This window comes from Paenibacillus sp. 2TAB19, assembly GCF_052115185.1.
GTDB lineage: Bacteria > Bacillota > Bacilli > Paenibacillales > Paenibacillaceae > Pristimantibacillus.
This window is the reverse complement of the sequence record NZ_JBFRGE010000001.1, coordinates 173,014-230,684: the sequence shown is the minus strand read 5'-3', so window position 1 is coordinate 230,684 and position 57,671 is coordinate 173,014. Positions and strand designations below refer to the sequence as shown.

At 51.0% G+C, this 57,671-nt stretch carries 52 protein-coding genes (1 of these 52 running past the window's edge); 37 read left to right on the top strand and 15 right to left on the bottom strand.

Going from position 1 to position 57,671, the window contains the following annotated elements; genetic code table 11:
* Positions 1-2,016: the 3' portion of a hypothetical protein gene (locus AB4Z33_RS01035; protein ID WP_442048093.1), read on the top strand. The gene continues 243 nt to the left of window position 1, outside the view; the window shows 2,016 of its 2,259 coding nt (coding positions 244-2,259); its start codon lies beyond the left edge, outside the window; its stop codon occupies positions 2,014-2,016.
* A gap of 8 nt (positions 2,017-2,024) precedes the next feature.
* On the opposite strand, the gene AB4Z33_RS01030 is transcribed toward AB4Z33_RS01035, so the two are convergent.
* The 3 genes from AB4Z33_RS01030 to AB4Z33_RS01020 all read right to left on the bottom strand — a co-directional run bounded on the left by AB4Z33_RS01030 (position 2,025) and on the right by AB4Z33_RS01020 (position 4,976).
* On the bottom strand, positions 2,025-3,089 hold the full coding sequence (locus AB4Z33_RS01030; RefSeq protein WP_442048111.1) for a GtrA family protein: 1,065 nt from the start codon (positions 3,087-3,089) through the stop codon (positions 2,025-2,027).
* A 3-nt stretch (positions 3,090-3,092) separates the two neighbouring features.
* The gene (locus tag AB4Z33_RS01025) at positions 3,093-4,043 is read right to left on the bottom strand and encodes a phosphodiester glycosidase family protein (RefSeq protein ID WP_442048092.1); all 951 of its coding nucleotides are present in this window, start codon (positions 4,041-4,043) and stop codon (positions 3,093-3,095) included.
* A gap of 102 nt (positions 4,044-4,145) precedes the next feature.
* Positions 4,146-4,976 (bottom strand): helix-turn-helix domain-containing protein, encoded by an 831-nt coding sequence (locus AB4Z33_RS01020; protein ID WP_442048091.1) that lies wholly within the window; start codon positions 4,974-4,976, stop codon positions 4,146-4,148.
* A gap of 58 nt (positions 4,977-5,034) precedes the next feature.
* Here AB4Z33_RS01020 and AB4Z33_RS01015 point away from each other — a divergent pair, with 58 nt between their 5' ends.
* From AB4Z33_RS01015 to AB4Z33_RS00980, 8 genes are all read left to right on the top strand, one after another.
* Positions 5,035-5,889 carry a sugar phosphate isomerase/epimerase family protein gene (locus AB4Z33_RS01015; protein WP_442048090.1) on the top strand — a complete coding sequence of 285 codons (855 nt, stop codon included), beginning with the start codon at positions 5,035-5,037 and terminating at the stop codon, positions 5,887-5,889.
* Between the two features lie 14 nt (positions 5,890-5,903).
* On the top strand, positions 5,904-7,064 hold the full coding sequence (locus AB4Z33_RS01010; RefSeq protein WP_442048110.1) for a Gfo/Idh/MocA family protein: 1,161 nt from the start codon (positions 5,904-5,906) through the stop codon (positions 7,062-7,064).
* A 322-nt stretch (positions 7,065-7,386) separates the two neighbouring features.
* A complete protein-coding gene (locus AB4Z33_RS01005) occupies positions 7,387-7,824 on the top strand; it encodes a GNAT family N-acetyltransferase (RefSeq protein WP_442048109.1) in 438 nt (145 codons plus the stop codon).
* Between the two features lie 210 nt (positions 7,825-8,034).
* Positions 8,035-9,849 (top strand): sensor histidine kinase, encoded by a 1,815-nt coding sequence (locus AB4Z33_RS01000; RefSeq protein ID WP_442048089.1) that lies wholly within the window; start codon positions 8,035-8,037, stop codon positions 9,847-9,849.
* A gap of 18 nt (positions 9,850-9,867) precedes the next feature.
* A complete protein-coding gene (locus AB4Z33_RS00995) occupies positions 9,868-11,208 on the top strand; it encodes a response regulator transcription factor (RefSeq protein WP_442048088.1) in 1,341 nt (446 codons plus the stop codon).
* 129 nt (positions 11,209-11,337) lie between these two features.
* Positions 11,338-12,255: a carbohydrate ABC transporter permease gene (locus tag AB4Z33_RS00990; protein WP_442048087.1), complete on the top strand. Its 918-nt coding sequence runs from the start codon at positions 11,338-11,340 to the stop codon at positions 12,253-12,255.
* Between the two features lie 2 nt (positions 12,256-12,257).
* A complete protein-coding gene (locus tag AB4Z33_RS00985; RefSeq protein WP_442048086.1) occupies positions 12,258-13,136 on the top strand; it encodes a carbohydrate ABC transporter permease in 879 nt (292 codons plus the stop codon).
* Positions 13,137-13,254: 118 nt separating this feature from the next.
* Positions 13,255-14,709 carry an extracellular solute-binding protein gene (locus tag AB4Z33_RS00980; protein ID WP_442048085.1) on the top strand — a complete coding sequence of 485 codons (1,455 nt, stop codon included), beginning with the start codon at positions 13,255-13,257 and terminating at the stop codon, positions 14,707-14,709.
* Positions 14,710-14,760: 51 nt separating this feature from the next.
* On the opposite strand, the gene AB4Z33_RS00975 is transcribed toward AB4Z33_RS00980, so the two are convergent.
* Positions 14,761-15,762, bottom strand: coding sequence for a hypothetical protein (locus AB4Z33_RS00975; protein ID WP_442048084.1), 1,002 nt, complete (start codon positions 15,760-15,762; stop codon positions 14,761-14,763).
* Positions 15,763-15,967: 205 nt separating this feature from the next.
* On the opposite strand from AB4Z33_RS00975, the gene AB4Z33_RS00970 reads away from it, so the two are divergent.
* From AB4Z33_RS00970 to AB4Z33_RS00950, 5 genes are all read left to right on the top strand, one after another.
* On the top strand, positions 15,968-16,675 hold the full coding sequence (locus AB4Z33_RS00970) for a response regulator transcription factor (RefSeq protein WP_442048083.1): 708 nt from the start codon (positions 15,968-15,970) through the stop codon (positions 16,673-16,675).
* Positions 16,672-17,670, top strand: coding sequence for a sensor histidine kinase (locus AB4Z33_RS00965; protein WP_442048082.1), 999 nt, complete (start codon positions 16,672-16,674; stop codon positions 17,668-17,670). Before AB4Z33_RS00970 ends, AB4Z33_RS00965 begins: the two co-directional genes overlap by 4 nt.
* 385 nt (positions 17,671-18,055) lie before the next feature.
* On the top strand, positions 18,056-18,826 hold the full coding sequence (locus AB4Z33_RS00960; RefSeq protein ID WP_442048081.1) for an ABC transporter ATP-binding protein: 771 nt from the start codon (positions 18,056-18,058) through the stop codon (positions 18,824-18,826).
* Positions 18,801-20,720, top strand: coding sequence for an FtsX-like permease family protein (locus AB4Z33_RS00955; protein ID WP_442048080.1), 1,920 nt, complete (start codon positions 18,801-18,803; stop codon positions 20,718-20,720). Before AB4Z33_RS00960 ends, AB4Z33_RS00955 begins: the two co-directional genes overlap by 26 nt.
* Before the next feature lie 220 nt (positions 20,721-20,940).
* The gene (locus AB4Z33_RS00950; RefSeq protein ID WP_442048079.1) at positions 20,941-27,591 is read left to right on the top strand and encodes an S-layer homology domain-containing protein; all 6,651 of its coding nucleotides are present in this window, start codon (positions 20,941-20,943) and stop codon (positions 27,589-27,591) included.
* A gap of 49 nt (positions 27,592-27,640) precedes the next feature.
* On the opposite strand, the gene AB4Z33_RS00945 is transcribed toward AB4Z33_RS00950, so the two are convergent.
* The gene (locus tag AB4Z33_RS00945) at positions 27,641-27,856 is read right to left on the bottom strand and encodes a hypothetical protein (RefSeq protein ID WP_337102784.1); all 216 of its coding nucleotides are present in this window, start codon (positions 27,854-27,856) and stop codon (positions 27,641-27,643) included.
* A gap of 215 nt (positions 27,857-28,071) precedes the next feature.
* On the opposite strand from AB4Z33_RS00945, the gene AB4Z33_RS00940 reads away from it, so the two are divergent.
* The 4 genes from AB4Z33_RS00940 to AB4Z33_RS00925 all read left to right on the top strand — a co-directional run bounded on the left by AB4Z33_RS00940 (position 28,072) and on the right by AB4Z33_RS00925 (position 30,783).
* A complete protein-coding gene (locus AB4Z33_RS00940) occupies positions 28,072-28,938 on the top strand; it encodes a sugar phosphate isomerase/epimerase family protein (protein ID WP_442048078.1) in 867 nt (288 codons plus the stop codon).
* A 147-nt stretch (positions 28,939-29,085) separates the two neighbouring features.
* A complete protein-coding gene (locus AB4Z33_RS00935) occupies positions 29,086-29,505 on the top strand; it encodes a MerR family transcriptional regulator (RefSeq protein WP_442048077.1) in 420 nt (139 codons plus the stop codon).
* Positions 29,502-30,032, top strand: coding sequence for a hypothetical protein (locus AB4Z33_RS00930; RefSeq protein ID WP_442048076.1), 531 nt, complete (start codon positions 29,502-29,504; stop codon positions 30,030-30,032). Before AB4Z33_RS00935 ends, AB4Z33_RS00930 begins: the two co-directional genes overlap by 4 nt.
* A gap of 16 nt (positions 30,033-30,048) precedes the next feature.
* Positions 30,049-30,783, top strand: a complete 735-nt coding sequence (locus tag AB4Z33_RS00925) for an alpha/beta fold hydrolase (protein ID WP_442048075.1) — start codon at positions 30,049-30,051, stop codon at positions 30,781-30,783.
* Between the two features lie 36 nt (positions 30,784-30,819).
* On the opposite strand, the gene AB4Z33_RS00920 is transcribed toward AB4Z33_RS00925, so the two are convergent.
* The 3 genes from AB4Z33_RS00920 to AB4Z33_RS00910 form a co-directional block, all read right to left on the bottom strand.
* The gene (locus AB4Z33_RS00920; protein WP_442048074.1) at positions 30,820-31,293 is read right to left on the bottom strand and encodes a GNAT family N-acetyltransferase; all 474 of its coding nucleotides are present in this window, start codon (positions 31,291-31,293) and stop codon (positions 30,820-30,822) included.
* 39 nt (positions 31,294-31,332) lie between these two features.
* Positions 31,333-32,319 carry a phosphotransferase enzyme family protein gene (locus AB4Z33_RS00915; RefSeq protein ID WP_442048073.1) on the bottom strand — a complete coding sequence of 329 codons (987 nt, stop codon included), beginning with the start codon at positions 32,317-32,319 and terminating at the stop codon, positions 31,333-31,335.
* 113 nt (positions 32,320-32,432) lie between these two features.
* Entirely contained in the window at positions 32,433-33,173 is a 741-nt protein-coding gene (locus tag AB4Z33_RS00910; RefSeq protein ID WP_442048072.1) for an HAD family hydrolase, read from the bottom strand.
* A 235-nt stretch (positions 33,174-33,408) separates the two neighbouring features.
* Between AB4Z33_RS00910 and yunB the strand changes: the two genes are divergently transcribed.
* The gene (yunB, locus tag AB4Z33_RS00905) at positions 33,409-34,446 is read left to right on the top strand and encodes a sporulation protein YunB (RefSeq protein ID WP_442048071.1); all 1,038 of its coding nucleotides are present in this window, start codon (positions 33,409-33,411) and stop codon (positions 34,444-34,446) included.
* Positions 34,447-34,514: 68 nt separating this feature from the next.
* Here the strand turns inward: yunB and AB4Z33_RS00900 are convergent, their stop codons facing one another.
* Positions 34,515-35,597: a M23 family metallopeptidase gene (locus AB4Z33_RS00900; RefSeq protein WP_442048070.1), complete on the bottom strand. Its 1,083-nt coding sequence runs from the start codon at positions 35,595-35,597 to the stop codon at positions 34,515-34,517.
* A 109-nt stretch (positions 35,598-35,706) separates the two neighbouring features.
* Between AB4Z33_RS00900 and lipA the strand changes: the two genes are divergently transcribed.
* The gene (lipA, locus tag AB4Z33_RS00895; RefSeq protein WP_442048069.1) at positions 35,707-36,615 is read left to right on the top strand and encodes a lipoyl synthase; all 909 of its coding nucleotides are present in this window, start codon (positions 35,707-35,709) and stop codon (positions 36,613-36,615) included.
* Between the two features lie 60 nt (positions 36,616-36,675).
* Positions 36,676-37,401, top strand: coding sequence for a YutD family protein (locus AB4Z33_RS00890; RefSeq protein WP_442048068.1), 726 nt, complete (start codon positions 36,676-36,678; stop codon positions 37,399-37,401).
* A gap of 45 nt (positions 37,402-37,446) precedes the next feature.
* On the opposite strand, the gene AB4Z33_RS00885 is transcribed toward AB4Z33_RS00890, so the two are convergent.
* A complete protein-coding gene (locus tag AB4Z33_RS00885; RefSeq protein WP_442048067.1) occupies positions 37,447-38,244 on the bottom strand; it encodes an NAD kinase in 798 nt (265 codons plus the stop codon).
* 95 nt (positions 38,245-38,339) lie between these two features.
* Complete coding sequence (gene ylbJ / locus AB4Z33_RS00880) at positions 38,340-39,416, bottom strand: sporulation integral membrane protein YlbJ (protein ID WP_442048066.1); 1,077 nt, start codon at positions 39,414-39,416, stop codon at positions 38,340-38,342.
* 449 nt (positions 39,417-39,865) lie between these two features.
* On the opposite strand from ylbJ, the gene AB4Z33_RS00875 reads away from it, so the two are divergent.
* Positions 39,866-40,255 carry a globin domain-containing protein gene (locus tag AB4Z33_RS00875; RefSeq protein ID WP_442048065.1) on the top strand — a complete coding sequence of 130 codons (390 nt, stop codon included), beginning with the start codon at positions 39,866-39,868 and terminating at the stop codon, positions 40,253-40,255.
* Positions 40,256-40,260: 5 nt separating this feature from the next.
* Positions 40,261-40,989 carry a DUF2225 domain-containing protein gene (locus tag AB4Z33_RS00870; RefSeq protein ID WP_442048064.1) on the top strand — a complete coding sequence of 243 codons (729 nt, stop codon included), beginning with the start codon at positions 40,261-40,263 and terminating at the stop codon, positions 40,987-40,989.
* 66 nt (positions 40,990-41,055) lie between these two features.
* Here AB4Z33_RS00870 and AB4Z33_RS00865 read toward each other — a convergent pair whose 3' ends face one another.
* Positions 41,056-41,295: a hypothetical protein gene (locus AB4Z33_RS00865; protein ID WP_442048063.1), complete on the bottom strand. Its 240-nt coding sequence runs from the start codon at positions 41,293-41,295 to the stop codon at positions 41,056-41,058.
* Positions 41,295-41,462: a YycC family protein gene (locus tag AB4Z33_RS00860; RefSeq protein WP_442048062.1), complete on the bottom strand. Its 168-nt coding sequence runs from the start codon at positions 41,460-41,462 to the stop codon at positions 41,295-41,297. The genes AB4Z33_RS00865 and AB4Z33_RS00860 overlap by 1 nt, the downstream gene beginning before the upstream one ends.
* 152 nt (positions 41,463-41,614) lie before the next feature.
* Here AB4Z33_RS00860 and AB4Z33_RS00855 point away from each other — a divergent pair, with 152 nt between their 5' ends.
* The 14 genes from AB4Z33_RS00855 to AB4Z33_RS00790 all read left to right on the top strand — a co-directional run bounded on the left by AB4Z33_RS00855 (position 41,615) and on the right by AB4Z33_RS00790 (position 56,144).
* Entirely contained in the window at positions 41,615-43,414 is a 1,800-nt protein-coding gene (locus AB4Z33_RS00855) for a M3 family oligoendopeptidase (RefSeq protein ID WP_442048061.1), read from the top strand.
* 143 nt (positions 43,415-43,557) lie between these two features.
* The gene (locus AB4Z33_RS00850; protein ID WP_442048060.1) at positions 43,558-44,241 is read left to right on the top strand and encodes a helix-turn-helix transcriptional regulator; all 684 of its coding nucleotides are present in this window, start codon (positions 43,558-43,560) and stop codon (positions 44,239-44,241) included.
* Positions 44,238-45,047, top strand: a complete 810-nt coding sequence (locus AB4Z33_RS00845; protein WP_442048059.1) for a pyruvate, water dikinase regulatory protein — start codon at positions 44,238-44,240, stop codon at positions 45,045-45,047. Before AB4Z33_RS00850 ends, AB4Z33_RS00845 begins: the two co-directional genes overlap by 4 nt.
* Positions 45,048-45,079: 32 nt before the next feature.
* On the top strand, positions 45,080-45,478 hold the full coding sequence (gene ndk, locus AB4Z33_RS00840) for a nucleoside-diphosphate kinase (RefSeq protein WP_442048058.1): 399 nt from the start codon (positions 45,080-45,082) through the stop codon (positions 45,476-45,478).
* Positions 45,479-45,692: 214 nt separating this feature from the next.
* The gene (locus AB4Z33_RS00835) at positions 45,693-46,868 is read left to right on the top strand and encodes a hypothetical protein (RefSeq protein WP_442048057.1); all 1,176 of its coding nucleotides are present in this window, start codon (positions 45,693-45,695) and stop codon (positions 46,866-46,868) included.
* Positions 46,852-48,093 (top strand): CpaF family protein, encoded by a 1,242-nt coding sequence (locus AB4Z33_RS00830; protein WP_442048056.1) that lies wholly within the window; start codon positions 46,852-46,854, stop codon positions 48,091-48,093. The genes AB4Z33_RS00835 and AB4Z33_RS00830 overlap by 17 nt, the downstream gene beginning before the upstream one ends.
* A 2-nt stretch (positions 48,094-48,095) precedes the next feature.
* Positions 48,096-48,935 carry a type II secretion system F family protein gene (locus AB4Z33_RS00825; protein ID WP_442048055.1) on the top strand — a complete coding sequence of 280 codons (840 nt, stop codon included), beginning with the start codon at positions 48,096-48,098 and terminating at the stop codon, positions 48,933-48,935.
* A gap of 66 nt (positions 48,936-49,001) precedes the next feature.
* Positions 49,002-49,838 carry a type II secretion system F family protein gene (locus tag AB4Z33_RS00820; RefSeq protein ID WP_442048054.1) on the top strand — a complete coding sequence of 279 codons (837 nt, stop codon included), beginning with the start codon at positions 49,002-49,004 and terminating at the stop codon, positions 49,836-49,838.
* A gap of 31 nt (positions 49,839-49,869) precedes the next feature.
* The gene (locus AB4Z33_RS00815) at positions 49,870-50,055 is read left to right on the top strand and encodes a Flp1 family type IVb pilin (protein WP_442048053.1); all 186 of its coding nucleotides are present in this window, start codon (positions 49,870-49,872) and stop codon (positions 50,053-50,055) included.
* Positions 50,027-50,800, top strand: coding sequence for a TadE/TadG family type IV pilus assembly protein (locus AB4Z33_RS00810; protein ID WP_442048052.1), 774 nt, complete (start codon positions 50,027-50,029; stop codon positions 50,798-50,800). Before AB4Z33_RS00815 ends, AB4Z33_RS00810 begins: the two co-directional genes overlap by 29 nt.
* A 35-nt stretch (positions 50,801-50,835) precedes the next feature.
* The gene (locus AB4Z33_RS00805; protein WP_442048051.1) at positions 50,836-53,067 is read left to right on the top strand and encodes a TadE/TadG family type IV pilus assembly protein; all 2,232 of its coding nucleotides are present in this window, start codon (positions 50,836-50,838) and stop codon (positions 53,065-53,067) included.
* Positions 53,033-54,007, top strand: a complete 975-nt coding sequence (locus tag AB4Z33_RS00800; protein WP_442048050.1) for a hypothetical protein — start codon at positions 53,033-53,035, stop codon at positions 54,005-54,007. Before AB4Z33_RS00805 ends, AB4Z33_RS00800 begins: the two co-directional genes overlap by 35 nt.
* 17 nt (positions 54,008-54,024) lie before the next feature.
* Complete coding sequence (locus AB4Z33_RS00795) at positions 54,025-54,537, top strand: A24 family peptidase (protein WP_442048049.1); 513 nt, start codon at positions 54,025-54,027, stop codon at positions 54,535-54,537.
* Between the two features lie 38 nt (positions 54,538-54,575).
* On the top strand, positions 54,576-56,144 hold the full coding sequence (locus AB4Z33_RS00790; RefSeq protein ID WP_442048048.1) for a DUF6382 domain-containing protein: 1,569 nt from the start codon (positions 54,576-54,578) through the stop codon (positions 56,142-56,144).
* 14 nt (positions 56,145-56,158) lie between these two features.
* Here the strand turns inward: AB4Z33_RS00790 and AB4Z33_RS00785 are convergent, their stop codons facing one another.
* Together AB4Z33_RS00785 and AB4Z33_RS00780 are read right to left on the bottom strand one after the other, a co-directional pair.
* Positions 56,159-57,070 carry a TIGR01777 family oxidoreductase gene (locus AB4Z33_RS00785; protein ID WP_442048047.1) on the bottom strand — a complete coding sequence of 304 codons (912 nt, stop codon included), beginning with the start codon at positions 57,068-57,070 and terminating at the stop codon, positions 56,159-56,161.
* A gap of 13 nt (positions 57,071-57,083) precedes the next feature.
* Positions 57,084-57,584, bottom strand: coding sequence for a hypothetical protein (locus AB4Z33_RS00780; RefSeq protein WP_442048046.1), 501 nt, complete (start codon positions 57,582-57,584; stop codon positions 57,084-57,086).
* Between the last annotated feature and the right edge of the window lie 87 nt (positions 57,585-57,671).

Sequence of the window (57,671 nt, the reverse complement as noted above, 5' to 3'; positions counted from 1 at the left end):
GCTGCAGTATCCTTTTCGTTATCGAATTGGTCGAGTTCCAACTATGTACTTGTACCGGGAGCGGTATACGCGGGCAATCGATTCGAGGTCAGGGAGCTGCCTTATGCTCCATGCTGGACGAAGCTCGATGAACATGGGCCGGATGTGCCGACGATTATTACCGATGTGCCAAGGCTATCAAAGCAGCGACACATGCCTTCCGCCTTTCACCTTCTGACAGGCGATGCGGCAACGCCGATCATCGGCATCTTCGACGAAAAAATGTCTGTCGGCTGGTTGTTCGAAACAGAGCAAGCGACTGTGCTTGGCGATACGTCGATACATATGGAAGAAAGCTTGGACAGAAGCTCGGCGCGAATTTCTTTTCAAGCGCCGGGCGTCAGGCCGGTGACGAAATACGAGATGGCGACGACCAAAGCGCCAAGCGACGATCGCGGGCATGATTTCGAACTGGGTGAAATCGTGCAAGTTCGCTGCCGTGTATATCGTTTCCCATGTGAAGATGTGAAAGGACTATTCCAGAAGTTCGCTTCTATTCGAACCTCGGGCAAGCCATCAGCGAAACTTGCATCGAGTCTGCCTTTCTCCGCCGCATGGGAGATTCAGGAGAAGAAGTACAACGAGCTGAATTGGAATGAGCAGCTCGGCTACTATGCGGTAGGCACAATCGATATGAAGCATCAGGACTGGCAGATCGGCTGGGTCGGAGGCGGAATGTCCAGCTACGCCTTACTGCTGGAAGGCAATGACGAGTCAGTTGAGCGGACGCTTGAGACGCTTGAATTTATGTTCAGAAGCCAGACGGAGTCGGGATTTTTCCATGGTGTCTGTTATCAGGGAGAGTGGTATGGGGATGAGTTCAATGACGCTCCGGACCGACTGTACCCGGAGCGCTGGCATATATTGCGCAAGAGCGCGGATGCACTCTATTTCATTATGAAACATTTCATCGCGCTTGAGCGGTTGAAGCCTGAATTCCAATTGCCGCCTAGCTGGACGGACGGGACGCGAAGGCTGGCCGATGCGTTCGTGAGACTATGGCAAACGTACGGTCAATTCGGCCAATGGGTGCACACGGGGACTGGAGATATTATAATCGGCGGTTCGGCTGGAGCGGGTATTGCCCCGGCAGGGCTAGCTCTTTGCAGCCGTTATTTCGGCGATAGCATGTATATGGAGGTTGCGAAGGAATCGGCCGAATCCTTCTATCAACAATTCACTGCCCAGGGAGTTACGACAGGCGGTCCGGGTGAAATATTGCAATGCCCGGATAGTGAATCGGCGTTTGGACTGCTCGAATCGTATATTGTCCTATATGAGACGAGCGGCGAGAAGGCTTGGATAGACCGGGCGGAGGAAGCGGCGCAACAAGCGATGACGTGGTGCGTGTCGTACGATTTCCGCTTTCCCGAGGAGTCGACATTCGGGAGGCTTGGCATTCGTACGACCGGCTCGGTAATTGCCAACGTTCAGAATAAGCATAGCGCACCGGGTATTTGTACGTTGTCCGGTGACTCGTTGCTGAAGCTGTATCGTGCGACCGGCAAAGCGATGTATATGGAGCTGCTGCGGGAGATCGCGGGCAATCTGCCGCAATATTTGTCACGGTCGGATCGTCCGGTGAGAGGTTGGGATGGTCATAATATGCCGCCGGGTTATATGAGCGAGCGCGTTAATATGAGCGATTGGGAAGGTAAAGGTTATGTGGGAGAAGTGATTCCTTATTCGTGCTGGTGCGAGGTTTCGCTTATGCTTACGTATGCGGAGCTTCCCGGCATTTATGTTGACTTGGCCAACGATAAGGTTTTTGCGATCGATCAAGTGGAGTGCGGGCTTATCGTTAACGAGCAAGGTGAGCGTATCCTCTCGGTATGCAATAAGTCGGTCTATCCCGCGGCGGTTAAGGTTCTGGTCGAAAATAGAGCGGAAGCAGCAAAGCCCCTYGGGCAATGCGCTTCCGCCGGATGGCAGCGGGTTGAAGTGAGGCCGGGAGAAACGACGACAATTCCCCTTTGAAACGGGTTCTAGTAGACGAATTTACGCTGCGACCAGTAGCTGAACAGGAACAGAACCGCTTCCGTCGCGAGCTTAGCCGCCAGTAATGGGACGCCTAAATTAATATTGAGAAAATGCAGGACGGCGTAATTCAATAGTAGAACGACGATTACTAACGCGTAATATTTCGGCAGCGACTTTGTGACGGAGGACGATGACGATGCCGATGCCGTGGTCGATGCTGCTGCCGAAGTTTTCCGGCTGCCCTTGCGAAATACGAATTTTCGATTGAGGGAGTAATTGACGATCGAGCTGCCAATTCTCGCGCCTATGACGGCAAATAAGAGATGGCCGCTTAACAGCTGCAAGACGAGAAGCAGGACAAAATCAACGGCGAATGAAGAGAGCGACGACGCGATGAAGGTGATGATCGGCTTATAAACACGAACGGAATCTTTGATCGGATGAAAATGACTCGATTTATTTTCGTCCAAATAAACGGTGTCGATCGGAATTTCATGGAACGCGTAGCCTGCTCCGGGCGCCTCAAGCAGCATGTTCATCTCATACTCGAACCTTTCCCCGTTAAGGTTGCACAGCCAGTCCAGCATGGCGGATGGATAGCCGCGAAGGCCGGTCTGCGTATCATACAGCTTCACTCCCGTAGAGAAAGCGTACATCTTGCGCGTCATTGTATTGCCGAAGCGGCTGCGCAGAGGGACATTGCCCGTAAACCGGCGGCCGCCCATGACAATCCGGCCTGGATGTTCGAGGACAGCTTCGGCGATCCGCTTAATATCGGAAGGCAAATGCTGACCGTCGCTGTCTGCGCAGACGACGCCATCGGTATCCATATGGCTTCTTATATAATTGAAGCCTGTCTTGAGCGMGCGGCCTTTGCCCAGATTGGTTTTATGCGTCAGCAGCATGCAGCCCATTTGAACAACTTGCTTGAACCATTCGCTGTAAGACTCGCCGCTGCCGTCATCGACGACAACGATTGGCATGCCAGGAATGGAAATCTGCAGATCCTCGATCAGCTTGATCAGTCTAACATCCGGCTCGTAGGAAGGAATAAGGATAACCATCTCCATCACCTACCTTTCCGCGATATATAAAATATCGCTCACTCCGCGTTCTTTGTTTTTGCCTTGCGGATTGTTGACGACTCTGCCCATGAAATACATCGTAGACGAGCCGCCGCCGTCCAAATTATAAGCTTCGGTTGCGCCAAGATCGGCGAACACCTCAGCGAATTCATCCAACGTCATGCCTCTGCTGTAATTCGACTTACGACCGTCGACGACGACGAACACATAATGATTAGCTGAGATCATTCCAATGCCGGTTCGCGGGTTAGCGCCTTGGATGGAGCGATTGCCGAAGTTCGTATCGATCTTTACGCTGCCTAGGTCATCCGCGATCTCCCCGTTTTGGATTAAGGCGGGGCCGAATGACAGCGTGTCGACGACGCCGTCCGCGAGCAGGCTGGATGAGGAAACTTCCGTCTCGTCAAAGCTGCTGATCGTACCGTCCGCGAATAAGCCAAGTCCGATACGAACCGGCTCGTCCCGATACACCGTCCCGCCCCGGATAATAACGCCGTCGCCGCGGAAGCCGTAATAATCGCCGTTAATCGCGAAGAGGGCGTTATTGTCTTCAGCGATGCTGGAGGTGTAATCGATCACGTTGCGGCCGAAGCTGTTTTTGGCAAAAGCCGAGCTTAGGGTTGCGTCACCCGACAGCTGTACATCGGCTACGAAATACGTAATCATGTCCTCGCCGGAGCCCGTCTKAACCTGATCGATGCTAATGCTGATTTCATCGCTCTCGTAATTCCAATCGTCGTATTCGGCTTGCTCTGCGGCAGGCTCTTGAGTGGCGCTGCTATCGTCGGTATCGACGCTTTGCGGCGTTTCCACGACGACCTCGACCTTTTCGATTAAGTAACGGTCAGCGAGCGCGTACAGGATGCCGCCGATAACGACTACTGCTGTGGTAATGATAATGGCGTATAGCTTTTTTCTTGATTTTCCGGATGGGTTCATGACTGTTATCACTTCCTGTTTGTTAGGGTTTCCTAACGATAAATCAGGCAGCTTAAACGAACCTTAAGGGTTAAAGGAATCGCCAAGGGGAAAGAAGCTGACTTAATGGAGAAGCATAGGGGCTTGCTTGATCGAAGGCGCATGCCGGAATATTTTCTTATAGGCGCGGTAGAAGGAGGAGTAATCGCCGAAGCCGGCCGAGGCCGCGGCGCTATTAGCGGATTGGCCTTGCAGCATGAGATTTTGGGCCATCACGACCCGTTTGTGGATGACGTAATTAAGCACAGTGGTGCCGGTTGCCTGGCGAAAAACTTTGTTCAGGTGATGTTTGCTTATGAAAAAATGGGCAGAGAGGTCGTCGAGCGTAATCGGTTCGGCGATGTGATCGTTCAAATATTGAATGACGCGGGAAACGGTAGTAGAAGAGGCGGAAGCTTCCGTATGGCTCTTAAGCGAATGGCTCATTTGCAATATTTGCGATAGCAGCGCTTCTAGCCGAATGCGGAGCGACAGCTCGCGAATATCAGCTTCGAAATCGCGGCAATCCATGAGCTGCTTGAAGAAGGAGAACAGCTCGTCCTTCACGCCTTGCGCGAAGTAAATGTTACTTGAGCCGCCTTTGGTATGAAAGGGAGACAAGAGGACGGATTGGTACTCGCGCGGCAGAAATCCGGCAACAAAATGAAGCGATATGCGCTCGTATGGCGCATCGCTTTCGATCTTGACGCCATGAAACACATGGGGGGCAATGAGCAGGATGCTGTGCGGCTCGGGGTCGTAGCGTTTGCCATCCACGAGATAGCTCACGTCGCCGGCGACGAAGTAGAACACTTCATAGAAGTTATGGCAATGCAGGGCGTACTGTTCCGTATTGCCATGTCCAACCGTATGGTGGAGAATGATCGAATCCGTATGAATATTCACGTGCTGCATACTCTTACCCCCTGATCGATATTCCCCTCAAGTGTAGGAGATAATCGCTATATTTGCAATGTTATTATTGATATTCACAATGGCGATTCCAGACCTGTTATCTATAATTAAGGGTGTAGGGACAATTGGAAATAAGGTCAAGGAGGAGACGGGACTTATGATTTTGGGCGCGCAGCTGTATACGGTTAGATCGTTCATCCAGACGGAGGAAGATATAAGACGATCGCTTAAGAAGATTGCAGATATGGGGTACAAATCGATTCAAGTATCCGCTATGGGGAAGATTGAACCGCAGACGCTTAGGGCGATATGCGATGAACTGTCGCTGAAGATTGCGCTCACGCATACGGGCTTCGACCGGATCGTGAACGAAACCGACAAAGTCATCGAAGAGCATGACATTCTTGGCTGCGATTACATCGGCATCGGTGGCATGCCGGATAAATACCGTACGATGGACTGGTACGATTATTTCGCCAAAGACGTGCGCAAAGCCGCCGGCACAATCGCACAAGCAGGCAAACTGTTCATGTATCATAATCATAATTTCGAATTCGAGAAGATCGACGGCCGACGCATGATCGAAAGGCTGATCGAAGACCTGTCCCCGGAGGAAATGGGCATTACGCTCGACACGTATTGGGTGCAGGCAGCAGGCGCTGACGTATGCGAGTGGATCGAACGGTTGCAGGATCGCCTTCACTGCGTGCATCTGAAGGATATGGCAGTAAGAGGCATGGAACAATTAATGGCGCCGGTTATGGAAGGCAATATGAACTTCCCGGCAATTATGAAAGCGCTTGAGAAGACGAATGCGAAATATTTGCTCGTGGAGCAGGACACCTGCCAAGGAAGTCCGTTCGAATGCTTGCAGACGAGCTACAATAATCTAGCCGCGCTAGGCTATCGATAGGAGGAGAATAGGTGATGAGCAGCATGCGATTAGGTATTATCGGTATGGGCAATATGGGGACGGATCATGCGAAGAAACTGACGGGAGGCGCAGTGCCGGAAATCGTATTGACCGCCGTGGCGGACAAGGACGAGAAGCGTCTTGAAGCAGCCAGAGCGTATTTGCCGGATACGGTAGCGATGTTTGACGGGCCGGAGGCTCTGATGAACAGCGGCTTGTGCGATGCCGTTATCGTCGCTACGCCGCATTACGATCACCCAACGCTCGCTATCCAGGCTTTCGAGCGTGGACTCCATGTTATGGTTGAAAAACCGGCTGGCGTATATACGAAGCAGGTCCGTGAAATGAACGAGAAGGCGCAGGAGAGCGATGTCGTATTCGGCATGATGTTCAATCAACGAACGAACCCGGTATACCGCAAAATGCATGAGCTTGTGCATAGCGGCGAGCTAGGCGCGATCAAGCGGGTCAACTGGATCATAACGGACTGGTACCGGTCGCAGGCATATTATGATTCCGGCAGCTGGCGCGCGACCTGGGCGGGCGAGGGCGGAGGCGTACTTATCAACCAATGTCCGCATAATATCGACCTGCTCCAATGGATCTGCGGCATGCCAAGCAAGGTACGGGCGTTCTGCCATAACGGCAAGTGGCATAACATCGAGGTCGAGGACGATGTGACGGCATACTTGGAATTCCCGAACGGAGCGACAGGCGTATTCATTACGACGACCGCCGATCTGCCGGGAACGAATCGGTTCGAGATTACGCTCGAGCGGGGCAAACTGATCTGCGAGAACGATAAATTGACGCTTCATAAGCTCAGCCAGAGCGAGCGGGAATTCTGCTTCGAGACGAAAGAAGGCTTCGCGCGTCCGAGCGTCGAAGTGTCCGTCGTCGAGACGCATGGGGACAACAGCCAGCATATGGGCGTTCTGTCCGCTTTCGCGAAGGCGGTATTGCACGGCTCGCCGCTTGTTGCGGGCGGCGAGGAAGGCATTCACAGCCTGACTCTGTCGAACGCGATGCACCTGTCCAGCTGGCTGGAGCAGACGGTCGAGCTCCCGATCGACGAGGAGGCTTACTTGGCGGAACTTAACAAGCGGGCAGCGGCTTCCAAGTTCAAGACGGTGGAGGCGCAGCTGTTCGATACGAGCGGCAGCTTCGGAAGCTAGCTAGTCCGGGTGCGTGATAGTGTCGTTTTAGGAAACTAAATCGCTCTTTTGGTGGGGAAACGCCTCATTAGTTTGATTTCGGGAAACTAATGGGGCGTTTTTGGCGCAAGGTGAGCAAACCGACAATTTAGTTCGATAAATTGTCACTATATGCGGTATGTCGGCATGGCAAACAAAATTAGTTCGACGAATTGCCGTTAATGCGTGGAGTGTGCTCGACTTGGGAGGCTTACTTGAGACAGTGGCTGATATCATGGTTTAATAAATAATGAACCATAAATCAGGCAGCCTCAGAGCGAGCGGAAGGATGGAACAAACAATGATGCAAGCGGTCGAGATAACGAATCAAGAGCAGCTGAAGCTTGCTTTTGACATACGCATGGATGTGTTTGTGAAAGAGCAGGGCGTAGCCGCGGAAGTGGAGATCGACGAATACGATGTATTGGACGGAAAGACAAGCCATGCGCTCGTTTATTACGACGAGAAGCCGGTAGGCACTGGGCGTGTCCGGGTCGATGAGGAGACGAAGACAGCGAAGCTTCAACGCATATGCGTTCGGGCCGCCTATCGGAAGTACGGCGTTGGCAAGGTCATAATGGACAAGCTGGAGCAGTTGGCGAAGCGGGATGGCGCATCCAAGGCGAAGCTGCACGGGCAGACGGAGGCGGAAGGCTTCTACTTGAAGCTTGGTTACCGCACAGCATCCGATGTATTCATGGAGGAAGGCATTCCCCATGTGCTAATGGTGAAGGAACTGTAATTGCGAGGAAGAGACTTGGGTGCAAGGCTGACCGCCTTGGCACTCGGTCTCTTTTTTTGCACAGATGTGGCCATCTACAGGTTTTTGGCTGGGGAAAGACGAATAATAAAGCAGGCCATATCGTAATAACGCTCATGAAGAGCATAGAAATAGCCACACTTATGGAAAGCTTTTTTTGCTATAGTACAATTATTAGTCGGAGGTGCCAGCATGAGAACGGGCCTTATCAATCCTATGACAAAGCTTAACGTCAAGCAGCAGCTTATCCTATTGTTCCTCGTAATGGTAAGCCCGATCTATCTGCTCCATTGGTACGGCAACATGAAGACGGAGCATCTGCTCAAAAATCATGTGACGAATGCGTACGTCGAGCTCATTAAGCAGAATTACACGCTTATTAACCGCGACATCGATACCGTAAGCAAAATAACGACGACGATGATCCAAAACCCCGTTGTGCAAAAGCTTATTCCGAGCGAGCACGATGCCGTCATCGAACGGGTAAGAAAGTTCGACAGCGTCGACAAGCTGCTTTCCAACAACTCGATTCCATTAAACGGAGGGGAAGCGGTTTATTATTCGTTGTACGTGTACGATCCGAACGATTATTATTTCTTCGCTCCGAAGCAGCAGTTTAATCAGACCGGCGTATATTTCTTCAATGATAAGACCAAGCCCGAATGGTTCGACGATGCGGTGAAACGGAACAGCGGCGGCTATATGACGATGATCGACACGAATATCGGCTTGTCTAGGGTGAAGACGTATGCGTATATTCGAGCCGTCAACAGCGTGAATATTGCAAACGATACCATAGGCATTCTTGTCGCGACGCAAATGGATAAAAAGATCGGGGAATCGCTGCGATCCGTATCGCTGCCGGATGGCCATATTTATTTTACCGATTGGAACGATCGCGTCATGAGCGCAACCGAACCTCATCTGATTGATACGATTCTGTCCCTTCCAGCTGATGCTTCGATTCCCGATGGCGTCAATTCGCAAGGCAATCTTGACCTCATTACGGAAGATTCGATCTACGTGATCAACTATGACCGAGGCACCCAGACGAAGCTTATTTATCAGATTCCGGTGGAGTCGCTGCTTAAACAGCAGAACGAGCTGAAACGCGTTATCCAATTGATATCGGTTGTTTACTTGCTTCTTGGCTGTATCGTTATGATTTATTTTTGGCGTTCGTTAATGACGCCGTTGCAGCGGCTGGCACAGTTCGTGCGCACCTATGAGCCGGGCAAGCTTGTGCCGGAGACGCCGTTCAAAGGAAGAAACGACGAGGTCGGCGTACTCGTTGGCGCGCTTTACGATATGGCCAGAAGGCTTAACGTGCTTATCCATTATAAGTACCATATGGATCTGAAGCAGAAGGAGTCGCAATTGCAACTGCTGTACCAGCAGATTAATCCGCATTTGCTCTACAATACGCTGGAAAGCATTTATTGGAAAAGCTCGCTCGAGGGCAAGACGGAATCCGCGGATATGATCAAGGAGCTATCCAAGCTGATGAAGATCAGCCTCAGCCGCGGCCGGGAGCTGATCACGCTGGAGGAAGAGCTGGAGCATGCATCGGCGTATGTGAGCTTGCAGCAGAAGCGATACAAATATGAATTCGAAGTGAACTGGATTATTCCGGACGMCGCGCGCCAGGTGTTAATTCCTAAGATTACGCTGCAGCCGCTGATCGAGAATGCGATGATCCATGCCGTCAAGAACATGGGCGAGGATGGCGAAATTCGGATTTCGGCGATGATCGAGGGAGAGCGAGTAACGATCAAGGTAGAGGACAACGGGCATAAGACGGTCGATTATGCAGCGCTTGAGCGCATCCTTAACGAGGATAAGCCGGATCATACGTCGGGCTATGGCATACGAAACATTCAGCAGCGCATACAGCTGCATTTCGGCTACCAATACGGGCTAAGCTATAAAGAAAGAGAGAAGGGCGGCACAGTGGCGATGATCGTATTGCCTATGATTACAGAGGAACAACAGATTCACGAGGTATAGGATAGGGAGGCAGCAGGGATGTACAATATATTGATCGTAGACGACGAGCCGTTGATTTGTGATGGGCTGAGCAACCTGCTATCTACTTCGGGTATCAGTCTAGCTAATGTGTATATTGCCCACAGCGGCTATGAGGCGCTCGATTATTTGCGCATTGAAGAAATAGACTTGCTCGTAACCGATATTCAGATGGGTTCTATGAACGGTATCGAGCTAATGCATCAAGCGAAGCTCATTAAACCTTGGGTACAGACGATTATTATATCCGCATACGAGACGTTCCAATACGCACAGATGGCCATTCGCCTTGGCGCGAAGGATTATATGATTAAGCCGCTTAACAATGAGCAGTTTCTTGATTCGGTTCGGAATGTGCTGCTCAAGATGGATAAACCGGCAGCCGCGGAGGATCAATTCCTCTCGAAAATGCAGGAGCACTTCCGTATGGATGAGCCGCTTCCGCAGCGGACCGAGCTGTATAATCGGCTGCTTGCCCCTCCGCAGAGCAATGCCGCAGAGGCGGCAAAGCTGCTCTATGAGCGGTTCGGAACTCGAGTCGAAGGGCCGTACTTTGCGGTCATTAAGCTGAAGCTTAACTTCACGTCGGCAAAGGAACGCGCGATCCCTGCGAGCGACGCACAGCTTTTGCAGTATGCGGCGCTCAACATTGCAGGAGAACTGCTCGAGAAGGAATGGAACTACTTGGCGTTCTATTCGCCCAATCAGGAGATCAGCATTCTCATTCAATGGGACGAGAGCGAGTTCAGCGAGTCCTCCGTCAATAAGATCAATCAGCTCGATATGATCGGGCGCAGCCTTCATTATAATATCCACAAATATTTGAGCTTGCATTGCGTCATTGGAATTAGCCAAATTTTGCGAGGCATCGAGTTCTTAAGTATCTTGGACGAACAGGCGCGCAAGGCGATTCTGTGGAATCGCGAGCATCGCGATCATTATGTATTCTACTACGGCGATTTCAACTGGAGCACGTATACGCAAGATCCGACAGAGGAGGATCTAAGCGCGCAGAACAGCTTGATCGTCGAGAAGTCGAAGGCGTACATCGATCAATTTTTTAACCAAAAGGGTCTAACCTTGCACGAGGTCGCTCAGAAAAATCACGTCAGTCCGAACTACTTGAGCTATCTGTTCAAGAAGGATACGGGCTATAACCTGTGGGAGTATGTCATTAAGCTGCGGATGGAAGAAAGCCGCCGGCTCATGCTGCAAACCGATCTTCGCAGGTACGAAATATCGGAGCGGGTCGGGTACGAGTCGCCGGAGCATTTCAGCAAAATATTCAAAAAGTACTTTGGCATGAGTCCGAGCGAGATGAAGAAGCAGTCAAGCGATTAGAACGACTCGATATCGCTCCGCGCACAACGAGTAAAAATGAACATCATTGCCTTAGATATGCACATTATCAGCGAGCGTCTATCCTTCTAAAATGGTATAGAGCGATAGAAAAGAAAAGAGGGAACGCTGATGAAACAACAAGTCGCAATGAGCGAATCGCCGGGCGTCAAAGCCTTGCGCAAGCCGGGCAGGTGGAAAAAACATATTCCGGGTTATTTGTTTTTAGTGCCTGCCGCCATCATTTTTTTATTGTTTTTGTGGGTGCCGATATCGAAAGGGTTATTTTATAGCTTTTACCACATCGACTTCGTCAAAGGGAATGAGTTTGTAGGATTCGATAACTATAAAACGGTGTTCAAGGACGCCGACGTATGGATTGCGATCAAAAACTCGCTGTATTACATGTTCCTCGGTCTTGTTATGGGCTTCTGGGTTCCGATCGTATTTGCCATTATTATATCCGAGATGCGCCGCTTCCAAGGGATTGTACGTATCGCCGCTTATTTGCCTAACGTGCTCCCGGCGGTCGTATTGTACGGGCTATGGCGCTGGTTCTACGATCCGGTCGGACCGATTAACGGTGCATTGACTGGACTTGGCACCAATCAAATCGCTTTTTTATCCGATAAATCATGGTCGATGATCTCGATCGTCTTCATGGAATCGTGGCAGCAATTCGGGTCTGCCATGCTTATCTATTTGGCAGCCATGCTCAGCATTCCGAAGGATTGGTATGAAGCCGCGGAGATCGATGGCGCGGGCATATTCCGTAGAATATGGCATATTACGCTTCCTTCCATCAGAGGGCTGTTGATGCTGCTGCTGTTGATGCAACTGATCAGCACATCGCAAGGGTTTCAGTCGCAGCTTGCCTTGCTGGACGGCGGTCCGAACAAAGCAACGCTCACGTATGCTCTGCTCATTATTAAGTATGCAACAACACGATTGGATTACGGTGTAGCTTCTGCGCTTGGCGTTCTGATGTTCCTTGTGCTTGGCGGTCTGGCACTGCTTCAATTCAGGCTGAACAACAAGGGAGGGAACTAACCATGAAGGCCAAAACGATGGATCGCGGTATTTTATCCGACTACGACTATAAGAAAAAATCCAATATAGCAGGTTTGGCATTAATCGTCCTCATTATACTGATCATGGTCGCTTCCATGCTCTATCCGATTCTGTCAACGTTGTTCAACGGACTTAAGGCGAATACGGAGGTCAACTCCTTCCCGCCGCGCTTCTTGCCGGTGGAATGGCATTTTGACAACTATAAGACTGGCTGGAACTATATTGATTTAACGCAGTTCTTGGGCAATACGCTGGCGATCTTCATTGGCAATATGATCGTGACGGTCGTTGTGCTCGGCCTTGCGGCATTCAGCTTGTCGAAGCTGAACGTTCCGTATCAGAAGGGGATTTACTTCTTCTTCATGATTACGCTGTTCATTCCGCCTAGCACGTACATCATTCCGAACTTCCTTAATTTGCGGGATCTCGGGCTGCTTAACTCGTATTGGGCATTCTGGCTGCCTGCGGGCGCAAGCGCATTTTTCTTATTGTTGCTGAAAAACTTCTTCGATGACATCCATCATGAAATGTTCGAAGCAGCGCGCATCGACGGCGCATCGGAGTGGGGCTCGTTCACGCGGATCGCGCTCCCGCTATCGGTTCCGATCTTCTCGACGCTGGCGATCTTCGTATTCTCGAGCGCATGGAACGAGTGGTTCTGGCCTTCGCTCGTCATGCAAAGCGATGATACGTATCCGCTTGCAACGGCAATCTACAAGTATGTTATTCAGGCTCGCAGGCTTGACCTGAACATTCGGTTCGCGATTCTGACGAWGGTCATGCTGCCTCCAATCGTTGTTTTCCTGATGTTCCAAAAGTACATTATGCGCGGATTACAGCTCGGCGGCGTGAAAGGATAGCAGGTTCTACGAATCGTAAACCTGCACATGATCGACATAAAAATACACCTCGTCGCATGAAAACGCCTTCGTTATGATGAGAATGTAAAAACAAATCCGAATGAGAAGGGGTATAACGATGCTAAAGAAAAATGTCGTAGTCATGGTTTGTCTCGTCCTGCTGATGTCGATCGTCGCAGCGTGCAGCGGCAACGGAAACAATAAGACGGAGGAAACGACACCGCCGGCGGCAACGGATAAACCGAGCAACCAAGGCTCGGAAGAGACGGAACCGCCTAAGGAAGATATCAAGGACAAAAAAGTAACGATCAGCATTTATTATCCATTACCTGACCAAGTCGAAAACCGCAAAGCGGAAGACGATAAAATCGCGCGTTTCATCAAAGAATACCCGAACGTTGAAATCGTAAAAAGCGACTGGCACTACAACCCGACGGAAATCGGCGTGAAAATGGCTTCGAACGAAGCGCCGACCGTATTCAACACTTGGGCAACAGAAGCGAAGTTCCTTGTTGAACGCGGCTGGGCTGCCGATATTACGGAGCTGTGGGATAACTACGAATACAAAGATCAAATCAACCCGATCCTTCAATCGCAATTCAACATCGACGGCAAAGTATACGGCATCTCCCAAAAAGGTTATGTGACGACGACGGTTGTCAACAAGAAGATGCTTGACGACAAAGGCGTAGCAGTACCTGGCTATGACTGGACTTGGGACGATATGTACAACACGGCTAAAGCTGTTGCCGACCCTGGCAAAGGTATTGCCGGTATCGCACCAATGGGAAGAGGCACGGAAGCTGGCTGGAACTGGACGAATTTCTTGTTCGAAGCAGGCGGCGAGATCCAAACGGTGGAGGGCGGCAAAGTAACGGCAGCCTTCAACTCGGCTGCAGGCGTCAAAGCGCTTGAGTTCTACAACAAGCTGAGATGGGAAGCTAACGCAATTCCGCAAGACTGGGCACTTGGCTGGGGCGATGCAGTAGGCGCATTCGCACAAGGCCGTACGGCAATGGTTATTGCCGGCGCTGAAGGCGTACTGGAGCAAGCGCTTAACCAAGGCGGCATGCAGCCGGCGGACGTATTGACATTCCCAATGCCGAAAGCAGATGCGAACGGCAAGCATACAGGCGTTCTTGGCGGCGACTACCTTGTTATCAACCCGAATGCTTCGAAAGACGAGCAAGAAATCGCATTCCGTTATGTAACGTTCGATTACTTCACAGACAAAGGTCTGGAGTCGCTCGAGAACGATATTAAGAAACGTCAAGAAGAAGGCAAATTCTTCATTCCGCCGCAATTGAACTACTTCGGCAGCGATTCCGAGTACGGTCAAAAGGCAAAAGCGATCTTCGACAAATACGACAACGTATACAAATACGCTGCTGAATCCGACAGCTTGCTTGACGGTAAAGCAGAAGCGCAATACAATACGCAAGATTACTACGGTGAAGTAACGAACGTATTGCAAGAAGTATTCTCCAAAAAAGGCGCAGACCTGCAGAAGCTGCTCGACAACTCTGCTAAGCTGGTACAAGAGAAATTCTACGATCCAATCAAAGTCGAATAGGAAGGCAGAAGCCCGATTCTCCGTATGGAGGGTCGGGCTTCTTGCTTGTGCTTAATCCGCTGGCTCGTCGATTTCGATGTTCGTAATTTGATTCAGCGGAATGGTCATGAGCGTAGACGAACCAGTGATAAAAGTGACTAGGGTATCTTGAATACTCGATACCGTGCCAGTGAAGCCTGTCGGTTGTCCGGCAGTCATGACAGTGACCGTAGTGCCTTCCAGCAAATACGCTTCCAATAAGGCTGTCAGTTCGGAAAAGTCGCCAATGAATGCTGGCCCAGGAGGACCTTGAATGCCTTGGATGCCTTGGATGCCCTGTGGTCCTTCAGGTCCTGGGTCGCCTGTTGGTCCGACTGGCCCTTGGATGCCTGGAACGCCTTGAGGTCCGATTGGCCCTATAATCCCTTCAGCGCCGGCAGCTCCAGTAGCACCGATCGGTCCTGTAAGTCCGCGTAAGCCTTGCGCTCCATTGTAGCCTCTTAGGCCTCTTAGAGCTTTTGGTTTTTTAACGCATTTGATAGGCTTGACGACAACTATCTTCTTAACAACATGTTCTTTTTTAATAACATGTACCTTCTTAACAACATGTATCTTCTTCCATTTTTTTATAGCTTTAGCCCGTTTCACGAGTTTTACTTTTTTAGCTTTTTTCAGTTTTTTGTCATGATGCGGATTAGGTTTTTCATCGTGCTTATGCTTGTGCTCATGCTTGTGTTCATGCTTGTGTTCATGCTTGTGTTCATGCTTGTGTTCATGTTTGTGCTTATGCTCATCATGTTGTTTTTCATGATCGCAACAGTGTCTTACAGGCACGCATTGACCCTCCAGTAATAGCAGGGGCGCGCCTGGAGGACTGTAGTAACGTTTTTTAGGCACTTTAACGATTTTTATTTTTTTGTGTTTCACCGGCTTGTGAACAGGCGCAATAGCTGCGTGGTTTTCATGATGATGGTGGTGATGATGATGGTGATGGACCGGGGTCATCTGCCTCGGATCAATGACGTATCTGCCTTGAATGGAGACGGATGGACGTTTGATATAGACTTTCGTCATATGCGTTCCTCCTAGTGGTTCGTACTCCTATATATGTATCCTTCTCGAGCTTGAGAGGTTCTAGGATATACACTATCTTTTGCCTTCTAGCACGCCTTGCGAGACACTAGCCCTGCCGCTGCAAAGGGTTATGGATATTCAATTTTATCCGTGAGTGTCATCGGTGTATAATTGTTGTATATCAAAGGTCTAGTGGAGGCGGAGCATGTACACGATCATGATCGTAGAGGATGACGCGAAGATAGCCGAGCTGCTGCGCGCACATATCGAGAAGTACGGCAATGAAGCCGTTATCGCCAGCGGCTTCCAACATATACTGGATCAGTTCCAGCAGATCAAGCCGCATGTGGTGTTGATGGACATTAATTTGCCTAGCTTCGACGGCTTCTATTGGTGCAGGCAGATTCGTACTGTATCGACTTGCCCGATCATCTTCATCTCCGCCCGAAGCGGCGAGATGGATCAAGTACGGGCAATCGAGAACGGCGGCGACGACTATATGACGAAGCCTTTTCATTATGAGGTCGTCATGGCCAAGATACGCAGCCAGCTGCGGCGAGTCTACGGCGATTATGCAGCATCTTCGGCTGAACGGCTCGTTGAACGGGCAGGATTGACGCTTTACCCGGAGCGAATGGAGCTCAGACTGGGGGACAAGACCGCTGCATTGACGAAGAAGGAGACGGTGCTTGTAGAGACGCTGCTAAGCAGGTTCGAGCGACTGGTCAGCAGAGAGATCATTTTGGAGAAGCTATGGGATGATTATACGTATGTGGATGATAACGCGCTCAGTGTTAACATTACGCGAGTGCGCAAGAAGCTGGCTGAGCTTGGCATTGAGGGCTCGCTGGAAACGGTTCGCGGCACAGGCTATCGGTTAAGCGACACTTGGAGCGAGGGGAGACAGCTATGAAGCTGTTCCTCCGCGAGCAATGGCCTTTGGTTGGTGTCGTTCTGCTACAGATGGCGGCGGTGACCGTGGTCTTTTATTTGGAAGGTTATCGGAATTGGAAGGTTGCGCTGTATGCGTATTTGCTTGGCTTTTTCTTCTTAGCTGTGTATTTGGTTTACCGGTATGCAAGTCATCGGCGGTTCTATGAGGTGCTGTCGAGCAAGCAGGTTCGAATCGAGGAATCGATTCAAACGTTGGAATCGGCCCCGCTGCAAGCGGCTCTTGGAGAGCTGCTGCATACGCAATACCGCCATTATCAGAAGCAGATTTTAGAGGATGAGCGCAAGTGGCAAAATCAGATTACGTTCATGAATCAATGGGTACATCAGATGAAGACGCCGCTCTCGGTGCTGGAGCTGCTGCTGCAGGATAGCGACGAGCCGCGGGATGTCAGCATGTCCGAGGAAACGGATCGTATTCGCAAGGGACTTGAGATGGTACTGTATATGGCGAGGCTGGAGACGTTCGAGCAGGACTTTCAGGTGGAGACGTTATCGCTTAGGGAGCTCGTGAACGATGTCATTTTGGAAAATAAACGGCTATTCATCCGCAGCTTCGTTTATCCCGAGATTCAGATTGATGAATCCCTTCGCGTGGAATCCGACGGCAAATGGCTGCGGTTCATCCTGCAGCAGTTGATTGCCAACGCGATTAATTACTCGGCGGGCACGAAGCAGAAGGTGACCGTGTCGGCAACGACAGACGATCGGTCGGTTATATTGGAGGTTATCGATCAGGGAGCGGGCATTCCCGCATCTGATCTGTCACGCGTCTTCCAGCCGTTCTTCACTGGAGAAAATGGCCGTAGGTTCAAGGAATCAACAGGCATGGGCCTTTATATCGTGAAGCTGGTGCTGGACAAGATGAACCACGATATCAAGCTGCAATCAAAGGTTGGCGAAGGAACGACCGTACGCATTACATTCCCGTATGCCGCCCGGGTGGGAGGTCTGTAAGAGCATATGCGCACCACGTACAGCTCCCCGTCGACCGGCTTTTCACACCGATCCGAGGCTTTAAGCGCAAATACGCTCTTACAGCTCGCTGTCAGAGTTACTCTTGAGCTGTAAGAGCATATGCGCACGTACAGCTCCCCTTCGACCGGTTTTTCACACCGATCCGAGTCTGTAAGCGCATATATGATCCTACAGCCTGCTTGGCAGAGTTACTCATGTGCTGTAAGAACATATGCGCACTTACGGCTCGTCACCCGGCGCATATCCAATGGCCCATTCGCCAATCTTACAAAGTTGTTAGGTAAATGAAAGCTGCGCTCATAGGAGCGGCGGCTTTTTTGGGCTAAACTAAACCTATCAACAAAATGTGAGGAGAGATCATCCAGTGGAACTGCTGCATGTACGAAGCTTAAATAAAATATATCCGGGCAAGGTTGCTTATAAAGCATTGACGAACGTTGATCTGACGATTGAGAAGGGGGAGTTCGTCGGCATCATGGGCCCATCGGGCAGCGGTAAAACGACGCTGCTGAATATGGTGTCCACGATCGACCGTCCGACCTCCGGCGAGGTTCGTATTAACGGACAAGATCCTTATGAGCTGTCCTCCGAGAAGCTCTCCCAGTTTCGCCGGCGGGAGCTTGGATTTGTATTCCAAGCGTTCAATCTGCTCGACACGTTAACGGTGAAGGAAAATATCGTATTGCCGCTAACACTCGACGGTGTAGACCTGAAAGAGATGAACAAGCGAGTTGCCTATATGGCTGAGAAGCTGGGCATTAGCGGTATCCTCGATAAACGCACTTATGAAATATCGGGCGGTCAAGCACAGCGTACGGCAATTGCGCGGGCGCTCATTCACACTCCGAAGCTGCTGCTGGCTGACGAACCGACCGGTAATCTCGATTCCAAGTCGGCGCGGGATGTAATGGAGCTGATGGCGCAACTGAACAAGGAGGAGAACGCGACGACGATGCTCGTGACCCATGACGCGATGGCCGCAAGCTACTGCGATAGAGTTATGTTCATCAAGGATGGACAGTTCTACACCGAGATTCATTGCGGCGACAACCGTCCGGCCTTCTACCAAAAAATCATCAACGTGCTCGCTTTGCTTGGGGGGAACGAGAATGAATTTTCGACAATTCGCGTTTAATAACGTTTTTCGCAAAAAAAGAACGTATGCCGCTCATTTCATGAGCAGCGCCTTCTCCGTTATGGTGTTTTTCATCTACGCGGTGCTGCTCTATCACCCTGACTTTCAGGGGCAGCTTGCATCCAGCAGCGAGACGGCTTCTTACCTTGGCGGGATGGGACTGAAAATATCGCAGTATTTGATCTTTATATTCTCGTTTCTGTTCCTGCTCTATTCGACAAGCGCCTTTCTCAAGGTGCGGAAACGCGAGTTCGGCATCCTGCTCATACTCGGCATGTCGGAGAGACAGCGCAAGAAGCTGACTTTTATCGAAAATATGATTATCGGCCTGGCTTCCGTTGTATGCGGCATTGTCATTGGATTGCTCTTCACGAAGCTCATTTTACTTATTAGCTCACGTATGCTGATGCTTGAGGAGACGCTCAATTTCTATGTCCCTATTGAAGCGATATGGACGACGGCGGGAGCGTTCGCGCTGCTCTTCTTGTTCGTCTCGCTTCTGACGCTGCGGATCGGCAAGCGCAATCAAGTGCTGGATCTCATCAAGGAAGGCGAGAAGCCGAAGCCTGAACCGAAGCCGTCGCTGTGGCTTTCTCTGCTGGCGCTCGTCCTAATCTTGGGCGGTTATGGCATGGTGTTCTATTTCGTGTTCGGCAAAGCGTATTACTTCACGCTGCTTATCTCCGCAGTCAGCAGTGTTATTCTCGGTACGTATTTCATGTTCACGCAGCTCAGCGTATATGCGATACGGGCTATGAAGAAGCGGGAAAAGTTCTTTTTTCGCCGGATTAATCTTCTAACTTTATCGGATTTGACGTACCGCATGAAGGACAACGCGATTATGTTCTTTATGGTCGCTACGGTCATGGCTGTCGCGTTCTCTGGCATCGGCGTTTGTCTAGCTGTAGGCGATCCTGTCCGCTCGGAGAAAATGAATCCATACGCGATCACGTACCGGTCATTGAACCATAACAAGATGGAGCAGGAGCATATCAAGACATTTGACGAGAAGTTATCGAGCGGTGGATTCGCTTATGAGAAGGCTGCTGTCATGCACAGGTATACGGACGCGGGCGGAATGGTCATTCGTCTTAGCGACTTCAACAAGCTTGCCACGCTGCTTGGTTATGAGCCGGAGAGCTTGTCGAATACGGAAGTCAGCATCGCATCGGGAATTGCATCGCGCAGCAATCGAAGCTATGACGACGCAGGGCTGCTAACGGCGGTGAGAGAGTGGTCGAGATCTGATATGATCATTAAGAACAGATTCAATGAACTGATCTCAACGGAATACGGCGATACCTTAATCGTGTCCGACGAGCTGTTCAATACGATTCCAAAGTCGCAGTTCGAGCAAGAAAATAACATCAGCGAGACGGTCTATTATTATGTCGTGCCAGACTGGTCGGATACGCTAAGCATAAGCCGAGGCTTGGAGGAGCTTATCCCGGCACATAGCGAGAACGGCGAATACTATTATAACTTGCTGGTTATGGACTGGTATCACGACAAGCAGTTGAATGCGATTCTGTTCATTATCAGCGTGCTCGTCGGCGTTGTCTTCTTCACATTCGCGGCCAGCTTCATCTACTTCCGGCTTTATGCCGATCTGGAGCGGGATGAGCGTCAGTATCAGATGATAAGCAAGTTAGGACTTAGCCGCAAAGAGCTTAAGCGGTTAGTGACACGCCAGCTCGTGCTTATGTTCTTCCTGCCTTTCTTGCTGGGACTTATCCATAGCGCAGTGGCGTTCATCAACATGGAGGGCGTCGTTCAATATGCGATGCTAGGCAACGCGACCAAAATCTACATCTCGTTCTTCCTTATTCAGCTGGTCTATTTCTTCATGATCCGCTGGCGATATTTGCATCATATGTATCAGAAGCTGGCATAAGCGTAAGCGTTAATTGGTTCAATCAAAAAGTCTCCAGCTCTCCGGCTCGCTCAACAGCGAGTGATGGAGAGTTTTTTTGCGTATGACACGATTAGATGGATATTAAACCAACATTTAGTAAAAATACACCTACTTCGTTTAATAATACACATCGTTATGTAAGCGATTCCAACCTATGCTTATAGAGAGATTATTTCATATACAATAGGGAGGTTTTGCAATGAAACGAGCACGGTCATATCTCGCTTTGCTGCTATCGCTGCTGCTGGTATTAACGGCGATGCCGGTATACGCGGCTGACGAGCAATTGGCAGGAGAAAGCGGGGATGCGGTTAGCGACTCCTATGTTAGGCTCAAGAACAAGTGGAAGAGCAACTACCTTTACGAGGATTCATCAGGCGTTGTTCGCTACGGTTTTCCAAGCTATGAAGACGAGTCCGCACAATGGAAGATTGAGGACTACAACGGCAACAAAAGAATTCGCAACCGCGCAACCGGCCATTACATAACGATCGCGGACGTGACGCAGCGTCGCGATGCGCTAACCGCCCGTGAGATAACGACAAGCACGAATGCGGACCAATGGACGATTCATGAATCGAATCGCCCGGGGTTTGTCGTCATCAAGAGTGCAACCGTACCTTCGAGCGCCAATCTTGTCATTCACCAAGAGGATCAGCTTGGTTTCGCGGAGGTGAGCAACGATATTAATATCACATTCGAGAGCCCTCAATGGGCGCTCGAGCCGGTGGAAGAAGCCGTTCCGGTCAGGCTGGCGAATAAGCACAAAGCAGGGCAATATTTATTCGAAGCCGCGGATGGATTTGTAGACTTTGGCGATAAAAAGGCAAACGATGCTTCCTCCCATTGGGTTATGGAAGCAGGAGATACGCCGAATACGAAGCGCCTCAAGAACCGTGCAACCGGTCACTATATTACGCAAGGCGTGTTATGGGAGCCCATCAAAGCATTGGCAACCGGCACAGACACGAGGTCGGAGTGGTTGATGGAAGACGCATCTAACGCCGGCTATATTACGTTCAAAAATATAGAAGCGCTGAATACGCCATCTGGCGCGCTCACGTACGTACTGAATACCCAATTCCCCGATGATACGCATGTGCGTTCGAATGATTGGTCGAATCCCGGACTGGATAACGCGCAATGGCGAATCGAGCTGGCGCCGGATGCGCTGCCGTATCGGATTGCGGGATTCACGATCGACCCTATCAGTACGACTTATTTGTATGATGACGAAGGTACCGTAAGCTATGGCGCCTTAACGACAGATGTCGGAAATAAGGTTTACTACCAGTGGGTGACAGAAGATTATGATGGCAAGCAGCGGCTTCGCAATCTGGCAACAGGCCGGTATATTTCAAGAGCAGGCAACGACAGTCCGGAGGATTCGCTACAGGCACTCGCTTTAACGGTTAGTACAGTAGATGATCAATGGTCGATTGCCAGCTCAACCTTGTACGACGATTACAAAACGATCGAAAGCAAGACCGCGGCAGGAGAGTACTTGAATATTGCAGATGCGGCAGGTGCAGCCCAAGCAGGAGCAATCGATCCGAACGACGGTCCGGCGCAGTGGCTGTTCGAGGATCCTGCATTTTCAGGAGATGGCACGCCGCAATATGTACGAATAAAAAATGAATGGCAGCCATTCTACTTCTACGAAGATGAGAACGGCCAACTGAAATATGGCAATGTCGCCGAAGACGATGAGAAGGGACAGTGGCTGATCGAGCGTTTCCAAGGACGCAAGCGGATCCAGAACAGAGCAACTGGCCACTATATCAACATTGAAAATATGGCGAACGGCCGTATTTCCGTATCTGAGGTAGAAGATTCGTGGACGAGCGCAGTGTGGGTTATTGAGGACTTAGGCGGGACGAAGCTCATTCACAGTGTCCGAGATTCTAATGATGTAGTCGGACAACAGAAATATATGAGCTTGCAGAACTTAACGAAATATGTGGAATACGGGGTTATCAATCCGGCATGGGGAAGTCCGCGTTGGCAGTTCGAGCCTGTAGGAGAATCTGGTCCGAGTAACGTACGGATTAAGAATAAGCTGACGAATCAGTATTTATACGAGGTAACCGATGCTGGAGACGATCTTGGCAAAGTCAAGTACGGAGATCTCACGGAAGAACAATCGGCATCGGTGTGGTATTTGGAGAAGACGGGGGACAGTCCGAACTCGGTCAGGCTGAAAAACGTATCCACTAACCATTATGTTTCGATGGAGCATGTGGGTGCGGATGTCGAGCTTGATGCGCCGCCGCAACAAATCGTTGCGCAAGACGGCATTTGCTTATGCTGGGGAAGTGCAAAGTGGATGATGGAGCCAGGCTCGTCCGACGAAACTATCGTTCTGAGAAGCGGCTGGGCCGGACATTATCTGTACGCTGACGGTGAAGGCTATACGAAGGTGAGCAAGCTGGTTGCCGCAGAGGACAGCGCACAGTATGTGCTCGAGCCGGTAGTAATGGAGCCCGAGCCGCTGTACGATGGTCCGATTCGAATCGTAAGCATGGCGAACGGCAAATTTTTGTACGAAAATAGCGGAGGTATCGTGCTCTATGGCGATGTTGACGAGAGTAACGGGTATGGACACTGGTATATCGAGGATATTGATGGCGTACAGCGTCTGCGCAATCGTGTAACCGGCCATTACATGTCCATGAAAAAGGATATGACATTCATTGAAAGCAAAGAAGCCGATGAAGGCGATCTGGAATCGGAGTGGGCCATTGAGGCGGTTCCTGGTACGTTGGAATACGTGATCCGCAGCTTGAACGGCTATTACAATGACGAGCTGATTAATGTCCAGAACAATGCAGGTTACGCGGAACGCGGCTTGTTCCCGATCGGCTACGGCTCGGTGAAGTGGGGCTTCGAATACGCTCCTGAAGAGTTCGATACGCCTGATATGAGCGAAGGAAAAGTCTACGATACAGCAACGCCTATCTTTAACGATACGAATTACGTCACCATTCAATCAAAAGCAACATCGCAGTATATGTATGTGGAAGACGGTGCGTTGGTAACGGGAACGCCGGTTGAGGGCGATACCGGAGCGCAGTGGCTGCAGCAGGATTTCAACGGCCGCAAGCTGATTCGCAACAAAGAATCGGGGCAGTTGCTCGCGGTCGATGACGAAGGAAATGTCAGTCTCGATACGGATGCGAAGGGGAATGATGCGGCGCAGTGGTACACCGAGGATCGGCTTGGCTACAAGCTAATCGGCAACGCTTCTGACCGTGGCGGATTGTTGCAGCATACGGACAGTGGAGTGAAACACGGCTCGCCATCCGATATGGATGATGCGATGTGGACGCTTGCACCGGTACGTTCAGACGTTCGCTATGAAGCGGAGCAGGGATTCTTTGGCGGAGGAGCAGCCTCCGATACGTCCAAAGGCTTCACAGGCGACGGGTATATGGACGGATTTACAACGAATGGCGCTAAAATTAGTTTCACCGTAAACGCGCCGGAGGCAGGCAACTATGATATAGCTCTCCGCTATATGAGCGCTTCGTCGGCTRAGCGGACGCTTAGCGTTTACGTCAACGGCTTGCCCGTGTCGCAAGCGGCATTCGGCAAGGCGACAGAATGGACGGAGCTAGTGCTTGAACTGGGGCTGCGTGCTGGCATTAACACGATCACGCTTCAGAAGAATGCCGCCGATACCGGCCGCGTGAAGCTCGACAGCCTCACCGTACGCAATAGTGTAGGCATTAACTATCGCGGTGCAACAGTACCTTATGTTTCTTATGAAGCGGAGCACGCGGTTACGAACGGAGAAGTGCTTGAGCCATCGCGTCTCTATAAGGAGATGGCCTCCGAAGCATCGGGAAGATCGGCGGTCAAGCTGGATGCGGAAGGCGAGTATGTCGAATTCACGCTTGCGAAGTCTGCGAACTCAATCGTGCTTCGCTACGTCATTCCTGACAGCGAGGATGGAGCAGGGCTTAACGAGACGCTTGCGCTGTATGTGAACGGCGAGTTCAAGCAGCAGCTGTCGCTGAGCTCCAAGCATGGCTGGGAATACGGCAGCTACCCTTGGTCGAATGATCCTAATCAGGGCAACGCGCACCGTTTCTTCGATGAAATTCATGCGTTGATCGGCGACGTGCCTGCAGGAGCCACGATTAGATTGCAGAAGGATGCGGGCAATGAAGCGGATTACTATGTCATTGACCTTGCTGACATGGAGCAAGTCGAGGACGCGCTGACTAAGCCCGACGGCTTCTTGTCGGTGACTGACTTCGGCGCAGTTGCCGGCGACGGCGATAGCGACATGGCTGCGTTCGAAGAAACGATGGCTGCCGCGAAGCAGCAGGGCAAGGGAGTATGGTTCCCGGCCGGCGTATTCCATCTTGGCGAAGATAATATTGATCTGTCGCAAATTACGATTCGCGGTGCTGGCATGTGGTACACGACGCTCATTGGAGCGAAGTTCATCGGTAAGGGCAGCGACGTACAGGTGTACGATCTGTTGATTGACGGCGATCTTAATATTCGCGACGACGAAGCGCTTACGCATGCGTTCTATGGCGGTTATGGTGCAGGCTCAGTCATCCAAAACGTGTGGGTAGAGCATTCCAAAACGGGTTTATGGTTGTCTAGAGTTAGGGGCGGTACGGAAATTACCGACGAGCTGCATATGGTTAACCTTCGCTTGCGCAATCTGATGGCGGATGGCATCAACTTCTCCGTCGGAACGAGCAACAGCTTGATGGAGCAATCGGATATTCGTTATCCAGGCGATGACGGCCTTGCGATGTGGTCGGCAGAAGGACTCGCGAGCGTCAACAATACGGCGCGCTTCAATACGGTGGCGCTGCCATGGCTAGCGGACAACTTCGTTATTTTTGGCGGGCAAGACAATAAGCTTCAGGATAATATCGGTACGGATACGATCACGAACGGTGCGGGCATTGCCGTATCGACGCGTTTCAATCCGGTTCCKTTCACGGGAACGACTGTTGTTGAACGAAATACGCTCATCCGCACAGGCAGCGCCGATTCGGCTTATAACATCAATCTTGGCGCGATCTGGCTGTTCGCGGGCGAGAAGGACTTGAACGGTCATGTTATCGTTCGCGACAATGTCGCGCTGGACAGCACTTATGCAGGACTAATCGTCCATGGCGGAGGCTTTGGCGTCGATAATCTCACGCTGCAAAATGTCGTCCTCGATGGCATGGGTACGAACGGCATTGACGTAACAGGCAATCTGTCGGGCACGATCGACGTTGATAACGTGATCGTTCGCGGCGAACGCATTCGGATGATTGCCGATGCCAATCCGAACTTTGCTTTTGAAGAGCTGAACGGCGGTTTTGCCAATCTGCAAAAGCCATTCTCCATTAAGCTTGAGAATGGCGATACAGGACCGCTTCGTATGACAGCGGGAGAGAGGAAGGAACTGCAAGTGCTGGGTGCAGAGGGCGTAGACGTGACGGATGATGCGGCTTTCGCTATTGAGACTGCGAGTATTGCTTCGATTGAATCGGATCATGTAATACGCGCACGCTCTGAAGGGGTGACGAAGCTCAGTGTCTTGTTAGGTGGTGATCTTCGCATCTTTACGATCGAAGTTGAGGCAAGAGATGATGAAGGTCAAGGCGGTTCAGGGGGAGGCAGCATCATTCCAGACCCTCCTGTGACAGAAACAGTTGATACGAAGCAGAACGATGCGAAGCTGAGTGAAGCGGCTTCCGCGAACGAGGATCGCATCGTATTCACGATTGATTCTGCCAAACCGAATAACGGCGTTTCGTTCTCTGGCGCTGCACTGCTTGAAGCTGGCAAAAAAAATGCTGATGCGGTCATCGTTATCGAACTTGACGGAGCGTCATATGAATTGCCGTTGTCGTTCGTAAGGAGTCAGCTTGGTACATTGACTCCGGAGGAACTTAGCAAAGTAGTCTGGACTCTCAACATCAAGCCGGTGGAGCTAGCAATCAAGACTGAGCTTGAGAAGAGAGCCGAAGAGCAGGGTCTCGAGCTTATAGGCGAACCGATCGAATTCACGATTATCGTAACGAACGGCAATACGAAGACAGAAATTCGCAGCTTCGGAGGTCGTTACGTGAAGCGTACGCTGACCGCGAAAGGCGACATCGATACGAAGGATGCGGTTGCGCTCGTCTATGATCCTGGCACAGGAAAATTCCATTACGTGCCAGCTATGATCGAATCGGCTGAAGGTATGACGCATGCCGATATTATGAGCATGAGCAACAGCATTTACGTGCTTGCGAGTAATGCGAAATCCTTCGACGATACGAAGGGACATTGGGCGCAGAGCGACATTGAACAGCTTGCAGCGCGGCAAATTTTAAGCGGAATTACGGCTTCGAGCTTTGCTCCGCAGCGCAGCGTGACGCGCGCAGAGTTCGCTACGATGCTGGTAAGAACGCTAGGCTTGCACGGCGCAGGGAATGGAACGGGAATAACATTCTCCGACGTAGCGAAGGGAGCATGGTACGAGGAAGCGGTTGTAACGGCGGCAAGCTACGGTCTTGTAAAAGGAAATGCCGATGGCCGTTTCCGGCCGCTCGATAACATTACCCGCGAGCAGATGGCCGTTATGGCGGCCAATGCGCTGACTTTCGCGGCTAACGCTGGGCTTCAGGTGAAGCAAGCCGCTGATCCTTCGGGCGCAGCAAGCTTCCGTGACGAAAGTGCAATCCATGCCTGGGCGCTTGATAGCGTGAAGCGCGCAGCGGCAGTCGGGATTATAGTAGGCAAAGGAAAAGCGGGTATATTCGCTCCGCTTGATCCGGCAACCCGCGCAGAAGCGGCTGTTATTATTAAGCGATTGCTCCAAGTCGTGCAATTGATGAAGTAGTATCCAAACAAGAAGGGCTGCCTCCGAGGGCAGCCCTTCTTGCCTATATTTAACGTCTTCTGAGCTCAAAAAACTCGCAAGCGTTTCGTTTATGATACGTAATATCACTGACGCTCGATTGGGTAACGACGGTTGAATCGTCGAAGCGGACAACGACCGTGCTGCCTTCAATAATATGATTGTCTTGGAAAACACGAATTTTGAGCTGCTTCTGGATGACTTCCTCGAAGTCGCTATCGGTAAAGAGTCGTCGATTGACGGACATAAGTATGAACTCCTCCAGTAATAGATATCTATCGTGCGTGATTGTCTGCGATATATGACTTGTCTAGTCTACAAGCGATAGCAACCACAGTCAAATAGGTGAGCCATAAAGGCAAAGCTAAGCGAAGAGAAGGGATGATCGTTATGATAAGATGGGGACAGCAATGATCGATTGTTACGAAATAGTGTTCGATAATGATGATATCGGGGTGACGTATGAAATTTTCAGTATTTACGGTAATGCTTCCAGATTGCTCGCAACAACGTACGCTTGAGCTGCTTCGAGCTAACGGCTATGACGGCGTAGAATGGCGTTACACGAAGACGGATCCGGCTAGACGCGAGGAAGCGCCTTCGTTCTGGGGCAACAACTTGTCCACAGTCGAGACGGATACGTCAGAAGCCGAGCTGTTAGAGCTTAAGCAATTGACTGAGGCGGCTGGCTTGGTCGTGCCGAATGTGGCAGCTTACATTGGCAGCGGCGACCTGGCGGCTACTGAAAACGCGATGCGTGCAGCGAAGTTGCTTGGCGCACCTTCCATTCGCATCGGCGTTCCGAATTATGATGGCAAACGCACTTATCAAGAGCTGTATGCCGAGGCTCGCACTTACTTGCAAGAAGCGGAATCGCTAAGCCGAACTTACGGCGTCAAAGGTCTCATTGAAGTTCATCATGGCAATATTGCGCCTAGCGCATCGCTGGCCCGCCGGTTGGTTGACGGGTTCGACGCGAACCATATTGGAGTTATATATGATCCGGGCAACATGGTGCATGAAGGCTTCGAGAACTACCAAATGGGACTCGAAGTGCTCGGAGAATATTTAGGTCACGTCCATGTCAAGAACGCGGTGTGGCAACGCACAGATGCAGCGCTGCCGACGATCGGAAGCGGCGAGCATGGCCGAATTTGGCAAGCATCGTGGTCGGCTGTTACAGCTGGCGCGGTACACTGGCCGCAAGTCATTGCCGCGCTGCGGGCAGTCGGTTACGACAGCTGGCTCAGCTTCGAGGACTTCAGCGGCTCCGCCGATTCCGAGACGCTGCTCCGCGACAACCTCGCTTATATCCGCTCGTTGCTATAAGGGATAATCAGAAAGCAGACCGTGCAAGTGGGTCTGCTTTTTTTGTTTTTTATCAGATCTGACAAAGGATAGTTTATATTTTACAATCCTATATTGTTACAGTATACTGTAACTAATACACTTTAGTGTAACGGAAGGGGAGGGAGCATGGAGCAATATACAGCGAAGCAACTAACGGAAGTTTTGCAGCATGAGGACGCTGGGATGAATTTGCGAACGGTTCGGTATTATACGCAGATTGGCGTTATTCCGCCTTTGGAGACAGTCGGAAATAAGCGTGTTTACACTGACAATCATTTGCATTATTTTCGTGCGTTATTGACGCTCGCGAAGAGCGGGGAGACGCTAGCCAGTATTCAGGAGCAGTTTAAACAGCTGTCGATTGAGGAAGTCATTCGCATCGGAGAGAAGCTGCCGCTCTATCAGGCTGACCAGATGATGAGGCACGAGACTTATGTCATCAGCGAGGACGTAATTTTGTCGATCAGCTCCCGTACGTCGCCCGAGCTCAGGGGCAAAATCATTGAAGCTGTGACAGGATTGGTCGAAAGGGGAGAACAGGGGTGATCACGATACGTTCGGCGAAGTCCAAGATTGAGCATGCGGATGGGATGAACCATCTGCTCGTGCGGTTCGGCCCGATTCGAGATGCTGCTACTGCTAGTATCGTGATTGAGCTGCCGCAAGGGATAAGCCGTAAAAGCAACTTATCTCGCTTCTATGAGAATGAAAAGGGTGAAATTGTCATTTACCGTCCCGATCGGGCAGATGAATTCATTATAGCCATCTTTACGGATCAGCCGATAAGCTGCGGAAGCAAACCTATTGTAGTTACATTAATATACACGGATAAGAAAGGATTGGAGCTGCTCTTCGGTTACGAGTATACAATGGAGGTCGTCCTGGAGGAACAAATGGATGATGTGCACATCGATGAAGAGATAGTTGCCAAAGTGCTTGAATTGGGGATTTCTGTGTATGATGACACGGAAAGTGATGGTCTAGCGGACGAGTCAGCGATTACGAAGCCGATTCCAATTGCGCCAGGGCCTTATTCTGATCTGGAGAAAAAGTATCGAATCGAGGGCCGATAAGGAGGAGATTGCCGTAATGAAGCATACGTACCCATCTTTTTTTGCCAATAACCAAGGTGTTAGCCTTCATTATTATGATATTAGACCTGCCGTTGATGATGTACGTTTGCCGCTGGTCGTTTGTCCTGGACTGTCGGAAACGGCGGAAGAGTATTTGGAAATGTTGGAGACGATCTTATCGGTTTCTCCGAGACGGTGCATCGCGTTATCCTTCCGAGGGAGAGGGAAAAGCGATACGCCAGACACTGGCTATGACTTGGATGAGCATATAAGCGATATAGAGGCAGTCGTAAAGCAGGCACAGTTGGAAAGCTTTCATTTGCTAGGTTACTCCCGCGGGGTGTCGTACGCTCTTGGTTATGCGCTCAAGCATCAGGCACAAGTGAGTTCTCTGCTTATTGGGGATTATCCGCCAGAGCATCGGATGATGCCGCCTGAGTGGCCTAGCGCCTATATCAATGAGTATTTAATTCCTTTCGGCCGTACCGAGCATATCCGGGTCAAGGCCGTACAACGAATTCAGATAGAATCGACGCACCGTAACCTCGATGATCGGGTGAACATTCCCGTTTTAGTAGCGAGGGGATTAAAGGAAGACTCTATGATCCCTGACGGCGAGCTGGACCGTTACCTCAGAATGGCTGAGAATTTAACGGTTAGGGAGTATCCCGGATCTGGACATGATTTGAAGGAAACGACTAGTGGCCGGTTTTATGCCGATATCGCTTTATTTTTGAATAATCTCGCATGATGCCCTTAGAAGAGAGCAATCTTGTTGAATAGATTTCTAAATGGTATAATGCATGAGCCAAAATTCCGTTCCGTAGCTATCAAACGCAGCTAGCCTCCGGTATCCAGCCTTCGTATACAAAGCGATTGCTCTGCGGTTGAATGTCGCAACGCTGAGGCGCAGCCTCCGAGGCCGAAACGTCTCCACCGTGTATTCGGTGATAGCCGCGAGGAAAGCTGAGCCTCGGCCTTGGCCGACGAGATCGGGCCGCAGCCCAATTCCAATATCGATGATGCCGTCCCCGCCATACAGTCCGGCTATCTGTCCGCCGGGAACTTGCGCATGTAGTCCGAGGCAGAAGAAGCCAATCAACTCGCCTTCGTCAGCCGACTTAACCGAATAATAGCTGCCGTCCGTCAACTCCGTAATAACGCCCGGGCTATCGGCTATATCATAGAATGAGTACTCGCCATCGTATCTCCAATTACATATTTGTTCAGCTTCGGCATGCGCCAGCGGTTGTATGAGCATAACGCACACCCTCCTCGCTTCACATTGGTTATAACCTTATTATAAATCGTATGCTTCCATCCACAGTTTCAGAAACTTGAGCTTCCCGTCAAAATAACCGTCATCCTGCCACGCGCCCCACACCGCGCTATTGCCGGTATGCAGCCCAAGCAGCCATAGCTGCCTAACCGCCACGAATAACGGAATAGCGTCAAGATCGGCCTGACTCAGCGGACGTTCCGCGACATAGGCGCTCAGAAATGCGTCCCAGCACTCATCACCGAATTTCTCGGGATCATGTCTGCCATGCACGAGATTCCATAAGTACACAGACAGGTCGTAAGCGCGCCAGCCTGCCCCGCAGCAATCGAAGTCAAAGTGCGTCAGGCTGCCGTCGAATTTCTCGTCATGGAACACATTCCAACCATGCAGGTCGCCATGGCATGCTCCCCAGTCGTTGTCGTTTAACGTCAGCCGGTTCATCCTATCCTTCAACCGGACTGCCGCTTCTTGGACGAATCGGACATCGTCAGGGCGGTGTTGAAGCTTGGGCAACAGATGTTCCAGCGGTTCATTGAGCAGATGGGCGCTGTCTAGCTGGAAGCGTTCATGGGACGGAACGAAGCCGTCCGCTGCACGATGAAGCTGAGCTGCCGCCCGGCCGTAGTGTACGCTCGTCTGAGCATTCGCTATCGCGATGCCTTCAGCGTAAGTGAACAGTACCGCGTAGCGCGTACCTTCTGAAGAGGCAATATAGGTAACGAGCTCGCCATCTTTCCGAGCAAGGGGGCTAGATAAAGGGATGCCTTCACCTTGCAAATAAAGCAGCAGATCGAGCTCATAACGAATCTCGGCTTCGCTCCGCCATTGTTTCTTATAGATGCGAAGCACGTAACGGCCTTCGTCCGTAACGACGTCGTAGGTATCGTTCAAGCCGTTCGAGACAAATCGGCTCGTGAGCGGAATGCCGATATCGTACTGCTCGGCAATGGCAGCGAACAAGGCTTCTTTTTGAAAAACGGTATGAATGGCTGGAACGGTGATCATATCTTTGTCTTCCTCCTCGTACGTTTCTTTCGGTATGTTCTCATTCTAGCCGGGCCGGAAAACAAACGGGATATAAAAGATGATTATAATCATCTTTTCATACAGATACAGCGTTATAGGAGCAGCTTGCGCAATTCGCTGAGCGTTGCAATGGATTGGTAGGGAGCTGTATCTGGGTTAGAATCGAGCAATGGGCGGTTATGGTTAATCCAAACGCCGCGAATGCCTATTTTCTGAGGAGCGGTAATCTCCCATTCGTAGTTGTCGCCTACCATCCAAGCCGTGTGGGGCACTTCTACGCCTAGCCGCTTCAAGACATTTTCGTAAGCGCGGGGATCAGGCTTGCCAATGCCTACTTCCTGCTCAATAAAAATATGATCAAACAGCGGTTCAAGGTTGAAGCGCTCGATCTTGTGCCGTTGCTCCGTTGACGTACCGTTCGTTAATAGCGCCAGCTTAATTCCTAATGTTCTAATATGCCGAATCGTTTCAATGGCATCCTCGTACAAGTAGATCGCTTCGTTTCGAACTAGTCCGTAATCCCGAGCGATTGCTCGTGAGACCGATGAACTGTAGCTGCTGATGAAGGACAACTTTTGCAGAGCCGCATCGATGATACGCGTTCTTGCAGCGGTGAGATCCATTCTGCCTTCTCGGTGCCTCTGAGGGTCGCTCCAATACCATTTGGCCTCCGTTTTAATCGCACTTACTAATGCCGGTATATTGCCCTTGTCATTGCTCTTCAGATGGATACCGCAAGCTTGGAACCAGCAGGCGTCAACGTCTACTCCATGCTCGAAGGCAATAATCGTATCATCCATATCCATCAAAATCGCTTCAGGCCGCATAATCATCTATAACACTCCTATCGTTAATCCGCGAGTCTGTCTGATTCCATTATAAGGTAGAACAGCCCAGCCGCAACGGGCAAGCTGCCTTCTTTTTTGGCCGAGCCACGCATATGAATGGATATAGAAGGCGGACAGGGTGAAGCGGGAGGAGGCCTTGCACTTGGCAAAATGGGGAAGGAGAGGCTGGCGGTTTCGTTCATTCGGCGGGGGCATGTGGACGGGGAGGCCAATTAGACGAGTGAAAACGGTAAGCTGGGGCAGCAGCAGGCCCAGCACGCAGCAGGCGAGCTCTTCAGGAGCGAAGTGGGGGTCGAGAACAGGGGCTAGCCGGGGAAAATGGGGCAAACGCACATCTTCTATTTCACTCGGATTCGGTGCGAGGAGCAGGAACAGCGGCGGCCCGCCTCCAGGCGCATGGGGCAGCCGTCCGGCTAGGCCGCGTATGCGCCGGCGCAATTTTTGGCTCATTGCCCTTATTGTGATGACGTTGTTATCGATTCAATCGTTTGTATATATCGAACGGAACTTAAGGCCGCCGCTCATGAATATCGCTAAGATTCGGGTTAAGCAGGTTGCAACACAGGCAATCAACAAGGCGATTACGGATCAGGTGGCRAACCAGTCGGAATCAGAGAAGCTGATCGACTGGAAGATGAACAGCAACGGCAAAATATCCGGCTTCATTCTCAATTATGCCGAGCATATGAAGATCACTTCGCAGACCGTGTCCACCGTGGAGAACACGCTTAAGGATATGAAGGATATTCTAGAGCATATTCCAATCGGACATGCGCTGAACAGCGCGATTATATCGTCGTTCGGGCCGCGAGTACCGGTCAAGTTCGAGCCGGTCGGAGCGGCGAAGGTGGAGCTGAGCACGCGCGAGAAGGATGTCGCGATCAACATGGTATTGGTCGAGGTGTACATTCGCATTACGGCGGAGGTTACGATTATCATTCCATTCGATACGGAGCCCGAACTGGTAGAGACGGAGATTCCGATATCATACCTGCTCGTCGTTGGAGATGTGCCGATGTATTACTACGACAATACGGGCAAGCCTGTTGGCGAATCGGCGGGGCAGGCGCCGAATATATCGGTTCCGTTGTCTCCGGGCTCCGGCGTTACGACACAAGGCGAGAACGGCGAGAATAGGGATGACAGCGGCAATAATGCGAGCGGCAGCGGGGCGGAGGGCAATGAAGGCTCAGCAGGAAACGCATCAGGGGAGCATAGCAATAACGCTGGCAATGCTGGCAATACCGGCTCGGAGTGAAGCCGCTAATAATGAGGCCGCCCCAAAAGCCAATAGGCTGTTGGGGCGGCCTCTCCTTGTGTAGAACACTATCGTTTGGATCTTAAGCGCTGCCTCTCGGAAGCTTCCCAGCGGCGGAGCATCGGATACGGGTCGAAAGACCATTCGATAAGCCCGCGATCGCTGTATACGCCGTAATGCAGATGCGGCGGGAACTTGCCTTGCGTACCGGGCTTGCCATAGCCGGAGCTGCCGACCCAGCCGATCACTTGACCCGGCTGAACGATCGTGCCGGCCTCGACTGTCTTGTCATAACCAGACAGATGGGCGTAGTAGTGATAGAAATTGCTTAAGTCCCGAATGCCGATTCGCCAACCGCCATACGGATTCCAGCCTTTAATCTCGACTACGCCATAGCAGGTGCTTCTAACGGGGACCCCGTGATTAGCGAAAATATCCGTCCCTTCATGGGTTCGCCTGCCGCCMCAGCTGCGTCCCGTACCCCAGGTGTCCTTATAACTGTAATTGGTGCCTATCGGCAGCGGGAAGGCATGCTCGAACAGATCGAGCTTGCCGAAATGCTCGTAAATGCGGGCAAACTGTTGAATGCGCTTGACTGCTCGGCCGTTCTGGTAATATTCCCATAACCCGATAGAGAAGTCCTCCTCCGTTGTGCCGAAGGCCGCAACCTTGCTGACAAGCGAGTAGAGAAGGTCGATATCGCTATTGCGCTCGACAATACCATTGCCGTCTCCGTCGCGTCCGATGCCGTTGAACCATTGGATCGATACGGGAGAGCTGTCGTCCATATCGGGATTTAGCGGCCCGGCCCATTGCTCCTGATCGATAAATATCCCTACCGTGCTGCCGAGCATTGGCCGTGCTTTTGGCTTCACCTTCGACATGGAGCGTTCATATTGGTCAATGGCTGCGAGCCAAAACCATGGAATTTGCGTAACGGTGCTTAGTTGATGGTATAAGCTTTTTCTTGCTGCGATCAAATCCGCTTCGGTTGCAGAAGATGTCGGCCTGGCGGCTTGCTCGGTTCGCTGCTGCTTGCTAGGCGAGGCCTGAGCGGATATACCGGGAACGGCAAGGAGCAGCGATGCGGCCGATAATGCTACTTTCAGCAGAAAAGTCCTTTTCAAACGTCTCACCCTTTCCAAAAGCATGACGGAATAACGATATGTTTTGCAAATCATTGGTTTTTATCCGAAACGTGATATAATAAGCGAAGTGATTGTGGCCTTATACAACGAAAGTGAAAGCAGGTAATGCCGTATGAAACAACGTGAGAAATTACAAAAGCCTGATTGGCTTCGTATAAAATTGGCGACAGACGGCAACTTTGCCGAGATTAAAGAAATGATGCGCGGCAAGACGCTGCATAGCGTATGCGAAGAAGCCCGTTGTCCGAATATTTATGAATGCTGGGCGAATCGAACGGCTACGTTCATGATTCTAGGCGATATTTGTACGCGTGCTTGCCGCTTCTGTGCGGTTAAGACCGGCCTGCCGACAGAGCTTGATCTGCAAGAGCCGGACCGCGTAGCGGAAGCCGCCGAGCAGATGGGACTTCAGCATTGCGTCGTGACCTCGGTTGCCCGCGATGATCTTGCCGACGGCGGCGCTTCGATATTCGCGGCTACGATTCGCGCAATTCGCAAGCGGATGCCATTCTGCCGCGTTGAAGTGCTTATTCCCGATTTTATGGGCAACTGGGATGCTCTGCAGACCGTAATGGATGCGAATCCGGATATCCTGAACCATAACATCGAGACGGTGGAGCGCTTATCTAACCGTGTCCGTGCGAAAGCGAAGTATAGACGCTCGCTCGAGCTGCTTAAGAGAGCGAAGGAAATGAAGCCGAAGATACCGACGAAGTCGAGCATTATGCTTGGCGTAGGCGAGGAATACGAAGAGATTTTGCAGGCGATGGATGATTTGCGCGCAGTCGATGTCAATATTTTGACGTTGGGTCAATATTTGCAGCCGACGCCTAATCACTTGCAAATCGTTCGTTACGTCCATCCGGACGAGTTCGCGAAGTTGAAGGAAGAAGGGCAAAAACGCGGTTTCCGTCACGTAGAATCCGGACCGCTCGTAAGAAGCTCTTATCATGCGCACGAACAGACGGACTCGGCTATTGCTGCGGATAAAATGGCAGTAGCAGGCTCTGGGAAGGAATAGTGTGAGGAAGTGTCTCTTGCTCCGGCGGAATGTAAGGGATGCGCAGAAGAGGTGGAGAAGATGGCTTTGATTCATATCGGCGGCAAATCATATGAGCTTGTTCATGAGAATAGAAACGGATGGAATCCAGAAGCCTTTCGTGATCGATACAGCGAGGTGTTGGAGCGGTATGACTTTATCGTGGGCGATTGGGGCTATAGTCAGCTAAGGCTGAAAGGCTTCTTCCGCGATTCCCACTCTAAGGCTACGAAGGACAGCCTCTACTCCGGTATGCCGGATTATATTAACGAATATTGCAACTTCGGCTGCGCGTACTTCATTCTGGAGAAGAAGGAGTCGAGCAAGAAGGAGCCGGGAGATTACGACTTCGATGCGGAGGAACTGAAGCCAAGGGTCGACGCGAGAACGTATCGGATGCCGGAGAGCGCGGGCCGCTCGGAAACGGGAACATTGGACGAAACGGCAGCAGGCAAGGAAGCGGCAGCACCGGCACAAGAACGTCATGAACGACAAGAGCGTTCTAACCGGGGCGCTCATCGCCACGACAACAGCCCCCGTGAGCATAATCAACGTGAGAATAGCCAACGCGACAACGGTCATCGCAGCGGTGGCGGTAGTGGACATCCACGCGGAGAGAAGGGCGAGCACCAGCCTCGCAAGCCTTACCGCGGCGGCAATGATCGGAACAAGAAGCATTCTCGTTCCGGTACTGCCGCAGGCGAAGCGGCGGCATCCGCAGAAGCGCCTTCGAACCAACGGCCAAATAAAGACGCCGGACGCTCCTAAAGGAGTGTCTCGGCGTCTTTTCTTTTGTGATCTGTTTAATGTCTATTAACGCTCGCCGGAGTCTAAGAATGCTTCGCGTACCCGATTCCAGAACGTGAATGGACGATAACGGGCGAAGCTGACTTTGCGGCTCGCAACGGAACAACGGATCGAGATAATATCGCTGCGCGTGATGCTTACATGATCGATCGTCAGCTGGAGCTTCTGCTCCTTCTTCGATATGATATCGCAGTGATGATGCTGCGGGAGCATGACCGATGAGCCGAGCGTTCGATACACGCGATTGTTAATGGATGCAATCTCTGCGATTTGCAGCGATTCGATTGATGGGTGAACGATTGCGCCGCCGACGCTCTTATTGTAAGCGGTACTGCCCGAAGGTGTAGAGATAACGATACCGTCGCCGCGGAACATCTCGAACATCTCGTCGTTAATGTTAATTTGTGCGACGAGCGTTCCATCGACGCCTTTGAGCGTGAATTCGTTCAACGATAAATAATAACTTGTTTCGGTCGGCGTTTCGAGTTGAATCTCCGCAAGCGGATAGCGAACAATTCGCGGTTGTTCCGCCGCCATCATGGCGACAAGCTCTTCAATCTCGTCTGCTTGCCAATCCGCATAGAAGCCCAAATGTCCGGTATGAACGCCAATAAAAGCGACATCGGCGATACGATCGACATATTTGTGGAAGGCATGCAGAAGCGTGCCGTCGCCTCCTATCGAGATGACGATCTCGGGTCTGTCGTCGCTGCGAACAAAATGTTTCTCCGCTGCAAGCTGATGAAATTTTTGAGCCAATGATTGCGATAAAGAATCGCCTCGATCAATAACCGCGTATTTCAAAGGTAAATCTCCTTCCGATCTGTTGCATACTTAAGATGATAAAGGAAATGTCGATTGAATTCAATGCGTGAGTGGGGTGGAAAATGGTCACTTTTTTATGCTGGTCCAAGCACATTCCATAGCAAGTAGACAAGTKCCATGGCTAGGAAGCTGTGCAGCAGCCTGGCCAGCAGGAACGGTCGGTAACGCAGATCGGTTTTGCTAAGCAGACTGGCAACCTGCGCATGAACGGATAAGCCGCCCCATGACAGCACCCATGCAGCTATTGCAGCTTGATGAAGGAGCAGCGTGTTCGCTGTTCCGGCTGCGCGCGATCCTAGCGTCACCTCGAATATGCCGAATACACCCGCATCCGCTAGCGGTGCCGGCAGGCCTGCTGCCGTTAATAGAAATCGGAAGGCCTCAGCCAGTGCTCCGACAAGTCCTGCCCGTGTCAGCATCTCCATGACCACAGAGAAGAAGACGACGAGACCGCCTACGACAATCATAAGCCGTAAAGCAGAGCCTACTGCATCCTGCAGCAATTGTCCAAGCCCCCGTCCGTCGAGCAGTCTAGCCTCATGCATAGCTTTCAGGGCGGTATACATCCGCGATGGGCGCCGGTTGCTGCCATCTGCTCTGACGGCCGGGCGCCTATCCGATGTCATTGGAGCATGACGGTCATGGAAACGCATCGTAAGTCCGATAAGCAGTCCGCTGCCGTAATGCGCAGCTGCAAGCAGCGGCGCCAAAGCGACATTGTGGAAGAAGCCGACGGCTACCGCGCCAATCAGGAAGACGGGATCGGACGTTGTCGTGAAGGCTACGAGCCGTTCGCCTTCGGAACGATTAATAAGGCGCTGTTCCCATAGCTGCGCGGTTAATCTCGCTCCTACCGGATAACCCGATATATAACCCATTGCGACGACGAATGCGCCGTTGCCAGGCAGTCTGAACAGCGGTCGCATAAGCGGATCAAGCAGCTTGCCGAAGAAATGGACAATGCCGAAGCCGAGCAGCAGTTCTGAGATAACGAAGAAAGGGAAGAGCGCTGGGAACAGCACCTCCCACCAAATCGACAGTCCGCGCAGCGAGGATGTCAGTGTCTCAGCAGGAAATAGGGTCATTAGCAGGGCGACGCTTAATGCAGCGAACGCCGTTAACGATAAAGGATGAATGAAAGTGCGCAGCACGCTAGCCGCCTCCTTTGAATACGGTGAGAACAAGCATAGGAAAGACGACATGGACGAGTCGATTGATCCTCCTACACGTATATGCCGAAGGGTGGACATCCATCACTTACAGGRAGGGAAAATAATTTTTTTATCCATAAAGAAAACGTTTACATTKTGATGCTGAAATATGCTACAATAGAGCTACCTTTAAAAGCTTGGAGTGATGAGCATGAGTTATATCGCTGGCATCTTAGTCTGCGCGTTCGTCTATGTCATCCGAGAGTCGCTATCCTCACCTGGTGAAGAAGACTATTAAGGTATGTTTCGTTCTATAATCATGAGTCCGCATATTACAATGCGGGCTTTTTTTCTATACGGTCATCTATAAATGTTATACTAAGCATTAGGAAATGATTTTTCTTTAAAATATAATTCAAAAGACCTACAATATGGAGCTGAAAATGACGATGAATAGGAATATAAGCCTTTATGAATTGATCGGCGGAGCAGGAAAGATTAGAGAAATGGTTGAGGCTTTCTACCCAAAGGTGAAAGCCCACCCTCTGCTCGGACCGCTGTTTCCGGCTGATATACATCCGGTGATGGACAAGCAATATATGTTTTTGACGCAATTTTTTGGAGGCCCCTCGCTTTACTCCGACGAATATGGACATCCGATGATGCGAGCTAGGCATTTGCCTTTTCCGATTACGCCTGAGCGTGCGGAAGCTTGGCTCGATTGCATGCGCAGAGCGCTTGCGGAGATTGGAGTAGAGGAGCAGTTGCAAGCGATCGTCATTGACAGGCTGTCCGGCCCGGCGCATCACTTTGTTAACACACTCGAAGAGGAGACGTGAGTTCAATGGAACCGCTCTATCAATCTAAGCTACAGTGTATTTGCTGTGAAACACCATTTGAGACATCAAGAGTGCGCCCGAGTTTCAAGAAAGCAATCGCTACAGACACTGATTTTTGCGGTTACTACAAAGCTGGCGTTAACCCTGATTTTTATGTTGTTCGCGTATGCCCGACCTGCGGCTTCGCTACGACGGAGAATGGTTTGGACAGGCTTAATGATGTTCAGAAGCGGAAGTATATGGAGGCGGCTGGAAGCCGGTGGGTACCTGTCAATTATGGCGGCGAGCGTACCGAGAAGGAAGCGATGGCTTCCTATAAGCTAGCGCTAATTAGCGCTCAGGCTGTCGGTGAGAAGGAACGTGTTATTGCCGGAATCTTGCACCATATCGCCTGGCTTTATCGATACGCGTCCAACAAAACGGAGGAACAACGCTTTTTGCGTTTCGCGCTGCAATCCTATATCCGTGTGTATGAGGAAGAGGGCGCTTCGCTTAACAATGCGAGGCTGATGTACATAATCGGGGAGCTGCACCGTAGAATAGGTGAGCGGAATGATGCTGTACGATGGTTCTCGCGCGTAGTCAACGATAAGAAAATTGTAGATTCGGCAATGATTCGGGCAAGCCGTGAGCAATGGCAATTGATACGCGAGGAATCGATGCTGAGTGGCGAAGGCGAGATTACCGATTCCACTGAGCAAGTGAGCGGTGACGGCATAGCTTCATTCGCATAATAAATAATAAAGGCCGATCCCGGCGCAATCACTTTAGGTGAATTGTCGGGGGCGGCCTTTATTTGTTTATTTGCGTCCGGGGAGAGCGCGATTAGCGAGCAAGTAATCACGATCAACGTCAACAACCGTGATTTGATTGTGGCAGCATGGAAATACGAGCAGTCGCTTTTTGCCGTCTTGGATTAATGTAATCTCTTCAGGACGAAGCGGAAGCAGTACATTTTCTTCATTGCAGAATGGGCAATTGGTGACATAAATATCACCCATGATGATGTCATACGGCCATGTTCTCTCGAAAGGGACCATTAGCTGTTGCCGCTCTCGTCCGTTGACGGACCTTCCTGCTTCGCAAGCTCGGCGAGCTTTTGGAGCAAAATATGTTTGGGCATATGCATGAGATGCTCGATCGGCACGCCAAGCTGTTTGGATAACTTAACAGCCGTTTCGGCTGATATTTGCAAAGGTTTAGACATGTATGATTCCTCCATTCAATATTCATTCAGCATWCCGCAGGGCCTTCACAGGACCGCGATGCGGTTTCTTCTTAATAGGGATGTGGTAATATTAATATAAGTTATACACCGTCAGAGACATTTGCGCAAATAACGATGAGAGGATGATGGGCGTGGCAAAGCAATATCCGCTTACTTGGGAGCTTGATTCGATCTATGAGGGGGGCTCCGGATCAACAGCCTTTATGCAAGAGCTTAAAGGGATGGAGGAAGATATGGAGAGGCTGGATGCCGAACTAGCTGGCAATGCGTTATTGGATGCCGATAAGCTGGCACAGCTGACCGAGATTGTACAATCCGTTCTTCTGCGTCTAAGAGAGACGGATTCTTTCGTGGCATGCTTGATGGCTGCCAATATCCGAGATACAGCGGCTAATTCGCTTAACGACAAGGTGAAGACGCTGTCTGCCAAATTGATCGGCGTGCTTACTCGATATGACAATATGCTAAGAGCTTACGGGGACAGCGAGTGGGCAGCGTTGCTCGAACATGAGAAGCTGGCAGAGATCGCATTCAACCTGCATGAGCGCCGAGAGCAGGCGAAGCAGAAGATGGCGCCTGAATTGGAGGCGCTGGCAGGAGATCTGTCCGTCGATGGTTATCATGGCTGGGGCGATTATTACAACTTAATCGTGTCGAGAGCCAAGTTTAATGATGTTGGAGCAGACGGGGAAAGCCGGACGCTTTCTGCTGGTCAGATGCATAATCGGCTTTCCGAAGGCGAACGAGCTGTTCGTCAGGCAGCTTTCACCGAATGGGAGCGCGTGTGGTCGGAGCAAGCAGATTTAAGCGCCGAGGTGCTGAACCGCATCTCCGGCTTCCGCTTGAAGCTTTATGATAAGCGCGGTTGGGCGTCTGTGCTGCAAGAGCCGCTTCAGATGAATCGGATGAGCGAGGCAACGCTAAAGGCGATGTGGGCGGCGATACAGGACGGGAAACAGTCGCTCGTTCGCTATTTGGAGCGGAAAGCGAAGCTGCTAGGCGTAGAGAAGCTTGACTGGCATGACGTGGAGGCACCGCTTGGCGCTTCAGCGCGAATTGTTCCCTATGCGGAAGCGGCGGAGTTCATCGTTGAACAATTCCGCGGATTCAGCCCGGAGCTGGCCGATTTCTCGCAGGAGGCGTTCGCTAATGGCTGGATTGAAGCAGAGGATCGCCCGGGTAAGCGTCCAGGAGGCTTCTGCACCTCGTTTCCGAAGAGCGGACAGACGCGTATCTTCATGACGTATTCCGGCTCGGCATCGAATATATCGACGTTAGCCCATGAGCTGGGTCATGCGTATCATCAGCATGTAATGAATGATTTGCCGCCTTTATCGCAAGAGTATGCAATGAATGTGGCGGAGACGGCATCGACATTCGCCGAACTGATTGTGTCGGATAAGGCGCTTAAGACGGCAACGGACGCCGATGAGAAGCTTGGCTTGCTGGAGGATAAGATCCAGCGCTCGGTTGCCTTTTTTATGAACATACATGCACGCTTCTTGTTCGAGACCCGGTTCTATGAGCTGCGGAGAGAAGGACTTGTTTCTTCTGAACAGCTCAACAAGCTAATGGAAGATGCTCAGCGTGAGGCTTTCAGCGATATGCTGGGCGAGGCGCACCCTCATTTCTGGGCATCGAAGCTTCATTTTTACTTAACGGATGTTCCATTCTACAACTTCCCTTACACCTTTGGCTATTTGTTCAGCGCAGGCATCTATGCAAGAGCGCAGCAAGAAGGGCCCGCGTTTGCGGACAAATATGTCGCACTGCTGCGGGATACGGGCCGAATGACCGTAGAGGAGCTGGCCTCAGTTCATTTGGGCGTAAACCTTGAGGAGAGCAACTTCTGGAGTGAGGCGGTTGCCTTGACGGAGGAAGACGTACAATTATTCATTAATATGACCGAAAAATCGATAGAATCTAAATAGCTTATTACAACAAAAGAAAGCTGCCCTTATCGTAGTAGTTATGACGAGAAGGCAGCTTTTTATACACTCATAGATTCAATATTGTACATCATATAGGAATGTGATATATTAATTGGCGTATAATAACGAAATTTATAGTTAATATGAGTCATATAGTAGGAGGGAGTCCGATTCAGCTATCTTCGCGTCAATTGGAGTTAGTAGAGCTGGTAAAGAAGCATGCACCGATTACCGGTGAACAATTAGCCGAATATCTCGGTGTAAGCAGGCCAACGCTCCGTTCGGATTTGTCGCTGCTCGTTATGCTGGGACATTTGGACGCCAAACCTAAGGTTGGGTATTTCTTAGGCAATGCATACCGGTCAAGCAACGAAGCGTTGCAACAGTTAAGCAGCTTGAAGGTAAGAGAAATCCAAGGCGTACCGGTTAACGTGCCGGATTCGCTATCCGTACATGATGCAGTCATCACGTTATTCACGGAGAATGCCGACACGCTGCTCGTGGTTAATGAGAACAAAGGTTTTGCGGGTATTGTTACGCCGAAGGATCTGCTCAAGATTACGCTTGGCAATGCGGGAGCTGCATCGATTCCCGTAAGTATGGTCATGACCCGTTACCCGAATATCGTAACGTTAATACAAGATGATTCCGTGCTGGATGCTATACGCAAGATGTCGCTTCATCAGGTCGATTGCTTGCCAGTTATCATGCCTCGGGACGAGCAAGCTCCTCATCCGGAGATTGTAGGATGGGTATCGAAGTCGAACATTATACGTCTGTTGGCCGACATTGCGGCGGCTCCGGATCTGGGGGAGCGGAATCTATGACACCATTGACACAGCAAATTATATACGTATGCTCAGATGCGGTTGGCGAGACGGCTGAAGCGGTTGCGAAAGCGACCCTCCGACAGTTTTCGTCAGAGCATGTGAAGATTAAGCGTTATGGACATTTGAAGTCGGAGGATGAGATCGTACGTATCGTAACGGAAGCGGCTGGGACTGGCGGATTCATCAGTTATACGCTCGTTCAGCCGGAGCTGCGGGAACTGATGAAGGAGGAATCGCTTAAGCAGGGCGTGCGCGCCGTCGATGTGATGGGGCCGATGATGCAAGCTTATGTCGATACCTTCGGAAGTTATCCGAAGCGTGAGCCAGGCCTGCTTCATTCGATAGACGATGCTTATCATCATAGAATGGATGCGATCGAATTTGCAGTCAAATACGACGATGGCAAGGATGCGAGAGGCTTCGTACTGGCGCAGGTCGTGCTGATCGGCGTATCAAGAACGTCCAAGACACCGCTTAGCGTCTTTTTGTCGCACAAAGGAATTAAGACTGCGAATCTTCCGCTCATGCCGGAGGTTAACTTGCCTGAGGAACTAAAGCCTGCGCCCGGTCGCTTAATCGTTGGTCTGACCATGCAGCCTGAGCATTTGCTAGGGATTAGAACGGAGCGCCTTAAGACGCTGGGACTTCCATCTTCGGCGCAATATGCGTCACAGGAGCGCATTATCGAGGAGCTGAAATACGCTGAGGATGTTATGAAATCGCTCAATTGTCCGATTATCGACGTCACAAACCGTGCAATTGAGGAAACGGCAGGTATCATTATTGAATGGCTTTACCGATAAATGGCTATACCGATAGAGATGGAGGGATCTGTATGGATAGAACGTTTGTAATGGTTAAGCCCGATGGGTTTGCGAGAGGTCTTGTCGGACGTGTTGTTGCCAGATTCGAGGAAAAGGGTTTTAAGCTGGTTGACGCGAGGGTAATGCAAATAAGCAGGGAACTTGCCGAGCGGCATTACGAGCACCTGAAAGCGAAGCCTTTCTTCGACGAGCTAGTCGAATTCATCATCTCCGGACCTGTGTTCGCCATGATATGGGAAGGCAAGGATGCGATCAAAAACGCAAGATCGTTGATCGGCGCGACGAATCCGTCCGATGCCCTTTCAGGGACGATTCGCGGCGACTTTGCCATCGATGTGGCGAGCAACATTATTCATGGTTCGGATTCGGATGAGAACGCGGATCGGGAAATCAAGCTATTTTTCCAATAAGGATGAAGCAGTAGCAAGAGATATCCCGGAATATGCGCTTCAAAGATTCCAAAAAGATAGACTGCTAGTGTTGACGAGTGGCAGGGGGATATGGTAAATTTTAACCAAAGTTAATAAGAGCAACCGCGGAAGCACCGTATTTGACGCTAGAAATAGCGTTTTATACGGTGCTTTTTTGCGTTTGTTTTCTCATCTGAAGAGGAGGTGTGCAGCCATGAAACGATATCAGCTTGCTGTAGCGGCGAAGGAGGAGGAATACGTAAAACGGCTGGCGGAATATGTTCGCGAGAGCCCGATTAGCCAGCAATGGCAATTGATCGCCTTCACAAATGCGCTAGCGCTGAAGGAACATATCGAGAAAGGGTATTCGATGGACCTGCTTGCCGTACAGCCGGGATTGTATTCAGAACTGAAAGTCGGCATCGATGCTGCAAGACTGGAACGAATTGCGACCGTTGCACTCGTCTCGAAGCGCGGAGAGAGCGGGGGTCAGCAGAAGGAGTTGCTGCAATATCAGCCGTTGCCTGCACTGCTTCAAGGCTTGTTCGATATGCACGCGGGGGCAGGTACCGCTGGGTATTCCTCTCCCGTTGGCAATGGGCTCGTTTCGGAAGAGGGCGCGAAGGTCGTAACGGTGTATTCATCTTCCGGGGGCACAGGGAAGACCGCGCTTGCTCTTCATCTGACAAATGCTGCGGGATCGCAGCAGTACCGAACCTTTTATCTGAACTTGGAGCGGTGGCATTCATTAGGGGGATGGCTCGGGCATGCGAATCACATAGGTACTCAGCTTGGCATGTCAGAGCTATTGTACAAGTTGAAATCCGAACCGGAGCAAGCAGGCAAATGGTTGCTTGAGCATCGCAAGCGCCATTCATTGCTGAAGGGAGACTACCTTGCTTCCTGCACGAACGCGGAGGATCGTATAACGCTTGGCGCGGAAGATGCGGCTGGATTGCTTGCTCTGATTAAGCAGTCAGGACAATATGATCTCATCATTGTCGATCTGGACGACGGTCTGGATGAGCTTCACATGAAGCTGCTGGAAAATTCCGATCAGATATTGTGGCTCGTAAGCGACGATGAGGGTGTTCTTGCGAAGCAGCGGCTGGCCTACCGCTATGGGGAGCAGAAGTGGGGACCGCGGTTTCAACGCATGGCTCAGAAGGTCCAATTGATTCATAATCGCGCGAAGACGAATGCGTTGCCGCCGACTGTTAATCGGGACGGCATACCGTATATGCCAATTTCATTGCCCGATGCGATGGAATGGAATAACTATAGCGCGACATCACCTAAGCTTCTATCATCGCCATCATATAGAGCTGCAGCAGGAAGGCTGATGAATTATATACTGAGAGGCGGACAGCAGCATGCCGTTAACGGATGAAGTGGTGCTGTCGCTCCGCAACAGCGTTCGAGCCAAGATCGATTTCAACGGAACATTGTCTGATGAAAGTTTAATGCGAATTGCTGAAGATACGGTATTTGAGTGGTGCACGCACAATCCGCTTACGGCAAATGAGAAAGTGCTGCTTGTGCGCAGACTGTTCCATTCCTTCCGAGGGCTGGATATTTTGCAGCCGTTAATGGAGGATGCTTCCGTGACGGAGATCATGATTAACTATCATGCGGAAATTTTTATCGAGCGTCATGGGAGGATGACATTGTATCCCGTAGCATTCGAGAGCAGGGAGCGGCTCGAGGATTTGATTCAAGCCGTAGTTGCAAGCGTGAACCGAGTCGTGAACGAATCTTCGCCAATCGTTGACGCTAGGCTCAAGGACGGCTCGCGGGTACATGTCGTGCTTCCTCCTGTCGCGCTCAAAGGACCATGCATGACGATCCGGAAGTTTCCTGAGCAGCCGTTAACGATGGACCAGCTGATCTGTTACGGCTCATTGTCAGCGAAAGCTGCAAGTTTTCTAGAAGAGCTTATTGCATCGCAATACAACATTTTCATAAGCGGCGGGACAGGTACTGGCAAGACGACCTTTCTTAATGCGTTGTCGCAATTCATACCGAGCGACGAGCGAATTGTAACGATTGAGGATTCGGCTGAGCTGCAGATTCGGACCTTGCCCAATCTCGTGTCGCTCGAAACGCGCAATGCGAATACGGAGGGCAAAGGAGAGGTAACGATTCGCGATCTGATTCGCGCTTCGCTCCGGATGAGGCCAAACCGCATTATCGTTGGCGAGGTGCGCGGCGGTGAAGCTTTGGATATGCTGCAAGCGCTAAATACAGGCCACAGCGGATCGATGTCAACCGGGCACTCGAATGGAGCGAAGGATATGATTGCGAGGCTGGAAACGATGGTATTAAGTGCAGCGGATATGCCTGTACAGGTCGTTAGGCAGCAAATATCGTCTGCGATCGATATTGTCGTTCATCTGTCGCGCTTCCGGGATCGAACGAGGAAGGTGACGGAAATATGCGAGATTCGAGGAATGGAGGGCGGCGAGGTGCAGCTGAATTCGCTGTTTCGTTTCCAAGAGGACGGGGAGAAAGAGGGCAAAGTCATCGGTGAGCTGCGTCCGACAGGAAATACTCTGCTGCATACGGACAAGCTCGTTATGGCGGGTCGGCAGCAGAGAAGCGGGGAGGCTGTATAGACATGAGAGTGCATCCGATACGCGGTTTGCTGTATTGGTGTGGATGGGAGAATCAAGTTCAAGCGCCGACTGCTAAAGCAGCTACTGCTAGGCAAACAACCCTCCCCGATTATCGGCATTATAAGCTGACCCATGGGCAATTTGTTATCGCTGCTCTTGCTGGGGCGCTAGCGCTGTTCGGCGCTGTTTATCTGTTTTACCACTCCGTCATCATTGCCGCTATGTTCTCCTTCGCAGGTGTTATAGCACCTAGATATTGGAGAGCAGGGCTCTTGCAGCAACGGAAAGATAGGTTGAAGCTGCAATTTAAGGAGGCGTTATTCTCGCTTGTCTCTTCGCTCGCTGCCGGACGCTCGATCGAAAATGCGTTTGTATCGACGCTGGACGACTTACGGCTGCTGTATCCCGATCCACGTACCGAGCTGCTGATTGAATTCCAAATTATTAGCAATCGGTTGGATCATGCCGAGCCGCTGGAACAAGCGCTCCGAAGCTTCGCGGAGCGGGCAGGAATTGACGAGATTACGCAATTCGCCGATGCGCTTGCTGCATGCAAGAGGTCGGGCGGAGATCTGATCGAGGTGATGAAGCGCACATCGGCGATTATCGGCGAGAAGCTGGAGACAGAACAGGAGATAGCTGTAATGGTCGCTCAGAAGCGGTTCGAAGGCAAGATTATGATGGCTGTGCCTTTCGTTTTTTTAGGATTTCTCAGCTTTGCCGCACCTGACTACATGGCTCCTTTGTACAGCGGGCTCGGTTACTTGCTCTTGACTGCGGCACTCGGATTGCTGCTCTTCTGCTTCTGGATTATGAACAAAATGATGGATATTCGAATGTAGGAGGATGGGGCTGAGGTTCGGGTGGATGTTCTAATTGCCGTTGTTTTAACTGGAGCATGGCTTTATATGGTAGGTACAACCGGACTGCGTTCTGTTTGGCTGGACCTCAAATCAAGCAACGTAGCTTCACGGAAGCATGGACCTAGCTTTCAAAGTCTTATCCTTACAGAACCATTCGTTCGAATGTTGGAGCGTCTTCGTCTGTTCGATACGATGCAGCTACAGATGGGCAGCTACCATATGAAGCTGGTCATTTTGAACGGCGCTGACTGGACGATCGAGCGAACGAAGACAGCCGCAGGAGGTGCTGTTTCCATCGGATATGCGGCATTAACGGCTTGTGCTTGGCTTAGCTCTTTATCCGGTGAGCGCGTACTAATGCTGATGGGTATCGTATTCGGCGTCGTACTGCCGCTTCGCCAATTCGTTGATGCGGGACGTAAGGTAGAGCGCCGCAAGCAGGAGATTATCGCCGAGCTGCCTGACATGTTAAGCAAGCTGATGCTGCTGGTAGGGGCAGGCGAGACCGTACAGCACGCTCTGGCAAGATGCCTGGACGGAAAGGAAGCAGGGAAGCATCCGCTGTATATCGAGTGGGGACATGCGGTAACTGCGCTTCGCAATGGACATTCCTTCAGTTCGGCGGTGGAGCGGTTCAACAGGAGATGCGCTGTGCAAGAGGTATCGGTATTCACAACGGTGCTGCTTCTTAACTATAGGCGCGGAGGAGAGCACTTCGTACTTGCCTTGCGAGAGTTGTCCTACACGCTTTGGGAGAAAAGAAAGGCGGTCGCAAGATCGCGTGGCGAGGAGGCATCCTCTAAGCTCGTATTTCCGCTGGTCGGAATTTTGTTCGTGTTAATGATTTTAGTCGCTGCTCCGGCTGTTCTATTAATGTCTTAACAACAAACGATGAATGAGAGGGAGATGTACGATGAGAAGAATGAAAAATACGTTCCGCAAGTTTTGGAATTCAGAGGAGGGTCTTGGAACGCTTGAAATTATATTGATCATTGCAGTCGTTATCATTATTGCTTTGCTGTTCAAAGATTGGATTATTGAGCTAATCGAGCGGTTGATGGGTAAAGCGGATGACCAAGCAGATCAAATCTTCTCTTAAGCGAAGCAAGGTTCGTTCCCTGTTAGCCAAGCCCGCGGCAAACATAGCTCGAAGCGAGAACGGCAGCTTCACGCTAGAATCGTCCATCGTGATGCCGATGCTGCTCGCAGCTATTATGTTGTTCATCGTATTCGGTATGTATATCTACCAGAAGGTTGTCATTTATTACGCCGCCTCCTCAACCGCAGAGAGAGCCGCCTTCGCTTGGGATAATAGCCATCGCGATACAAGTAGCGGCATGCTCCTGAAGCCTGAATACGACGGCTTGTATTGGAGAATCGGAGACAATCAAATGCTGCAAAGCTTGTTCGGTTTAGTTGAGGGAGGAGGCGGCGCCCTGGTGGAATTGTCAGACAGTCAAGGTGATGCCGGCGCTATACAGGCTAGCAGTTTGCCGGAGCGCAAGCTGATGCAAGCATCAGCTTGGCTGCGTAACGAAGAGCTTAATTACAAGGGGGAGCTTTCGTTCGCCCATGGAATATTGCAAAACGAAGTGTTAGTAAAGCTGAAGCAGCCGCTCAATTTATCATCCGATGTTCGGCAAGACGGCTGGTTAGGCAGAGAACCGAAGACCGTTGCTGCAGCTATTGTGGTCGATCCCGTCGAGTTCATTCGCAATGTCGATCTCGTGCGTTATTATACGACCCGGTTTCAGAATCGAAGCGGAGGTCCGGCGATATCGAAGACGAAAGCTGCTGAGGCGCTTGCTCCCTATCAAGATGCTGCCGTAGGAGCAGCTCCATGAAGTCCGTCTCAAGGGCAACAAGGAGGGGAAACGGGATGAGGAGGCTTCGATTAAGAAATTTGCTTTTTCGAGAGGATGGCGCAGTAACCGTATTTGCCGTTATCGTTCTTTCCTCACTGTTGTTATTTTTTGCTGTACTTATTGATTATGCGCGTATCGGGGCGATTCATAAGCTCGCAGAGGATACGGTAAGGTCTGGCGTAAGATCCGTCTTATCCGCCTACGATGCGGGACTCTATGAGCGTTATGGTTTGTTCGCTCGTGGAGGCACTAGCGGACAAACGATATTCGAGCAGGTAATATCAGTGAACATGGAGGAAGAGAACGGGGCTAGCAGCGGATTCAGCGTCGTTGACGGACAAGTAGAGTCCGCGGATCTTCAGACTGCTGACGTGCTTGGCAGCCATGATATATTCGCCAGGCAGGTGCTGGAGGATATGAAATATAAAGCACCGATCGACTTTACGCTGGAGCTTGTGGCGAAGTTCGCGCCAATGGCTGGAGAGATGAAGGAGGCTGCCGTCGCTGTTGACCTGCTGGAGAGCATGAGGCGATTGTACGAGAAACGTGAAGCGGCGCTTGCCCTTGTGTTGGCTATGCAAGAGCAAGCGGCTGCGGCGCTGGGCGGCAGTGGAATGGGCGGAATGATTCCCGTGAAAGCAAGTGGATCAGGCGGGAATGGAGATACAGCGGCTGCCATCGCAGGTGGGTTCGCAGCTTATGCAGCGAATGTGCAGCATGACGAATCGCTCCAAGAAGATGAGGAACCGCTGTATGCCGAGGCTATAGCCGCTTACGAGCAGCATGCGAGTTCACTCGCAGGCAGTCTTCGAAGGCAGAGCATAAGCGTGCAGCAACAGCATGCGAAATTAAAGGGAAAAGCGTTCCAGGAGCTTGAGGCGGCTAGGAAACTGAACGACGAGATGAAGCTGCTGGAACAGCAAGTGGATGCAGCGGCTAATCGGTCAGATTATGACGCGGTAGGCAGCCATGCGGAGAGAACCGGCGGAGAACGGCTTCCTGACAGTGCCGCCTCCGATATAGAGGAGATTAAGCAGTCGGCGAAGCAAATGATATTGCCCGACAACTGGTTCCAGCAATATAAGCTTGAGCTGGAGGGGCAGAATGCGGCAGCAGCCGCATTCGACATGGATGCTGGCAGGTTCCAATCGAATGTATCGGCAGCAATATCAAGGCCTGTTGCCAGCAGCTCTAGCCAAACTTTAATGTCGGCTGTTGCTGCAATGAGGTTGTCTTACGGGGAGTATGAGGAGAGCTACGTACAGCCGGCGACGATTATCGGAAAACGAAGAGCGTTGCTCCAAGACGCCGAGCTGAATAACCGATTGAAGGAGCAGGAATCGAAGGCGCAGTCGCTATGGCAGCAAGCTCGAAATATGCTTGACGGCTTCGGATCCGTTCCGCAGTTGGAGGAGCATATCAAGTTATACGAGGAGATCCAAGAGAAGCGGGACGATAATTTGAAGTTTAATCAGAAGCAGTCAGAGGCGGCGCAATCGACGGTAGACAATCAACCTGGCCAAGCGCATGAGGCTGCAGAGCAGTCCCAGCAATTCATGGGCGGATTGTTCACAGGCATGTCAGGCATGCTTGAGCGATCACGGGATACAATCTATTACGGCGAATATATCGTAGATCGCTACACGGTGTTTGCTCCGCAGAACTTACGCGCGATGCTTCTGAACGGCGATACGGCTGAGCTCTCGCAAGCTATTTCATTCCATAATCAGGAGGCTGAATATGTTATCTACGGTTTTCATAACCCAATAGGAAACTTAGCTGCCGCGTATGGGGAACTGTTCGCTGTGCGTATGGCGATTCGAACGATGGAGGGACTCATCCAAAGCCGGTCGCTAGGACATCCGCTTCTTATTTTATCCGCTGCGCTTATCTATGGTCTTGAAAAAACGATCGAGGATATGATTGCGTTCACGGAACGCGGCTCGGCTCCGCTATCCAAGTATGTGAAGACAGAAGTATCGTACATGGATTATTTGCGGCTGTTCATGCTTGTTCATAGTTCGGATCAAGCAGGAATGCTGTCCCGTATGATCGCCGTTATCGAGCAAAATACAGGCACTGTGCTGTCAGCCTCGCCTTCTGCGGTTACTGGTGAAGCGAAACTGTCGATGAAGCTGTGGTTTTTGCCTGGTGCCATGCACATGGTGGGGAAGTTCGGATTATTGGAAGGAAAGGTTGTTGGCAATCGTTATGAGACTATACAAACAATCGGCTCGTCGTATTGATAAGGGAAATACGAGATTTAATAGCGAGCAGGGTTCGATTGTTGTAGAAGCCTCCTTCGTCATGCCGCTTATTCTCATCTTATTGCTTGTTTTTATCGTCTTAATTCGGCTATGCGCTGTTCAAATGGCTTTGCATGCGACTGCTTCGCAAGCTGTTCGTCATATTGCTGCACATATTCATCCAATTGATCTGGCTCTTCAGCAGGCAGCTGCCGTGAATCCGCTTGAAGCTGCATCCCCGCTGCCGAAGAGCAGTTGGGGCGATATTGCGGCAGAGGCCGCCGAATGGCTTCCGAATCCGGCTGGCGAGTTGATTTCATCTGCGCTTCGAGGCGATTGGAAGCCGCTGCAGGATATGGCGGCGACGGAGCTCGGACGCTCCGTTGTAGAGCCAATATTGCACGAGGCTGCCGACCAGGCGATCCTTGAGCCAAATCGAATACGTCTAAGCCATCTAGCCTTACCTGATCTATCGAAGGAAACCGAGCCCCTATTAACGATGTCGGTTGAATATGAGTTTCCGCTGAAGCTGCCGTTCTACGGCAAGCCGATTCTACTCCGGGATCAAGCGTCCGAACGAGTATGGGTAAGCGATGCCGCCGCTGCTGCTTATGGTCATGAAGCAGAAGGAGAGGACATTATACCGCTGCAAATTGTGTCTATCGAGCCCTCGCCTGTGCGGCCAGGGAGGAAGGCAACGGTTGTCGTCAAGACTAACCCAGGCACTTCCGTTTCGCTGGACGTTATATACAAGAGCGGGCATAGCAAAGCGAAGCACTTGGGCGCAACGGCAGCCGATGAAAGCGGCTATGCGACGTGGACATGGCATGTATCGGGCAATACGACGCCAGGCAGCTGGATGCTGACAGCTACGGCTGCAGCTCAGCAGGAGCATAGCGTGTCGCAATATTTTGTTGTGGAGAAGGCAAATGGGGATTAGGAAGGAGAGGTTGTGACGTGGACGCAGTGACAATTATAGCGGCAGCGATCCTTCTTGCTGTGGCATTCATTACGGATATTAGCAAGCAGATCATACCGAATTGGTTAACGATCCTCTTTTTTGGCTGCGGCATTCTGTTTCATCTGATTATAGGCGGCATTCAGGGTGGGGGAATGTCTGTTGCCGGCGCGGCAGCCGGTTTCGTCCCTCTTCTTCTTCTGCATTTGGCCAGAGGCATCGGAGCGGGCGATGTTAAGCTGTTCGGGGCACTGGGCGCATGGATAGGTGTAGGCCATGTATTGGAGGTGCTCATGTATTCGATTCTGTATGCGGGATTGATCGGCATCGCGTTTGCGGTCATATATCGTCCGTTCAGCAGCAAGTTAACGGTCGGAATGACGGCTTTGCTTGTACCGGGCGAGGAGCAGAAGAGGCGGCAATGGCTGAGATTTGCAGATTCGGGACAAAAGTTTCCTTTCATGCTCGCTGTCGCTCCTGCGGCGATAACCGTATGGATGATGGTAGGCTGAAACGGAATAGATCAATGAGTGGAAGGAGGAAGCGGGATATGCAAAAGTTTAGAATTGATTTCTCTATGAATCGCGGTCATGAAATGCTGATTGACACCGAAGACGGAATTATGCGGAGCAGTCTCGATGACATTGAGCTTCATATGCTGCGCGGTGAGAAAATTCCGTATCTATTGCCTGTCGACTGGTTCGAGCTGGATGGGAAGGTAACCTTCCGATACGTGCTGGATGGTCATAAAATGCTGCTTCATCGGCTTCAATTAGGACCGCTTACGATGCAGCAATATTATTCTCTGGTTCTAGGTTTAATCGATGCGCTGAGCGAATGCCGCCATTACATGCTTAGACCGGAGGGCTGTCTGCTGGACGAATCATTCATCTTTATTGGCGAGCAGCTGCATGATGTGCGCCTAGCTTACGTTCCAATTCAAGTATCCGATAATGAAGCATCAACAAGCAGCGATTTATTGTCGCTTATCGTACGATGGACCTCCTACGTGGATGTGCTGGACGGCGAAGGCTTAAAACGGTTACTACGCCAATTGAGCAGCACTAAGTGGCCGCTGGCAGAGCTGCGGACTACGGTGCTTGAGCTAATTGGCGGATCATCGGCAGTTGGCCTTCAACCACGTATTGCCCAAGCAATTGTGAGGCCTCCCCAGTATGCGGCACAGGAATATGCTTCAGGTGAAACCCGTTCACCGCAGGAGGTTGTACACCAAGAGAAGGTTCGGCTAATGCCGCCACAATTGTCGGATCGACCCCATATCAGGATGGATACAGAAGATGAGGAACTTTTCTCACAGCAACAGATAGCGAATGTGAATAGGTTCAAGTGGATAGCCGCTGCTATTATACTGCTCGCAGCAGCCTGTATATGGCGTTTTGTTTATCTAGCATCGCCTTCAAACCAAAGTATGCTTATAAGTGCTGCTATGATGCTTCTATTAGTGGCAGTCGTTATCGTTGTATGGAGAAGGAATGTCCGCATACTGAATCCGATTGAGAGTGAGGATTTGGATTTTAATTTGGATCAAGAGTCCTCATACGATCAAGCCGGCGCGGCTTCCGAATTCGAAGCCTTATCCCAACCGCAAACACAACATAACCGATTCAATCATTTACTCTCTGCAAGCACGGGCGATAGCCCGGTGAATCGCAGTGATACAGCCGAAGTAAATAATCACCTTTCTATGAAGCCGGGTGCCAACAAAACGGGGCTTCAAGAGAAAATCGCCGTACCCGTCATGGAACCGACGGTGCTCCTTGGAAAGTCTCTGAAGGAGACGAAAGTTGAACTTGCAGCAAAGCTGTATCGTCGTTGGCAAGGGGAGGATAATGTAATTGAATGGTCGGAGCCYGTGCTAAGGATAGGAAGAGCAGGGGATCAAGGAGGGTATGAGGAGCCGGCTAGCGGTATATCTCGTATGCACTTGGAATTCATGTATTCGGAAGGCGAGAGGATGGCTAAGGATCTTGGCTCAAGTAACGGCAGTACATTAAACGGTGAGCCTATGATTCCGTATAAAGCATATAAAATAACCGACGGCGATAGGATACAGCTTGCAGGTGCGAACGGGCCTATGTATGAATTTCGACTAGAATAGCGGTGTTTAGCAGCCTATTTACGGGCGAAAATAGCATTCAAACAGCTCTCAGCAGTCGGATATTGAAAGGTGAATCCGAGCTTCATTGATTTGCGGGGAATAGCACGCTGGCCTTCGAGCACAAGCAATGACATTTCACCGAGCACCGTCTTCAATAGGAAGGAAGGCACGGGAAACCAGTGCGGACGTCCCATCGCTTTGCCGATGGTGCGTCCGAATTCATCATTGCGAAGCGGTTCTGGAGCGGAAGCATTAACAGCACCACTGATGCTGTCATTGTCCAAGCAGAACAGCATCAGCCGTACGATGTCATCGATATGAATCCATGACAGCCATTGCTTGCCGCTGCCAATTCGGCCTCCTCCGTACAGCTTGTACGGAAGCGCCATAAGCGGGAAAGCCCCTTCCTTGCGGTCTATGACAAGACCGACACGCAGCTTGACGAGCCGCTCAGCAGCAATGGAATCCGCTGCGAGTTCCCATTCCTTAACGACACCCGACAAGAAGTCGGTAACATGAATAGGGCTACTCTCGTCGAACTCGCCGTCCAGCGACATCCCATAGGCGCTAATGCCGGAGGCATTGATGACGACCTTAGGTTTATGCGCAAGCGAATCATAAAGAGCGGCGATGCGGACCGCTGCAGTGAGACGGGATTGCAGGATACGCTGCTTGGCTGCTGCCGTCCAACGTTGATTGATCGATTCGCCGGACAAGTTAACGATCGCATCGATGCCTTCCAGTAAGGAAGGCTGCTGCGCTATTTGATCCCAAGTTACATAACGAGAAGCTTGAGGCGAACCGTTAAAAGATTCATTACCACTGATAGTACGTGTAATAATGACGACTTCATCCGATCGAGCCAGCAGCGCCTTCGACAGCGCTTTGCCAATAAATCCAGTTCCTCCGGCGATCGCAACCCGCATCGTTACCGCTCCTTTAGTTATCTAATGCAATGCTGGACAGCCACAGTTGCTTGTTGTTGCTGTCGATTTCTTTCTCCGTATACTCGAATTTCACTTTCGCTTCTTCCGGCAAGGCGTCAATCGCAGCTTTTTGCTCTTCGGTTATTTGGAATACAGCTGCGCCCGACGCTGTTATAATTTCTATGGAATGGGTATCTACGATTCCTGTGAACGTGCCTGTATCTGACTTCGTCTCGGACACATTCGTTTCGCCCTCCGAAGTACTCTCATTACCGTTATTCGCTGCATTGTTATTGGAATTATCCGAGCCTTCTACATCAGGATCGATCATGCCGTTTCCATCCGGCAAATCTTCAACCTGTTGAGGCGGAGTGTTGGTAGCATCCGGGATTTCGCTTCCTGTTTTGGCCGAGTTGCCTCCTCCACATGCGGTTGCGGCAAGCATGACGGCTAACAATAGAGCGCTTGCGGCCACTGATTTCGTAAGTTTGTTGCGTTTCGATGAGTTCATCAAGTGAACCACCTCCTGAATTTTTTTATAAAGGTATGTACCCATTTAAACGAATGTTGAACGGCATTGGTTACATTAATTTTGTGAGAG

Excerpts from the sequence above, each read along its gene's own strand:
- AB4Z33_RS00955 (WP_442048080.1), top strand. The coding sequence starts at position 18,801 with ATGAATTTTCGACAATTCGCGTTTAATAACGTTTTTCGCAAAAAAAGA.
- AB4Z33_RS00935 (WP_442048077.1), top strand. The coding sequence starts at position 29,086 with ATGGAGCAATATACAGCGAAGCAACTAACGGAAGTTTTGCAGCATGAG.
- AB4Z33_RS00925 (WP_442048075.1), top strand. The coding sequence starts at position 30,049 with ATGAAGCATACGTACCCATCTTTTTTTGCCAATAACCAAGGTGTTAGC.
- AB4Z33_RS00915 (WP_442048073.1), bottom strand. The coding sequence starts at position 32,319 with ATGATCACCGTTCCAGCCATTCATACCGTTTTTCAAAAAGAAGCCTTG.
- AB4Z33_RS00830 (WP_442048056.1), top strand. The coding sequence starts at position 46,852 with ATGCCGTTAACGGATGAAGTGGTGCTGTCGCTCCGCAACAGCGTTCGA.
- AB4Z33_RS00920 (WP_442048074.1), bottom strand. The coding sequence starts at position 31,293 with ATGCTCATACAACCGCTGGCGCATGCCGAAGCTGAACAAATATGTAAT.
- AB4Z33_RS00860 (WP_442048062.1), bottom strand. The coding sequence starts at position 41,462 with ATGTCTAAACCTTTGCAAATATCAGCCGAAACGGCTGTTAAGTTATCC.
- AB4Z33_RS00815 (WP_442048053.1), top strand. The coding sequence starts at position 49,870 with ATGAGAAGAATGAAAAATACGTTCCGCAAGTTTTGGAATTCAGAGGAG.
- AB4Z33_RS00975 (WP_442048084.1), bottom strand. The coding sequence starts at position 15,762 with ATGACGAAAGTCTATATCAAACGTCCATCCGTCTCCATTCAAGGCAGA.
- AB4Z33_RS00800 (WP_442048050.1), top strand. The coding sequence starts at position 53,033 with ATGAGACTATACAAACAATCGGCTCGTCGTATTGATAAGGGAAATACG.
- AB4Z33_RS00810 (WP_442048052.1), top strand. The coding sequence starts at position 50,027 with ATGACCAAGCAGATCAAATCTTCTCTTAAGCGAAGCAAGGTTCGTTCC.
- AB4Z33_RS00970 (WP_442048083.1), top strand. The coding sequence starts at position 15,968 with ATGTACACGATCATGATCGTAGAGGATGACGCGAAGATAGCCGAGCTG.
- AB4Z33_RS00940 (WP_442048078.1), top strand. The coding sequence starts at position 28,072 with ATGAAATTTTCAGTATTTACGGTAATGCTTCCAGATTGCTCGCAACAA.
- AB4Z33_RS00820 (WP_442048054.1), top strand. The coding sequence starts at position 49,002 with ATGGTAGGTACAACCGGACTGCGTTCTGTTTGGCTGGACCTCAAATCA.
- AB4Z33_RS00875 (WP_442048065.1), top strand. The coding sequence starts at position 39,866 with ATGAATAGGAATATAAGCCTTTATGAATTGATCGGCGGAGCAGGAAAG.
- AB4Z33_RS00850 (WP_442048060.1), top strand. The coding sequence starts at position 43,558 with ATGAGTCATATAGTAGGAGGGAGTCCGATTCAGCTATCTTCGCGTCAA.
- AB4Z33_RS01020 (WP_442048091.1), bottom strand. The coding sequence starts at position 4,976 with ATGCAGCACGTGAATATTCATACGGATTCGATCATTCTCCACCATACG.
- AB4Z33_RS00785 (WP_442048047.1), bottom strand. The coding sequence starts at position 57,070 with ATGCGGGTTGCGATCGCCGGAGGAACTGGATTTATTGGCAAAGCGCTG.
- AB4Z33_RS00845 (WP_442048059.1), top strand. The coding sequence starts at position 44,238 with ATGACACCATTGACACAGCAAATTATATACGTATGCTCAGATGCGGTT.
- AB4Z33_RS00835 (WP_442048057.1), top strand. The coding sequence starts at position 45,693 with ATGAAACGATATCAGCTTGCTGTAGCGGCGAAGGAGGAGGAATACGTA.
- AB4Z33_RS01015 (WP_442048090.1), top strand. The coding sequence starts at position 5,035 with ATGTTATTATTGATATTCACAATGGCGATTCCAGACCTGTTATCTATA.
- AB4Z33_RS00910 (WP_442048072.1), bottom strand. The coding sequence starts at position 33,173 with ATGATTATGCGGCCTGAAGCGATTTTGATGGATATGGATGATACGATT.
- ndk (WP_442048058.1), top strand. The coding sequence starts at position 45,080 with ATGGATAGAACGTTTGTAATGGTTAAGCCCGATGGGTTTGCGAGAGGT.
- AB4Z33_RS00890 (WP_442048068.1), top strand. The coding sequence starts at position 36,676 with ATGGCTTTGATTCATATCGGCGGCAAATCATATGAGCTTGTTCATGAG.
- AB4Z33_RS00865 (WP_442048063.1), bottom strand. The coding sequence starts at position 41,295 with ATGGTCCCTTTCGAGAGAACATGGCCGTATGACATCATCATGGGTGAT.
- AB4Z33_RS00965 (WP_442048082.1), top strand. The coding sequence starts at position 16,672 with ATGAAGCTGTTCCTCCGCGAGCAATGGCCTTTGGTTGGTGTCGTTCTG.
- lipA (WP_442048069.1), top strand. The coding sequence starts at position 35,707 with ATGAAACAACGTGAGAAATTACAAAAGCCTGATTGGCTTCGTATAAAA.
- AB4Z33_RS00805 (WP_442048051.1), top strand. The coding sequence starts at position 50,836 with ATGAGGAGGCTTCGATTAAGAAATTTGCTTTTTCGAGAGGATGGCGCA.
- AB4Z33_RS01010 (WP_442048110.1), top strand. The coding sequence starts at position 5,904 with ATGAGCAGCATGCGATTAGGTATTATCGGTATGGGCAATATGGGGACG.
- AB4Z33_RS00870 (WP_442048064.1), top strand. The coding sequence starts at position 40,261 with ATGGAACCGCTCTATCAATCTAAGCTACAGTGTATTTGCTGTGAAACA.
- AB4Z33_RS00995 (WP_442048088.1), top strand. The coding sequence starts at position 9,868 with ATGTACAATATATTGATCGTAGACGACGAGCCGTTGATTTGTGATGGG.
- AB4Z33_RS00990 (WP_442048087.1), top strand. The coding sequence starts at position 11,338 with ATGAAACAACAAGTCGCAATGAGCGAATCGCCGGGCGTCAAAGCCTTG.
- AB4Z33_RS00945 (WP_337102784.1), bottom strand. The coding sequence starts at position 27,856 with ATGTCCGTCAATCGACGACTCTTTACCGATAGCGACTTCGAGGAAGTC.
- AB4Z33_RS00825 (WP_442048055.1), top strand. The coding sequence starts at position 48,096 with ATGAGAGTGCATCCGATACGCGGTTTGCTGTATTGGTGTGGATGGGAG.
- AB4Z33_RS01005 (WP_442048109.1), top strand. The coding sequence starts at position 7,387 with ATGCAAGCGGTCGAGATAACGAATCAAGAGCAGCTGAAGCTTGCTTTT.
- AB4Z33_RS00980 (WP_442048085.1), top strand. The coding sequence starts at position 13,255 with ATGCTAAAGAAAAATGTCGTAGTCATGGTTTGTCTCGTCCTGCTGATG.